The sequence below is a fragment of the Oceanobacillus neutriphilus genome (assembly GCF_014645515.1).
Lineage (GTDB): Bacteria > Bacillota > Bacilli > Bacillales > Amphibacillaceae > Oceanobacillus > Oceanobacillus neutriphilus.
In genome coordinates this window covers 115,344-173,014 of record NZ_BMLW01000006.1, presented here as the reverse complement: position 1 = coordinate 173,014, position 57,671 = coordinate 115,344, and the positions used below count along the sequence as shown (strand labels likewise).

General features: G+C 37.0%; 42 protein-coding genes and 3 pseudogenes (2 of these 45 cut by a window edge). 32 read left to right on the top strand and 13 right to left on the bottom strand.

Features of this window, described 5'->3' with window-relative positions:
* Nucleotides 1–1,179: the 3' portion of an ABC transporter ATP-binding protein gene (locus IEX29_RS11370; protein ID WP_188734583.1), read on the top strand. Its footprint begins 537 nt before the window's first position; only the last 1,179 of its 1,716 coding nucleotides appear in the window; its start codon lies off the left edge, out of view; the stop codon is at nucleotides 1,177–1,179.
* Nucleotides 1,180–1,308: 129 nt separating this feature from the next.
* The gene (locus IEX29_RS11365) at nucleotides 1,309–1,632 is read left to right on the top strand and encodes a DUF3889 domain-containing protein (RefSeq protein WP_188734582.1); all 324 of its coding nucleotides are present in this window, start codon (nucleotides 1,309–1,311) and stop codon (nucleotides 1,630–1,632) included.
* 32 nt (nucleotides 1,633–1,664) lie between these two features.
* Here IEX29_RS11365 and IEX29_RS11360 read toward each other — a convergent pair whose 3' ends face one another.
* Nucleotides 1,665–2,207: a GNAT family N-acetyltransferase gene (locus IEX29_RS11360; protein WP_188734581.1), complete on the bottom strand. Its 543-nt coding sequence runs from the start codon at nucleotides 2,205–2,207 to the stop codon at nucleotides 1,665–1,667.
* A gap of 249 nt (nucleotides 2,208–2,456) precedes the next feature.
* Between IEX29_RS11360 and IEX29_RS11355 the strand changes: the two genes are divergently transcribed.
* The 8 genes from IEX29_RS11355 (at nucleotide 2,457) to IEX29_RS11320 (ending at nucleotide 11,758) form a co-directional block, all read left to right on the top strand.
* Nucleotides 2,457–3,626 carry a TraB/GumN family protein gene (locus IEX29_RS11355; RefSeq protein ID WP_188734580.1) on the top strand — a complete coding sequence of 390 codons (1,170 nt, stop codon included), beginning with the start codon at nucleotides 2,457–2,459 and terminating at the stop codon, nucleotides 3,624–3,626.
* Between the two features lie 123 nt (nucleotides 3,627–3,749).
* Nucleotides 3,750–4,970 carry a CNNM domain-containing protein gene (locus IEX29_RS11350; protein WP_188734579.1) on the top strand — a complete coding sequence of 407 codons (1,221 nt, stop codon included), beginning with the start codon at nucleotides 3,750–3,752 and terminating at the stop codon, nucleotides 4,968–4,970.
* 207 nt (nucleotides 4,971–5,177) lie between these two features.
* Nucleotides 5,178–6,098 (top strand): HPr(Ser) kinase/phosphatase, encoded by a 921-nt coding sequence (gene hprK / locus IEX29_RS11345; protein WP_188734578.1) that lies wholly within the window; start codon nucleotides 5,178–5,180, stop codon nucleotides 6,096–6,098.
* 185 nt (nucleotides 6,099–6,283) lie between these two features.
* On the top strand, nucleotides 6,284–6,589 hold the full coding sequence (locus tag IEX29_RS11340) for a PTS sugar transporter subunit IIB (protein WP_188734577.1): 306 nt from the start codon (nucleotides 6,284–6,286) through the stop codon (nucleotides 6,587–6,589).
* 42 nt (nucleotides 6,590–6,631) lie between these two features.
* A complete protein-coding gene (celB, locus tag IEX29_RS11335; RefSeq protein WP_188734576.1) occupies nucleotides 6,632–7,933 on the top strand; it encodes a PTS cellobiose transporter subunit IIC in 1,302 nt (433 codons plus the stop codon).
* Nucleotides 7,934–7,983: 50 nt separating this feature from the next.
* Entirely contained in the window at nucleotides 7,984–8,295 is a 312-nt protein-coding gene (locus IEX29_RS11330; RefSeq protein WP_188734575.1) for a PTS sugar transporter subunit IIA, read from the top strand.
* Between the two features lie 13 nt (nucleotides 8,296–8,308).
* Nucleotides 8,309–9,712: a 6-phospho-beta-glucosidase GmuD gene (gene gmuD, locus IEX29_RS11325; protein WP_188734574.1), complete on the top strand. Its 1,404-nt coding sequence runs from the start codon at nucleotides 8,309–8,311 to the stop codon at nucleotides 9,710–9,712.
* 96 nt (nucleotides 9,713–9,808) lie between these two features.
* On the top strand, nucleotides 9,809–11,758 hold the full coding sequence (locus tag IEX29_RS11320; protein ID WP_308423641.1) for a BglG family transcription antiterminator: 1,950 nt from the start codon (nucleotides 9,809–9,811) through the stop codon (nucleotides 11,756–11,758).
* 98 nt (nucleotides 11,759–11,856) lie between these two features.
* Here the strand turns inward: IEX29_RS11320 and IEX29_RS11315 are convergent.
* Nucleotides 11,857–13,577, bottom strand: a pseudogene (locus IEX29_RS11315) (pyruvate oxidase).
* Between the two features lie 238 nt (nucleotides 13,578–13,815).
* Between IEX29_RS11315 and IEX29_RS11310 the strand changes: the two are divergent.
* A complete protein-coding gene (locus IEX29_RS11310) occupies nucleotides 13,816–14,592 on the top strand; it encodes a Cof-type HAD-IIB family hydrolase (protein WP_188734573.1) in 777 nt (258 codons plus the stop codon).
* 128 nt (nucleotides 14,593–14,720) lie between these two features.
* On the opposite strand, the gene IEX29_RS11305 is transcribed toward IEX29_RS11310, so the two are convergent.
* The 3 genes from IEX29_RS11305 to ascB all read right to left on the bottom strand — a co-directional run bounded on the left by IEX29_RS11305 (nucleotide 14,721) and on the right by ascB (nucleotide 19,271).
* On the bottom strand, nucleotides 14,721–16,592 hold the full coding sequence (locus tag IEX29_RS11305; RefSeq protein ID WP_188734572.1) for a PTS beta-glucoside transporter subunit IIBCA: 1,872 nt from the start codon (nucleotides 16,590–16,592) through the stop codon (nucleotides 14,721–14,723).
* Between the two features lie 171 nt (nucleotides 16,593–16,763).
* On the bottom strand, nucleotides 16,764–17,594 hold the full coding sequence (gene licT, locus IEX29_RS11300) for a BglG family transcription antiterminator LicT (protein WP_188734571.1): 831 nt from the start codon (nucleotides 17,592–17,594) through the stop codon (nucleotides 16,764–16,766).
* Between the two features lie 240 nt (nucleotides 17,595–17,834).
* A complete protein-coding gene (gene ascB, locus IEX29_RS11295) occupies nucleotides 17,835–19,271 on the bottom strand; it encodes a 6-phospho-beta-glucosidase (protein ID WP_188734570.1) in 1,437 nt (478 codons plus the stop codon).
* 355 nt (nucleotides 19,272–19,626) lie between these two features.
* Here ascB and rlmH (IEX29_RS11290) point away from each other — a divergent pair, with 355 nt between their 5' ends.
* Together rlmH (IEX29_RS11290) and IEX29_RS27235 are read left to right on the top strand one after the other, a co-directional pair.
* Entirely contained in the window at nucleotides 19,627–20,106 is a 480-nt protein-coding gene (gene rlmH / locus IEX29_RS11290) for a 23S rRNA (pseudouridine(1915)-N(3))-methyltransferase RlmH (RefSeq protein ID WP_188734569.1), read from the top strand.
* A 123-nt stretch (nucleotides 20,107–20,229) separates the two neighbouring features.
* Nucleotides 20,230–20,433 (top strand): annotated as a pseudogene (locus tag IEX29_RS27235) (DUF5839 family protein).
* 54 nt (nucleotides 20,434–20,487) lie between these two features.
* Here the strand turns inward: IEX29_RS27235 and IEX29_RS11285 are convergent.
* Entirely contained in the window at nucleotides 20,488–21,396 is a 909-nt protein-coding gene (locus IEX29_RS11285) for a LysR family transcriptional regulator (protein WP_188734703.1), read from the bottom strand.
* A gap of 142 nt (nucleotides 21,397–21,538) precedes the next feature.
* On the opposite strand from IEX29_RS11285, the gene IEX29_RS11280 reads away from it, so the two are divergent.
* The gene (locus tag IEX29_RS11280; RefSeq protein WP_188734568.1) at nucleotides 21,539–22,561 is read left to right on the top strand and encodes an alpha/beta fold hydrolase; all 1,023 of its coding nucleotides are present in this window, start codon (nucleotides 21,539–21,541) and stop codon (nucleotides 22,559–22,561) included.
* Nucleotides 22,562–23,074: 513 nt separating this feature from the next.
* Here IEX29_RS11280 and IEX29_RS11275 read toward each other — a convergent pair.
* The gene (locus tag IEX29_RS11275; RefSeq protein WP_188734567.1) at nucleotides 23,075–25,309 is read right to left on the bottom strand and encodes a helix-turn-helix transcriptional regulator; all 2,235 of its coding nucleotides are present in this window, start codon (nucleotides 25,307–25,309) and stop codon (nucleotides 23,075–23,077) included.
* A gap of 334 nt (nucleotides 25,310–25,643) precedes the next feature.
* Between IEX29_RS11275 and IEX29_RS11270 the strand changes: the two genes are divergently transcribed.
* From IEX29_RS11270 to rlmH (IEX29_RS11245), 6 genes and pseudogenes are all read left to right on the top strand, one after another.
* Complete coding sequence (locus IEX29_RS11270; RefSeq protein WP_229720184.1) at nucleotides 25,644–27,008, top strand: extracellular solute-binding protein; 1,365 nt, start codon at nucleotides 25,644–25,646, stop codon at nucleotides 27,006–27,008.
* Nucleotides 27,009–27,122: 114 nt separating this feature from the next.
* Nucleotides 27,123–27,989 carry a carbohydrate ABC transporter permease gene (locus IEX29_RS11265; RefSeq protein ID WP_373290674.1) on the top strand — a complete coding sequence of 289 codons (867 nt, stop codon included), beginning with the start codon at nucleotides 27,123–27,125 and terminating at the stop codon, nucleotides 27,987–27,989.
* A 15-nt stretch (nucleotides 27,990–28,004) separates the two neighbouring features.
* Nucleotides 28,005–28,829, top strand: a complete 825-nt coding sequence (locus IEX29_RS11260; RefSeq protein WP_188734564.1) for a carbohydrate ABC transporter permease — start codon at nucleotides 28,005–28,007, stop codon at nucleotides 28,827–28,829.
* A gap of 63 nt (nucleotides 28,830–28,892) precedes the next feature.
* Nucleotides 28,893–29,975, top strand: a complete 1,083-nt coding sequence (locus IEX29_RS11255; RefSeq protein WP_188734563.1) for a Gfo/Idh/MocA family protein — start codon at nucleotides 28,893–28,895, stop codon at nucleotides 29,973–29,975.
* A gap of 24 nt (nucleotides 29,976–29,999) precedes the next feature.
* Nucleotides 30,000–31,007, top strand: a complete 1,008-nt coding sequence (locus IEX29_RS11250; protein WP_188734562.1) for a Gfo/Idh/MocA family protein — start codon at nucleotides 30,000–30,002, stop codon at nucleotides 31,005–31,007.
* Between the two features lie 183 nt (nucleotides 31,008–31,190).
* Nucleotides 31,191–31,637: pseudogene (rlmH, locus tag IEX29_RS11245) on the top strand (23S rRNA (pseudouridine(1915)-N(3))-methyltransferase RlmH).
* Between the two features lie 150 nt (nucleotides 31,638–31,787).
* Here the strand turns inward: rlmH (IEX29_RS11245) and IEX29_RS11240 are convergent.
* Nucleotides 31,788–32,978 carry a coenzyme F420-0:L-glutamate ligase gene (locus tag IEX29_RS11240; protein WP_188734561.1) on the bottom strand — a complete coding sequence of 397 codons (1,191 nt, stop codon included), beginning with the start codon at nucleotides 32,976–32,978 and terminating at the stop codon, nucleotides 31,788–31,790.
* A gap of 172 nt (nucleotides 32,979–33,150) precedes the next feature.
* On the opposite strand from IEX29_RS11240, the gene IEX29_RS11235 reads away from it, so the two are divergent.
* Together IEX29_RS11235 and IEX29_RS11230 are read left to right on the top strand one after the other, a co-directional pair.
* Complete coding sequence (locus tag IEX29_RS11235; RefSeq protein ID WP_188734560.1) at nucleotides 33,151–34,038, top strand: LysR family transcriptional regulator; 888 nt, start codon at nucleotides 33,151–33,153, stop codon at nucleotides 34,036–34,038.
* 204 nt (nucleotides 34,039–34,242) lie between these two features.
* Nucleotides 34,243–34,911 carry a DNA alkylation repair protein gene (locus IEX29_RS11230; RefSeq protein WP_188734559.1) on the top strand — a complete coding sequence of 223 codons (669 nt, stop codon included), beginning with the start codon at nucleotides 34,243–34,245 and terminating at the stop codon, nucleotides 34,909–34,911.
* A gap of 270 nt (nucleotides 34,912–35,181) precedes the next feature.
* Here IEX29_RS11230 and IEX29_RS11225 read toward each other — a convergent pair whose 3' ends face one another.
* Nucleotides 35,182–36,411 carry a dicarboxylate/amino acid:cation symporter gene (locus IEX29_RS11225; RefSeq protein ID WP_188734558.1) on the bottom strand — a complete coding sequence of 410 codons (1,230 nt, stop codon included), beginning with the start codon at nucleotides 36,409–36,411 and terminating at the stop codon, nucleotides 35,182–35,184.
* Entirely contained in the window at nucleotides 36,389–37,258 is an 870-nt protein-coding gene (locus tag IEX29_RS11220) for a prephenate dehydratase (RefSeq protein ID WP_188734557.1), read from the bottom strand. The genes IEX29_RS11225 and IEX29_RS11220 overlap by 23 nt, the downstream gene beginning before the upstream one ends.
* Before the next feature lie 472 nt (nucleotides 37,259–37,730).
* Between IEX29_RS11220 and IEX29_RS11215 the strand changes: the two genes are divergently transcribed.
* The 10 genes from IEX29_RS11215 to IEX29_RS11170 all read left to right on the top strand — a co-directional run bounded on the left by IEX29_RS11215 (nucleotide 37,731) and on the right by IEX29_RS11170 (nucleotide 49,866).
* Nucleotides 37,731–38,423: a response regulator transcription factor gene (locus IEX29_RS11215; protein ID WP_188734556.1), complete on the top strand. Its 693-nt coding sequence runs from the start codon at nucleotides 37,731–37,733 to the stop codon at nucleotides 38,421–38,423.
* Between the two features lie 79 nt (nucleotides 38,424–38,502).
* Nucleotides 38,503–39,426: an ABC transporter ATP-binding protein gene (locus tag IEX29_RS11210; protein ID WP_188734555.1), complete on the top strand. Its 924-nt coding sequence runs from the start codon at nucleotides 38,503–38,505 to the stop codon at nucleotides 39,424–39,426.
* The gene (locus IEX29_RS11205) at nucleotides 39,419–40,168 is read left to right on the top strand and encodes an ABC transporter permease (protein ID WP_188734554.1); all 750 of its coding nucleotides are present in this window, start codon (nucleotides 39,419–39,421) and stop codon (nucleotides 40,166–40,168) included. The genes IEX29_RS11210 and IEX29_RS11205 overlap by 8 nt, the downstream gene beginning before the upstream one ends.
* A gap of 22 nt (nucleotides 40,169–40,190) precedes the next feature.
* Nucleotides 40,191–41,108, top strand: coding sequence for a sensor histidine kinase (locus IEX29_RS11200; protein ID WP_188734553.1), 918 nt, complete (start codon nucleotides 40,191–40,193; stop codon nucleotides 41,106–41,108).
* Between the two features lie 29 nt (nucleotides 41,109–41,137).
* Nucleotides 41,138–42,445 carry a serine hydrolase domain-containing protein gene (locus IEX29_RS11195; protein ID WP_188734552.1) on the top strand — a complete coding sequence of 436 codons (1,308 nt, stop codon included), beginning with the start codon at nucleotides 41,138–41,140 and terminating at the stop codon, nucleotides 42,443–42,445.
* A 427-nt stretch (nucleotides 42,446–42,872) separates the two neighbouring features.
* Nucleotides 42,873–44,591: a methyl-accepting chemotaxis protein gene (locus tag IEX29_RS11190; RefSeq protein ID WP_204799032.1), complete on the top strand. Its 1,719-nt coding sequence runs from the start codon at nucleotides 42,873–42,875 to the stop codon at nucleotides 44,589–44,591.
* Nucleotides 44,592–45,050: 459 nt separating this feature from the next.
* Nucleotides 45,051–45,203 (top strand): 23S rRNA (pseudouridine(1915)-N(3))-methyltransferase RlmH, encoded by a 153-nt coding sequence (locus IEX29_RS11185; RefSeq protein WP_188734701.1) that lies wholly within the window; start codon nucleotides 45,051–45,053, stop codon nucleotides 45,201–45,203.
* Between the two features lie 223 nt (nucleotides 45,204–45,426).
* On the top strand, nucleotides 45,427–47,250 hold the full coding sequence (locus IEX29_RS11180; RefSeq protein ID WP_188734551.1) for a DUF262 domain-containing protein: 1,824 nt from the start codon (nucleotides 45,427–45,429) through the stop codon (nucleotides 47,248–47,250).
* 78 nt (nucleotides 47,251–47,328) lie between these two features.
* The gene (locus IEX29_RS11175) at nucleotides 47,329–48,987 is read left to right on the top strand and encodes a ParB N-terminal domain-containing protein (protein WP_188734550.1); all 1,659 of its coding nucleotides are present in this window, start codon (nucleotides 47,329–47,331) and stop codon (nucleotides 48,985–48,987) included.
* A gap of 15 nt (nucleotides 48,988–49,002) precedes the next feature.
* Nucleotides 49,003–49,866, top strand: coding sequence for a DNA adenine methylase (locus IEX29_RS11170; protein WP_188734549.1), 864 nt, complete (start codon nucleotides 49,003–49,005; stop codon nucleotides 49,864–49,866).
* Between the two features lie 1,128 nt (nucleotides 49,867–50,994).
* Here the strand turns inward: IEX29_RS11170 and drmB are convergent.
* The 3 genes in view from drmB to IEX29_RS11155 are tightly spaced (at most 15 nt apart) and all read right to left on the bottom strand, a layout consistent with a single transcriptional unit that may run on beyond the window.
* Nucleotides 50,995–52,905, bottom strand: coding sequence for an MrfA Zn-binding domain-containing protein (drmB, locus tag IEX29_RS11165; RefSeq protein ID WP_188734548.1), 1,911 nt, complete (start codon nucleotides 52,903–52,905; stop codon nucleotides 50,995–50,997).
* Nucleotides 52,906–52,920: 15 nt separating this feature from the next.
* A complete protein-coding gene (locus IEX29_RS11160; RefSeq protein ID WP_188734547.1) occupies nucleotides 52,921–56,424 on the bottom strand; it encodes a helicase-related protein in 3,504 nt (1,167 codons plus the stop codon).
* A gap of 1 nt (nucleotide 56,425) precedes the next feature.
* Nucleotides 56,426–57,671, bottom strand: partial view of a hypothetical protein gene (locus tag IEX29_RS11155; RefSeq protein ID WP_188734546.1) — the 3' portion only. Its footprint extends 1,169 nt past the window's final position; only the last 1,246 of its 2,415 coding nucleotides appear in the window; the start codon falls outside the window, past its right edge; it ends in the stop codon at nucleotides 56,426–56,428.

Here is a 57,671-nt window from a genome sequence, read left to right as displayed (position 1 = left end):
AAGGCATGGAGGAAAATGTATGCAAATATTGCGGGAGTTAACGCAAGGATAGAAGACGCTGTTTCAGGTGTACGTGTCGTACAATCCTTTACAAATGAAGAATTTGAGAAGGAACGATTCCAGGAGAATAATGAAAAGTTTCGCCTGGTGAAGGTAGGGGCATATAAAATAATGGGGATTGTTCATTCGAATATTTTCCTGCTTATGCGTTTAATGACACTGCTTGTACTTGTCGTAGGCGCCTGGTTCACTTATACAGACCGTCTGAGCTATGGAGAATTAGTCAGTTTTATCCTGTTTGTAAATGTACTAACAACACCGATTAATAAAATTACAGCGCTCTTAGAGCTTTATCCAAAAGGGATGGCAGGCTTCAAACGTTTTTCAGATATGATGGCAGTGAATCCAGATGTCAGGGACAAACCGGATGCTGCAGTAGTCAGTGATTTAAAAGGAGATATTCGATTTAATCAGGTCGGCTTCAGCTATGATAAAACGAAAAAACCTGTTTTAAGTGATATCAGCTTTCATATTAATCCAGGAGAAACAATTGCTTTTGTTGGGCCTTCTGGTGCAGGGAAAACCACTATCTCTGCGTTGATTCCAAGATTTTATGATGTGAATGAGGGATCGATTACGATAGATGGAATGGATATCCGGGATATGACAAAGGAATCCCTCCGCAGTAATATAGGCGTTGTTCAGCAGGATGTATTTCTATTTACCGGAACGCTGCGTGAGAATATCGCTTATGGCAATTTAAAAGCAACAAATGAAGAAATAGAGCTTGCGGCCAAACGTGCACATATGGAAGACTTTATCAATGAGCTTCCGGATGGTTACGAAACACAGGTCGGGGAGCGGGGCTTGAAGCTGTCAGGAGGACAAAAACAGCGTATAGCAATTGCACGTATGTTCTTGAAAAATCCGCCAATCCTTATTTTGGATGAAGCAACCTCTGCACTTGATACAGAAACAGAGATGATTATCCAGAAAGCACTGAACGAGCTTGCAGCCAACCGCACGACACTTGTTATCGCGCATCGTCTTGCTACAATTAAAGAAGCAGACCGCATTATGGTTGTGACGAAAAAAGGCATTGAAGAAGAAGGAACACATGAAGAACTCTTACAGAAAAAGGGTATCTTTGCTCATCTGCATGGAGTGCAGATGAAATAATCGGACAGGCTGTGGTAAAGCACAGCCTGTTTTTTTGGCTTTGCGCCCATTTCCCGGGAAATAAATGTGTGCATCTGATTAGCATAAAAACATAAAAACAACAAAAGCTAATGTTAATTAGGAGGTGGCATGATGAGCAGACTATATCGAGTCCTTATCTTCGCCGGTATTATTATCATTCCTTTGCTGATCGGGACCTGGGTGAATGCAGAGGAGCCGGAATATGCAGAGTGGGGGCAGGTTGCCATGAAAGAAGTCAAGGCGAAATATCCTCAAGATAAAATTGTAGATTATTTGCATGTAGGCAGACAAACCGAAGGAGAACAAACTGTCGAAACTTTTAAGCTTTGGCTGGTTAGCAAAGAGAAAGAGTTCGGTGTGATTATTGATATTTATTTTAAATCCAGTACCAAAGAAATTATTGAAGTGAAAATGAGAGAAACGCAGAAATAGAGCAGTGTCAAAAATGATTGGATGATAAACCACTAATGTGTCCATTCCCTTGCCAAAAGCCCATAAACAACTAAATCTTCATAATGATCGTATAGCCATTCCCCCTGCCGGATAATGCCCTCTTTTTGAAAACGGAGCCGTTCTGGAATGGCTCTGCTTTTTTTATTATGTGTTGCTGCACGGATTTCAATCCGGTTTAGCTGCAATGTATAAAAGGCATAATCAATCATCACCTGGACAGCTGCTGTCATAACCCCCTTCCCTTGATAGCCTGGATCTAACCAGTAGCCGATGGAGGTGCTGCCATTTTGCCAATCAATAATATTATAATTTATACAACCAATGAGTCTATCCTGATAAAAAATACCGAGATTAAGCGACTGTCTGCGCTGAGCACCCTGAAGGCACAGGTCAATAAAAGCTAAGCAGTCTGCCGGCTTTTTTGTCGCCTCAATCCAGGGAAGCCATTCACGGAGTTCACCTCTGGACTTTTCCACAGTTCTAAACAAGGAATTCGCATCCGGCATTTGCAGCTGCCGCAGCACCAGGTCTTCATTTATTTGATAGTGAAACATAGATAAGCCCCCATGTTTGTGTCTTTTTTTAGAGGATGTTCAAAAAGATATTTCATATTAACCTGAGAGACTCTGTTTAACAGCTTTTTGAACACGCACTTATAATCATTTTATTATCTTACTTCCTATATCATACGTTATTTGTGAGCTGATGTTTAATTATTTGTTGAAAATGTATTACAATAGGTTATACAAACTTAAAAAGGAACAATACTTTGGATTTTATCATAGCAGGAAGAAGGATGGTACATGAGTGAGGAGAACATCACAAGGCTCCATTTAAATGGGAAAGAATATGTTTTAATTGGGACAGCCCATGTTTCGAAAAATAGCGCTGAACAGGTTAAGGAAGTCATTGAAAGGGAGCAGCCGGATTCAGTATGTATTGAGCTGGATGCACAGCGTTTTCAATCTGTGAAGGATAATAATAAATGGAAAAACACAGATATCTTTCAGGTCATCCGTGATAAAAAAGCAGTGATGCTATTAATGAACTTGGCGGTTTCTTCCTTTCAGAAGCGGATGGCTAAGCAATTCGGCATTCGTCCGGGAGAAGAAATGATACAAGGTATAGAATCCGCAGAAGAAACGGGTGCAGAGCTTGTTTTAGCTGATCGGGATATTCAAATTACATTCTCAAGAATTTGGGGGAATATCAGCTTTAAAGGAAAAGCAATGCTGTTAATGCAGGTGTTTGGGAGTATTTTCAGCAGAGAGGAAATTTCTGAGGAAGAATTAGAAAAAATGAAGCAGCAGGATACGATTAATGCGATGCTGCAGGAGTTTACCGAGCACTTTCCAGACTTAAAGAAACCATTAATTGATGAACGGGACCAGTATTTATCGCAAAAGATTAAAGAAGCTCCCGGTAAGAAGATTGTTGCCATACTTGGTGCAGCGCATGTCCCAGGTATTACAAAAGAAATTGAAAAAGAGCAGGACTTAGAAAAATTACGGGCGCGTCCGCCAAAATCCAAGTGGCCGAAAGTAATTGGATGGACGATTCCTATATTGATTATTGGAATCATAGCCTATACATTTATCACAAATCCGGCTGCAGGATGGCAGCAAACTATCAGCTGGGTGCTGTGGAATGGCTCTCTCTCAGCTATCGGGGCATTTGTCGCGTTGGCACATCCATTAGCTGCTTTGACAGCATTTGTTGCAGCACCTTTTACTTCGTTGAATCCATTGCTTGCAGCTGGATGGTTTGCAGGGTTTGTTCAGGCTTATATTAAACGGCCGAACGTAGGAGATTTTGATTCATTAGCAGATGATGTGCATTCCGTAAAAGGTTTTTGGAATAATAAAGTAACACGGATTCTGCTTGTTGTTGTATTTGCTAATATTGGAAGCTCCTTAGGAACACTTATCGGAGGGGCAGATGTTATCCGGGTATTTATTCAGAATTTATCATAGGCATGTGTCTAAGATTGGACACATTAGAAAAAGATAGTTTTCAAAAAAGGAAAGCTATCTTTTCATATCTACTTAAAAAACGGCATCAGCAAACTAAAAATTTTCTTTAGGAGGAATTTACTCGTGATCATTGCGATCATTTTCTTATTATTTGTCTCTTTTTTCTTTTCAGGAAGTGAAACAGCCTTAACCGCAGCAAACAAAGTCAAGCTGCAGGCAAAGGTGAACGATGGAAATAAAAAAGCAGAAAAAATTCTTCATCTTATTTCTAAACCAAGTGAATTTATTACAGCTATTTTAATTGGGAATAATGTGGCAAATATTTTACTTCCTACACTGGTTACAATCATTGCAATAGATTATGGATGGAACGTAGGTATTGCTTCAGCTGTTCTAACAGTTACAATTATTGTATGTTCAGAAGTCATCCCGAAATCGGTAGCAGCGAGCTTTCCAGATCGTATTGCTAATTTAGTATATCCGATTATCCGAGCAGTTGTATTTATCCTTAAACCAATTACCTTTTTATTAAATGGATTGACTGGAATGATTACCAAAGCACTTTCCAAAGGAGAGGTCCAGGCAGGATCCGTTTCCAAGGAAGAGCTGCGGGCAATTGTTGATATTGCAGACTCAGAAGGAGCTTTTCAAAAGGAGGAGTCCTCGCGGATTCGGGGCGTATTTGATTTCTATCATTTGAATGTAAAGGACGTTCTTAAAACTCCTCGTGTTGAAATTGTTGGATTGGAGCATGAAGCAAGCTATCAGGAAGTCAAAGAATTAGTGCTTTCCAGCCCTTTTACACGATATCCGGTCTTTGGGGAGGATGTCGATGATATTGTCGGAGTTTTTCATTCCAAATACTTAATTGCCTGGAGCGATGGTAAAGAAAAAACGCTCGCAGATTATAGCGATATGGATCCGCTTCGTGTATATGAATTTAATAATATCGAATGGGTATTTCATAAAATGCTGGAGGAAAAGAAGCATATGGCGATTGTTCTGGACGAATATGGCGGCACGGAGGGTATCGTAACACAGGAGGATATTATTGAAGTGATGATCGGACAGGAAATTGAGGATGAGACAGACATAGAAGAGGATGCTTTGATTGAAAAACAGACAGAGACGGAAATTATCTGCGATGGGAAGATTACACTGCATCAGTTAAACAATACCTTTGATACAGATATTCCAGAGGAAGATGATGTGCTTGCAGCCTATATATTGAGAAATTTCTCCACCTTTCCGGAAGAAGGAGATGTTCTTGAACGTGAGAACCTGACCTTCCGCATCTTAGAAATAGATGGCCGCTATATTAAACGTGTTCAGATTATTAAATAGAGGGTGTGAAAAAACGGGATATTTTCGCACAGCTTTTCCGTTTCTTTGTGCTGATCAGATTAAAGCGAGCAAGCATATTCTTATCATGTCCAAAATTTGACGTAATAAATGCGTAAAATAGTGATTTCTCATACATGATCCTGTCTCTTTATCCTATAATTCGTTATAATATAGGGAAACTAGCAGGATAGAGAGGGGTGTGGAGCTTTGAAGTCTATCAGTGTAGAAGACTTGGTAAAAGAATTTCAATTAGAAGTGCTGGCTGGAGGGGACAAATTAGATCGTACCATCAAAAAGGCCAGGACACATCGCCCGGGTTTGGAGTTTATAGGTTATTTTGATTTTTTCCCGATGGAGCGTGTTCAGATTTTAGGGAAAAAAGAAATCAACTTTTTGAAGCAGCAGAATATTGAAGAGCGGAAGGAACGGATAGACCATGTGGTGAGCTATCATCCTCCATGCTTTATTGTTACTTCAAATCAAGAGGGGCTTACTTATTTAACTAAATTTTGTCAGGAAGAGAACATTCCTCTTCTGCGCACAGCGGATACGGCAGTTGATTTTATCGCCAAGGTAGATAATTATTTAACACGTCAGCTGGCAACGGAAATTGCTGTTCACGGTGTATGCCTGAATGTCTCCGGAATTGGTGTTTTAATCCGCGGGGAGTCCGGTGTAGGGAAGAGTGAGCTGGCGCATACCTTAATTGGACGCGGTCACCGCCTTGTTTCCGATGACATTGTTATATTGAAAAAAGTAAGCCATCAGACAATTCTCGGTACACATAATGATATTAACCGGGAATTTCTTGCTCTTCGCAGTGTCGGTCTCTTGAATGTTGTCCGTATGTACGGGAGAAAGGCGTTTCAGGATGAATCACGTATTTCTCTGGATATTGAACTGACAAAGTGGGAGAAGGATGCACTCAATAATGATTTGGAGTTAAAAACAGATCATGAGGAATACATGGGTGTAAAAATTCCAAGGATCGAAATCCAGCTCCAGCCAGGACGGGATGTAGCTGGATTAGTAGAAGCAGCTGCAAATAACTGGTACCTGCAGCAGCAGGGATATAAAGCTTCAGCAGAGTTTATGCAGCGTGTACAATGGGAAGAAGGAGACGATTGATTATTTCCTTTTGAATAAAATGGAGGCAAGAATTCATGATTCTTGTCTCCCTTTTTATGTAGTTAAAGATATTCATTTTATAGCCATTTCCGCTGCTAAGCGGAAAAACAATCGATTTTAATGTAAGCGCTTATTTAATAGAATGAGTGTAGAGGATAACCAAAACAAATTCAAGGGGGATAAAAATGAAGCATATTTTATTAGCATGCTCATCAGGTATGTCAACAAGCATGCTTGTAACAAAAATGGAAGAGACGGCATCTGAAAAAGGGATTGAGGTAAAAATCTGGGCAGTAGCACAGGATAAAGCATTTATGGAATTGGGAAAGGCAGATGTTCTATTAATTGGTCCACAAATGCGATTTTTGAAAAAGAAATTTGAAAAAGCTGCAGATGAGGAAGGTATTCCAGTCGACGTAATTGACCCCGTGGCGTATGGGAGACTGGATGGAGAAGCTGTATTAGAGAAGGCACTGTCTTTACTTTCTTGATATGGAGGGGAAATGTTTTGAATACAAAGGAGGTTTATTCGGATGGAAAATAGTAAATTTATGCAGCTACTCGAGAATATATTGCTTCCGATTGCAGATAAATTAAATAATAACCGTTATTTATCCGCATTAAGAGATGGTTTTATGGTCGCGCTGCCATTAATTATATTTGGTTCGATCTTCGTGGTTATCGCTAACTTCCCGTTCCTGGATTCCGTGATGAGTGAGAATGCGTTCGCGAGGTATCAGGAGGCTCTGGGTCCTGCTTCCGCATCAACGTTAAGTATCATGGGACTGTTTGTCATTATAGGTATCGGCTATAAATTAATTGAGCATTACAAAGGAGAAGCAATTTATGGCGGCGTAGTGGCGGTTGCCGCATTTATTATCTTAACTCCCCAAGTGCTGGAGGGAGTGGCCGGGGTTATCCCTGCCTCAGCGCTGGGAGCTCAAGGGATGTTCTTAGGGATATTTACTGCTTTTATTTCTGCTGAATTATATCGTTTTTTTGTACAAAAGAATTGGATGATAAAAATGCCCGCCGGAGTACCGGGAGCAGTGTCCAAGTCATTTAGTGCGTTACTGCCAATTGCGTTCACACTTTCCGTTTTTCTTCTTGTACGCATTCTGATGAGCTTTACACCGTTTGAGACCGTTCAAAACTTTATTTACACAGTTGTTCAGGAACCGTTGACCCAATTAGGGAGTGGATTGCCGGCGACGATTATTGCGGTATTGCTTATCCAGGTGTTCTGGTTCTTCGGATTGCACGGGCAAATTATTGTTAACTCTGTTTTTGACCCTATCTGGTATAGCCTGAACGAACAGAATTTATCTGCCTTCCAGGCTGGTGCAGAATTACCTAACATTATTACCAAGCAATTTATCGATTCCTTTCTAGTTGGTATGGGCGGATCAGGAATGACTTTAGCAGTCATTATTTTGATTATACTTATCGGACGAAGCAGACAATTAAAAGAAATTGGGAAATTAGGCGGTCCGCCCGGAGTTTTCAATGTGAATGAACCAATTATTTTCGGGCTTCCAATTATTATGAATCCGTTAGTGCTTATACCATGGCTTATTGCACCAGTAGTGGTTACTGTCATTACGTATGTAAGCATGTCGACAGGGCTCGTTCCAAAACCTGCCGGGATCATTGTACCATGGACAACACCGCCATTGCTCAGCGGTTTTCTGGCTACAGGTAATGCATGGCAGGGTGCTGTACTACAGGCATTTAATCTCTTCGTTGTGATGATTATTTGGTGGCCGTTCCTGAAAATTCTCGATAAAAACTATTATGAAACAGAAAAATCAGGAGAAGAAACCAAAGCAAGCTGATCGAAAAGATACACCAAAGAAGCAATCTTGTACAGGTAGGAGAGATAAATATGGATCAATCAAAAATGACAGAAACCGCCTTTCAAATTATCCTTTATGCCGGTAATGGGAAATCAAATGCAATGGAAGCTATCCAAGTTGCCAAAGAAGGAAAATTCGATGAAGCAGACAGGCTGCTTCAAGCAGCAGGAGACGAATTAACGAATGCACATCACTATCAAACTGCGTTATTGCAAAACGAAGCTAAGGGAGATAAGCAGGATATTAATCTTTTGCTTGTGCATTCACAGGATCATTTAATGAACGCAATGACAACGCGTGATTTAGCGATTGAAATCATTGAGTTATATCGAATGAAGTAATGGAGGTTTTTATATGACAGAGCAACAATATCAATTTCCTAAAGATTTCTGGTGGGGAAGCGCTACCTCTGCAACACAAATTGAGGGGGCAGCAGATGAAGGTGGAAGAGGAAAAAACATTTGGGATTACTGGTACGAGATAGAGCCGGAGCGGTTTTATAACCAAGTGGGTCCGGAGTATACTTCTGATTTTTATCATCGGTATCAGGAGGATATTGCATTAATGAAGGAATATGGGCATAACTCTTTTCGCTTATCCATTTCCTGGTCCAGGCTGATTCCAGGCGGTACAGGTGAAGTGAATCAGGAAGCTGTTTCTTTTTATAACCATGTCATTGACGAGCTGATTAAACAAGAGATCGAACCCTTTGTTAATTTGTTCCATTTCGACATGCCGCTTGAACTGCAGGAAATAGGCGGCTGGGAAAACCGTGATGTCACCGATATGTATCAGCAATATGCCAAAACAGCCTTTGAGCTTTTCGGTGATCGTGTCAAGAAGTGGTTTACATTTAATGAACCAATTGTACCTGTGGAAGGCGGTTATCTATATAATTTTCATTATCCGAATATTGTCGATGCCAAACGGGCTTTTCAGGTAGCTTATCACACAATTATCGCCCATGCAAAGGCAGTGAAGGTATTTAAAAAGCTTGGTATAAAGGACGGGAAGATTGGGATTATCCTTAATCTCACCCCATCTTATCCAAGAAGTGAAAATCCTGCAGACAAAAGGGCAGCTCATATTGCTGATCTGTTTTTCAACAGGAGTTTTTTAGACCCGGCTGTACTTGGGTATTATCCACAGGATCTGCTTGATCTGCTTGCTGAATATGGTCACCTTCCAGAGATAGAAGGCGACGATGCAGCTTTAATCAGAGAAAACACGATTGATTTATTGGGTGTGAATTATTATCAGCCAAGAAGAGTGAAGGCAAAGGAACATCTCCCGAACCCGCATGGACCGTTTATGCCGGACTGGTTCTTTGATAATTATGAAATGCCGGGAAGGCGGATGAACGAATATCGTGGCTGGGAGATTTATGAGAAGGGAATCTATGATATTATGATAAATTTAAGAGATAACTATCATAATATCGATTCATTTATTTCAGAAAACGGGATGGGTGTGCAAAACGAAGAGCGCTTTATAGTAGATGGACAGGTTCAAGATGATTACAGGATTACGTTTATCAGAGATCATTTAAAATGGCTGCATCAGGCGATTGAAGAAGGCTGTCACGCGAAGGGGTATCATTTATGGACGACAATGGACAACTGGTCTTGGGCAAATGCATATAAAAATCGTTATGGTTTCTTCTCTGTCAATCTGGAAACGAAGGAACGTACACCAAAGAAAAGTGCCTATTGGTTTAAGCGTATAAGTGAAAGACATGGGTTTGACGATGAAAAGTAAGTACGAGATGGAATAAAAAAGTATAATGTAGATAGATTTGTTACAAAGATAGGGAGAAGATGTTTTTGTAACGTCTTCTCTTTCGCGAGGGGTGTCATGATGGATAGGCGGCTTCGTTCTATATTGAAGGAATTAATTCAGGCAAAGAAAGCTTTAACAAGTAAATTTATAGCAAATATTAATCAAGTAACTCCGCGTACTACACAAGAGGATATAAAAAAATTGAATCAGCAGCTTCTTTCGCATGGAGCATCAATTCAATCAATAAAAGGCCGCGGGTATCACTTGAGTATCGAGGATGAGCATTTATTTCATGACTTCTTAACCTCAGCATTATATGAAAATAAAGATCAAGGGCAAATCCCAAATACACCGGAGCAGCGTGTGCGCTATATTATTCAGAAATTACTTGTAACCATGGACTATTGGAAGCTGGAGGATTTGGCCGATGAGATGTATATCAGTAAAGCAACCATTCAAAACGATATGAAATTAGTGAGAGAGCACTTATCTAAATTCTATCTGGATATCCTTGTGAAGCCGAATTATGGGATTAGAATTATCGGGGAAGAGATTAAAATACGGTTTTGTATGGCCGAATACCTGATTCAAAGAGGAAGTAATTCCAATGGCGATATATATGATGGCTTCATCAGACTGCCGAAAGAACAGACAGACTTTATTAAACAGACCATTATTGCACGTCTGGATGAGCAGCATATGACCCTTTCAGATATTGCCATACAAAATTTGTTTATTCATATTACCATCGCAGTGCTGCGAATTCAAAACGGCCATCCGGTCGATAATGACACCAATCCGAAGCAGGAGGTAAACCGCACAAAAGAATACAGGGTTGCAGAAAAAATTGTCGAGGATACAGAGAAGAAGTTAGGAGTAATCTTTCCTCCGACAGAAACCTCCTATGTTGCATTGCATTTATTGGGTACAAAGATACTTACATCTGCTGACACAGGCGAAAATCAGGATATAGAAAGCCTTCTAGACCCGGCGATTTATGAACTGGTTACTGCCATGTTAGACCAGATTGAGCTGGAGATGCACTTAAATATCCGCCATGACAGGGAGCTGATGATTAATCTGGGACTTCATTTGAAGCCGGCAATGAATCGGTATAAATATGGGATGAATATAAGAAACCCTATGCTGGAAAGCATTAAGAAAAACTATCAGCTTGCTTTCCAGGCGGCAGTACATGCTGGAGTTGTTATTGAGAAATATACGGATATTTCCATTGATGAAAATGAAATCGCCTACCTGGCGCTTCATATTGGAGCAGCAATGGAAAGGCAGAAGCTGAAGCAGGGGCCAAAGCGCTGTTTGATTGTCTGTGCTTCCGGAATGGGCACGTCTCAATTAATTTATTATCGGCTTAAGTCAAAATTTGATGGAAAAATAGATATCGCAGGAACGACAGAATATTATCGCTTATCCACGTATCCCTTAGAAGACATTGATTTTATTATTACGACCATACCGATTCATGAGGAATTAGGTATTCCTATTGTGGAAGTGAATGCAATCATAAGCAAGGATGATCTGCAGCATATTTCGTCATATATAGCTGGGAATCCATCTAACGTTATCCGGAATTATTTACAGGAGAATTATTTATTTTTAAATCAATCATGCACGGCTAAAGAAGATATTCTCGCATTTATGGTTAACGAAATTGAATCAGATCATTGGAAAAGAATCCAGTTTCTTGAATCTATTAATGAGAGAGAAAAAATTGCCCCTACCGCCTTTGGCAACCTGGTGGCAATTCCGCATCCATTAACGCCACAATCGACACAGACATTTATTTCAATTGCCACCTTAAAGGAACCGATCCCATGGACGACAGAGAAAAGAGTTCAGTTTGTGGTGCTGCTTAGTGTAAAGAAGAACAGCATAGAAGATTTACAGCCGCTTTATGAAATGATCAGCAAGCTGATTGAGCGTCCGGAAAGTTTACAGAAGCTTATACAGACGACAGATAAAGCGATGTTTATGCGAATGATAGAAACGATAGAGAAATTATAAGGATAAATGAGGATTTTGTACAATAATCCATATAGAGAAAGCATGATCATTTCTTGTGCCTGATCATGCTTTCTTTTTGATTGTAATGGAGTTTTTGATCACATCCGCTTCAATCCCTTACGAACCGGCGGAAGCTCCAGTTTCCCTTTTTCAAACAGCTTCTTAATCGTCTGCTTGGAATAGCTGGTTACCTGATCATAAGAAAGCTTGCCCGGAATTGGCGGTTCGTCTTCAATACAAACATCTATAATTGCCGGCTGGTTAAAGGACGCAGCAGCCTCCAGAGACGGCTTCAGTTCCTCAAACTTTTCGACGCGATAGCCTTTGCCGCCGCAGTTTTCCGCAAAGCGGGCAAAGTTAAAGCTCTCTAAGCCTGTCTGATAATCCAGATTCCCGCTGGCCTCCTGCTCGTATTTAATCATGCCAATCCGTTCATTGTTAAAAATGACCATAATTATTGGCAGATTATACTTCACCGCAGTCAGGAAATCCTGCATATTCATTGTAAATCCGCCATCACCACAGAGACCGATTACCTGCCGATCAGGAAAAGCCTGCTTACTGGCAATTGCTCCAGGAAGGCCGCAGCCCATCGTACCAAGCCAGCTGGAGATCAGAAAATCCTGTGTAGTTTTCATTCGAAAATGGCGTGCTGCCCACACAGTTACATTGCCAACATCAACAGACAGGATAGCATCATCCGCCGCAATTTTTTGGACTTCATGGATGACCTGCTGCGGTTTGATTGGAGTAGAGGTCTGCTCTTCATCAGCCTTCATATCCTCCCACCAGTCTGCCATTTTCTCCTGATATTTTTCTAAGAAATCACGTTTCTCCGACTGAGGCAGCTGTTCATTGAGCCAAGCGAGCGTTTTTTTCGAATCCCCGGCGATACCGACATCCACTGGATACCTCTTGCCAATTTGAAGTGGATTGCTGTCGATCTGAATACAAGTGACATCCTCTGGTAAAAATTCTGTATACGGATAAGAGGTACCAAGCAGAATCAGCAGATCGGTATCCTCCATCGCTTCATAAGCCGGTTTGGTTCCTATCATGCCCAGGTTACCAAGAAAGTTTGGATGTTCATCCTCCATAACTCCTTTAGCAGGAAGAGAAATAACCACAGGAGCTGCAATCCTGTCGGAAAATGCTGCCAGCTCTTCCTTTGCCTGTTTCGCTCCTGTTCCGGCTAAAATAATTGGCTTCTTCGCCTTTTCAATGAAGGTGACGGCTTCCTGCATCGCAGCAGTATCCGGTTCAAGTTCTGGTGCTTCATACAGTACGGCGTTTTTCTGCACCTTATTTTTGATCTTCTCTGCAGAAATATCATCAGGCAGGGTTAACACAGCTACTCCTTTTTTCGCATAAGCCGTCCGGATGGCCTGATTAACCATAGAAGGGAGCTGTTCCTCTGAGACAACCTGCTGGTTATAAACAGCGACATCGTCAAAAATACGTTCCATATTTACTTCCTGAAAGCCATCGGTCCCAATCTGATCCGTTGGAACCTGTCCGGCCAGTACAAGAACAGGGGCGTGATCCTTTTTCGCATCATACAAACCATTTAATAAATGAATCGCCCCAGGTCCTGCAATCGACAGACAAACGCCGAGCTTTCCAGTCAATTTCGCATAAGATGAGGCTGCGAGTGCCCGGCTTCTTCATGACGAACCTGAATATATTTTATCTTATCCTCTGCTTTCCGCAGTTCTTCCATCAGATTATTAATTGAGTCGCCGTGCATCCCGTAAATATGGTCCACACCCCAGCCTGATAGCTGTTCAACGAGTACTTTTCCTGCACGATCATCAAACATAAAATATGCCTCCTATTTAAGAGAGTTTTAATTTTTATATCAATGAAGCGGCTTTTTAGAACGCTTCTTTTTTGCCTACTTTGTCTATTCCACAATAAGGAGAACATGAAACTTGTAAGGATAGGAAAAATTGGAAATGAAAACAATTCGGAAAAAGACAGAAAGCCTAGCTTTTCCTCCCGTTATCTTTTAGAATAAGGATACATTACTCCATCAGGACATGTGAGGAGGTCAAAAATTGACAAAGAGACCAATCGTATTCTTTGATTTAGACGGAACATTATTGACAAGCGAAAAAAAAGTAGCAGAAAGCAGCGTAAAAGCAATTGAAAAACTAATTGAGAATAACGGAATACCTGTCCTTGCAACTGGAAGACCTGTATTTGAAACAAAGGAATTGCAGGCAGAAACAGGGATTCAATCAGCTGTATTAATGAATGGACAGTTTATTGTACATGAAGGAGCTGTTATTTATCGTAACCGAATTAACCCTGTCGAATTAAAAAAATTGGAAGAGTATACAGAACAAAAAGGTGTAACAATCTGTTACCACACAGGTGAACGGATATACACAACAAATGATAAATCTGAGCTGCTAAAGAAGGACTGTGAGTATTGCGACAGAGAGCTGCCAATTGTCGACGATGATATCTATATGAATAAGCCGGTCTATCAGGTCGAAATATTCATTGAGGAAGGCGAAGAAGAGTATCAGGAGAAATTTCCGAATCTCCAATTTGTCCGCAACTCTCCCTACAATTGCGATGTTTTTCCAAAAGGCATCTCCAAAGCAACAGGCATAAAGGAATTCTTAGAAGTCACTGGATTTTCTAAAGAGAATACATATGCTTTCGGCGACGGGTTGAATGACTTAGAAATGTTTCAATTTGTGAAAACATCAATAGCAATGGAAAACTCTGTAGAGGAAATTAAGGAAGCCGCGACATATATTACGAAATCGCATGATGACGATGGGATTGCGGATGGAATGAAGATGTGCGGGCTGATTGATTAGGGAGAGAGTGAAGAATAGTCTCTTATTGCTGGAGAAAAGCAATTTCTGTTTCTCGCTCGTATAAATATTATCCTTCATTCAAATAAAGAGATAGCTGCTATTTCCAAAACGCAGCTATCTCTTTTCGTTTATTCTTTTGGAACCAGTGTGAGCAGTGTATCTGATTCTTTTAGGTTTTTTCGATTAGTAGGTTCAATCACACTGTATTGATTGGAATTCGTGATAATAACAGGTGTCGTTATTTCATAACCTGCTTCTTTAATCTTATCCATATCAAATTCTACAAGTACATCGCCGACTTTAATTTTATCTCCTTCTTTAATATGGGAGATGAAATGTTTCCCGTCCAGCTGAACAGTATCCATACCTACGTGGATTAAAATCTCTGCTCCTTTATCAGAAGCAATTCCGATAGCATGCTTCGTTTTAAAAGCAACGGTAATTGTTCCGTCAACCGGAGAAACAACACGGCCAGCTGTTGGTTCAATTGCAATACCTTGTCCCATGGCTTCTGAAGAGAAGGTTGGGTCGGCCACTTCTGTTAAAGGTTTGGATGTTCCTTCTATTGGATTCATGATTTGTTCGTCAACTGTTTCAATTGCTTCATTTTCATTACCTGCATCAGGTCCTTTGGCAGGATCATCAACAGGATCTTCAAATCCAATAATATAAGTGATAACAGCAGAAATGATAAAGGATACAGCAATCCCGATTACCATCGCTAAGAATCCTTGACCGCCCGGACCATAGAAAATTGGCAGGGTAAGTATTCCAGGGGCTCCAGTGGAAAACGCAAGCGTGCCGCCATAACCGATAATGGCCCCGCCGACTGTACCACCTATACAAGCAGCGATAAATGGCTTTTTCAATCTTAAGGTTACCCCGTAAATGGCTGGTTCTGTAATCCCAAATAAAGCTGTGATTGTTGCTGATCCGGATAATGCTTTAAATTTCTTGTTTTTTGTTTTTAAAAATACGGCAAACGCAGCTCCAGCCTGGGCAAATACGGAAGCACCTGTAGCCGGCTTAATTCCATCTCCGCCGTAAACAGAAATATTATTGATGATGACTGGAGAGAGCCCCCAGTGAATACCGAAGATAACTAGAATTTGATACAGACCTCCGAGAATAGCACCTGCCAGTAGTGGGCTGAAATTGAATCCGGCAAGAACAATATCTGCAATTTTGATACCAAGTGTTATTCCAATTGGCCCAAAAATAATTAACGTTGCAGGAACCATCACGATTAATAAAATAAGTGGTGTTAAGAAATTTTTAACACTTTGATGAATGAAACGGTTACACAACTTTTCCAAGTAACTCATTAAAATGATAGATAGAATAATAGGAATAACCGTTGATGTATAAGTCATCATGACAACCGGAATTCCCAAGAAGGTAATGGACATATCCTGTTCTGCTACATCAATGATAGATGGATAAACAAGTGCCCCGGCAATCGCAATTGCAGTATAAATATTTCCTCCAAATTTTCTGGCCGTTGTCACAGCAATTAGAATGGGGAGGAAATAAAATAAACTGTCCGAAGCGGCATTAAGTATAATATAAGTGCCATCTTCATCGGTAAGCCAATTTAAATTATCAGCAATCATTAACAGCCCTTTTAGAATCCCGGCACCGGCAAACACGCCAAGAAAAGGAGCAAAAATGCTGGAGATAACATCGATAATTCTGCTGACGATATTTCCTGAATTCTCGTTATTCCCTTGATTAGATGTTTTATTATCATCGAGAATGTTGGAATGTTCTCCAATCGCACGGTAGACTTCAGGAACATTATTTCCAATAACAATCTGATACTGTCCGCCGCTTTCTTGAACGGTAATAACACCATCTACATCCTCTAATTTTTCTTTATTGGCTTTTGCATTATTTTTTAGATTAAAACGTAATCTGGTTGCACAATGTACAAGTGAGATGACGTTACTTTCACCGCCGACATATTTAATTATATCTTTGGCTGTTTTTTCAAAATCCATAATAACCCTCCTGTTTTCTTTCTATATCATATAAAAAACCTAAGCCAACACGACGCAGACAGTACATAGAAATATGAACCATCTTTGTCCATTGACTTAGGTTTTGCCTGCCTCATCAGTAACAATCCTAAATGCAATAGGTATTCAGTTTAGAAATCTTTATATATTTTATCAACGATTAACAACCCGTTCAATATGAATGGTCAAATATAGCATTTCTTCGTTCGTTAAATCGTGATCGTATTCTTTCTTAATAAAATTCTTTATTTTTTCCGTACATTTGGAAGCTTCCTTATGCTTCTGCTTAATCATAATGTACAGATAGTCATCGTCATTTTTATAATGTGAGCCGTTGAAAACACGCTGAGAAAAGTATTTTAAATGGGTGATAAAGCGCCCATAATTCAAAGAATCTTCATCAAATTCCACATTAAAATGATACTTAACAATATTAATCACTTGCTGAATGAATTTGGTTGTATAAACGGTATGCTCAGTCTGTTCATTCATCGATGCTTCCAAAATATGAATGGCAATAAATGCAGCTTCATCCTCTGGAAGCTGTATATCAAAGGATTGATTAATCCGTTTTACAGCACGCTGACCTACAGCAAACTCATCTTTATAGATTTGCTTTATTTCCCATAAAATACCGTTTTTAATTTCAATACCTTGTTTATATCGCTCCATTGCAAAATGAATGTGATCCGGAAGTGATAAATAAATCTTTTCATTCAAATCCGTCTGCAGTGTTTCCTTGGCATCCTGGATAATCTCCTCCACATGAGTCATTAATTCAGCAGGGATTTCTCGCAAAAGTAATTTGAAATTATCAAAAGTCTGGCGATCCTTCAAGGTGAATACCTTTTCAATTTTGGATTCATCTACTTCCTCACCGGCTTTTTTCTGAAAGGCAAGGCCCCTGCCCATCATAACCAGCTCCTGCCCGACTTCATCAAATGTACTAATGACATTATTGTTAATGACTTTATCAATTTTCATATTTATTCCCTTCCTCCACAAGTATCCACGATGGAAAATGAAAAACCCAAGTCAAAGTAAGAATAAAGACGTAGATGCCTCATTCTGCAACTTGACTTGGGTTTTGCCTGCATACCAGTAACAATCCCTAAATAATCTAGTAATATTATAATCTCATATTTGTAAACTTGTCAACGTTTTCACTATATACTATTTAGATAACCGCCAGCTGTGCAGAAGAAAGAGTAAAAAATGTTTGAATTAATCTAAGTCCCGTCCATTTGTAGCAATTACTTTCTTATACCAATCGAAGCTTTTCTTTTTGGAACGTGTATTTGTACCATTTCCCTGATTATCACGATCAACATAGATATAGCCATAGCGTTTTTTCATTTCGCCTGTGGAAGCACTGACAAGGTCAATTGGCGCCCAGCTTGTATAGCCCAGAATAGGAACACCATCTTCTATGGCTTCTCCCATCGCCTGGATGTGTTCGCGCAGGTATTCGATGCGGTAATCATCTTCAATATTTCCATTTTCATCTGGATTGTCCATTGCACCGAGTCCATTTTCAACAACAAATAATGGCTTTTGATAACGATCATACAGCTGATTCATTGTAATACGGAAACCAAGTGGATCAATTGTCCAGCCCCATTCGGATTTCTTCACATATGGGTTATTAGCAGAACCAAAAACATTTCCGCTTGTTGATTGACGCATCACTTCCGGATCAGAGCTGATTGTTCTGCTGGAGTAGTAGCTAATGCCAAGATAATCTACCGTATGGCTTGCAAGAATTTTTTCATCGCCCGGATTTGTAACGAGTGAAATATTATTCTCTTTAAAGAAACGCTGTGCATAGCTTGGATAATATCCGCGGGCCTGTACATCAATAAAGAAGAAGGACTCTCGATCACGATCCATGGCCAGTTTCACATCTGCAGGATTACAGGAATGAGGATAAAACATCCCTGCTGCAAGCATACAGCCGATTTGCGCATCCGGAATAATCTCATGACATGCCTTTACTGCCAACGCACTGGCAATCAACTGATGATGTGCTGCCTGATACTGGATCTGCTTCACATTATCGTTCTCTTGGAAAGTAAGCCCTGCTCCGGTAAATGGCAGATGAAGCAGCATATTAATTTCATTGAAAGTGATCCAATACTTCACTTTATCCTGATAACGCTGGAAAACAGTCTTCGCATAATGCTCAAAGAGCCCAACAACCTCTCTGGAACGCCAGCTGCCAAACTTTTCAACTAGATGAACAGGAACATCGAAATGAGCAAGTGTCACAACAGGCTCAATATCATACTTTTTCAACGTATCAAATAAATCGTCATAGAAGCGCAGCCCCTCTTCATTTGGAGCTTCCTCTTCACCTGTTGGAAAAATACGTGACCAGGCAATAGAAATACGCAGCGCTTTAAAGCCCATCTCAGCAAATAAAGCAATATCGGATTGATAATGATGGTAAAAATCAATTGCTTCATGAGAAGGATAAAATTCACCCTCTAACGGCTCTAAAGAAGGAACAAATCCCTTCATAATAGCCTTACGCTTTTCTCCAGTCGGCATTAAATCAACCGTTGTTAACCCCTTGCCGCCTTTACGATAAGCACCCTCTACCTGGTTCGCGGCTAGTGCTCCACCCCATAAAAATCCGTCTGGAAAAGCATTGTTTGTCATAAATCCAACTTCCTTTCTTTTTAAGAATGAAATAACATCAAAGGATAGAATTTTGTTTAATAAAAAAACCTGACAAAATAAAGCACGGTAATAGTGCAGTATCTTGTCAGGTTATGCCCGCTAAAGGTAACATTCCTTTATGTTATGTATGCGTTTGTAATTAATACGATTTTAATTTATCAGAGAAGAAAGGAGAAGTCAATAATTTGGGTTGAGGAGATGATAAGATTCGAGGGCTCATTTTTGGAAGAGGACTAATGATTAATCTAGGGAAATTGGTAACTTTTCATGGGAGGTGTGGTAACATAGAATCACATTATAGAGAATCATATCAATTAAAAAAAGGAAGATTTTAATGAATATAACCCTTGTCACTGTAGGAAAGCTGAAGGAAAAATACTTAAAGCAGGGCATCGATGAATATAAAAAGCGGTTAGGCGCTTATGCAAAAGTAAATATAGTCGAGGTAGCAGATGAAAAAGCACCAGAGACGATGAGTGAAGCGGAAATGGAAGAGGTGAAGCGTAAGGAAGGTGAGCATATTCTTGCGCAGGTTCATCCGGATGCTTTTGTGATTACGCTTGAAATCGAGGGGAAGATGCTGAGCTCAGAGCAGCTGGCCAAAAATCTGGATGAGCTTGCTACTTATGGGAAGAGCAAGGTTGTGTTTGTGATTGGCGGTTCGCTTGGGATTAGTGAGGATGTGCAGAAGCGGAGTGATTTGGCTTTGTCGTTTTCTAAGATGACGTTTCCTCATCAGTTGATGCGGCTGGTGCTGTTGGAGCAGATTTATCGGAGTTTTCGGATTATTAGAGGGGCTCCTTACCATAAATAACGGTAAATTAATACCCTCAAATATAGATAAAGAGAGTAAGTTTTATCTATTTATGCATATATAAATTGCTCTTCAATAAAATTACTTCAATAAATATCCATTGCTTAGATATTGATCTAGGCAATGGATATTTATTTTGAAAATGGAAATTTGAAATTAAATACAGATAAAATGTATCACTGGCATATTCATAAAAGATTAAGAGATACGCCGATTGTGTAGGGCGATACAGTATTAGTTCAAACAAAAAGAGGGAATAGACCCATTCTTGTTATGAATGTTTTTGTGAAGAAGATAAAGAAAAGAAACAAAAATATAAACGCGTAATCAAGTTGTTGGGAAAAGCACCTGAAAAAAGCCTTGCTATTAAAAGTTAAAAAACTACTTTGATATATTGTCTTCTGTAAAAACTAGAATCTCCCTTGCTGTTTCAATGAAAGATAATATAATTGGTGAAAGCCACTTGTCTTTATGCCATGCCATATGTGTATATACATCCAAGTTTGGAAACGGCCAAGGAAGAGCAATAAGTTCGCCACGTTCAACTTCGACTTCAGTTACTATTTTAGGAAGAAAGGCAATACCGATTCCTGAGATTGCACATTGTTTAATGGCTTCTGCACTTTGGAACTCTATAGGTGAAATACTGTCAATGTCACCTTTCTTAAATGTTTGATCAAACATTGTTCGATAGGGGCAACCTTTTTCATTAATCAGGAACACCTCTCCGTAAAAATCTTCAAGCTGTATTGCAGTTTGTTTAGCCAGTGGATGGTCTGGAGCAACAAACAAGCGAAAATTTTCTTCTGTCAATGCTTCCACTGCAAGTCCCGTTGATTGAATGGGTTCGTCAAGTATAAAGGCGACATCTGAGGTACCCTCAAAGAGCGTTTGTTTAAGTTGTTGATTTGAAACAGAGCGAAAGATAAGGCGAACTCCCGGATACCGAAAACGGAAAAGTTTAAAGACCTCTGGAAGTCGATAGGCACAAACAACTTCGTTCGCACTAATCGTTAGAGTACCACTAAGAATTTCATTGTCATGAACGGAGCTGCGTGCTTCGTCTAATTTGTTAAGAATGTCTTGGACATGAATTAGAAAACGTTTACCCGCAGTGGTGAGAACGAGCTGCTTTCCCAAGCGGTCAAAAAGACGAACATTAAGCTCTTCCTCCAATGCTTTTATTTGCATCGTGACGTTTGAAGGTACATAGTTTAGTGCTTCAGCAGCTCGACTGAAATTTAAAGTTGTTGCAACCGTATGGAATGTATTCAGTTGGCGTAATTCCATCATAGTTCCCCCTCTCGCTTTCAATATTTTTGAATGCTACTATTAATTTTGTTCACTTTTATTGAATGTAACACAGCTTTATACTTAATAACAAGAAATACATTTTTAATGTTGTGTTTCATTTAGAAAGGAGTGACAATTCATGGAGGATTTTGAGATTTATAATTTAGGTGATGTAACATTGCAGTCTGGAGTGACATTACCAAATGCTTTTCTTGCTTACAAGACTTATGGAACATTAAATGGAAGAAAAGATAACGTTATCGTTTATCCAACGGCTTTTGGTGACCAGCATGTTAATAATGAATGGTTAATTGGAAGCGGGATGGCACTGGATCCTGAGAAATACTTTATTATTGTTCCCAATCTATTAGGGAACGGGTTATCTTCGTCTCCAAGTAATACGCCAGCACCGTTCGATAAGGCTAATTTTCCACAGGTAACAATCTATGACAATATTCAATTACAGTATCGACTAGTGACCGAAAAATTTGGCATTCAGAAGATTGCTCTTGTAGTTGGGTGGTCAATGGGAGGTCTTCAGTCATTTCAATGGGGGGCGATTTATCCTGATATGGTAGAACGAATTGCCTCATTCTGTGGAAATGCAAAGACTTGGCCGCAAACGTATGTGGTCCTCGATGGACTTAAGGCTGCGCTTATGGCCTCAATTGGCTCAAATTCTACTAAGTTAAACCAATTGACCTCTGAAGACATGCGTGCAGTTGGACGTGTCTATGCAGGATGGGGATTATCACAGACTTTCTATAAAGAAGAACTTTTCCGGGAAATGGGATTTGACTCCTTGGAAGATTTTGCAGTAGGAGTTTGGGAAAATAGTTTTATGAGTATGGATCCGCACAATGTACTAGCCATGTTATGGACAGGACAACATGCAGATATTAGTGCTAATTCCCTGTATAACGGAGAATTTGATGAAGCACTAAAAAGCATAGAAGCGATTACTTATATCATGCCGGGAAGTACAGATCTTTTCTGCACTGCAGATAATAATGAATATGAGGCTAATCTAGTATCTAATTCTGAATATCACCCTATTGAATCAGTATGGGGCCATTTTGCTGGTCGTGGAATTAACAGTACTGATAATACATTTATTGATGACAATTTAAAGCGCTTATTGGGGCTTCGAAAAAACAGATAAATTGTTTTTGTTATACCATCATTAAGAGACGGTTGCCCTAGTAATCGTCTCTTTCTTTTACGAGTGGCAGCACATACATCTATAAGGTGCAAGTCCTGAATGCGCCGAACAGCCGGTAAGCATTAGCTGGCATGTAGTGCGTTGACTGTGAGGTAGCGTGCGGAGGACATGAAGGCAAACCTCTGAACAGATCTGGTATCCCAAGTTGGCATGGCGAAGCTCGAAAAGTCCAATGGTTCATGCGTCATTAGATAATGAATTCTTCTCTGAACTTGGTTTAATAAGTCTTGTATCTGTTTATGATGAACTTTATCTCTATCTCTAAAAGCGATATATGAGAGGAGTCACATGCGTAGATCTGTGAGAGGCGTGGCCAGTAATGGCGACGCCTACTCGGTGGTGTGTGTTCTGCTCGATTTAATATGCAAACGATAACCCTTTTTATCTGAATTCAGACTATTTAGATGCACTTCCAGGGAGAGTGCATCCGAATGACAAAATAACAAAGAAATATCACCGAAGTTTGGAAAATTCCCCTGGTGGGATTCCTTCTTGCTGTTTGAAAATGCGTATAAAAGTATTCACATTTTTATAGCCTACTAGTGTACTTACTTCATTTACTTTATGATTTCCATTCTTAAGCAGCTCTTTTGCTTCATTAATTTTTAAGTTATTTAGATATTTTTTGAAGTTAATGTTTGCATTCTTCTTTAGTAATCTGCTGATATAGCCTTCTGTTAAACCAAATTTTATCGATATATCTGTTAATGAAAGATCCTGCTGGAAGTTATCGGTAATAAAGTCCAGTATTCTTAATGTAGTGGGATCAGATATTTCTTTAAATGAGATAATAAAATTATGAAATAATACTTCGAAAATCTCTTTAAAGGAAAAATGGATGTCATCTTTGTCATTGCTGTTTAGCAAATCAAATAACCCCTTGTTTTGCAGGGAAAATTCATTAATGGACCGATCATAATAATTTAATAAACGTTTTACGGTATTCAACAGCACATACTTAAATTTAATGGTATTAATTGTGCTTAGATATAAACACTGTAAATTTTCATCTAAAATATCCTGAACCAATTTTCTTGCCAGCTCAAGATCATTATCGATAATGGCATTCATCAAAAACCTTTCATCATCTAGCGAATAGGAATAGCTGTCATCATTTATTAATGGCTCTCTGCTGGAAAATAAATTTAGCGGGTTAGCAGCGTACATATATTTTTTTAAAGTCAGTTCCATTGCTTCAATAAAAGCCATATTGAAGTTATAGATGCTTTCTACCGGCTCAGATACTGAGAAGGTTAGTTTAATAGATAATTTCTTATCAACATAAGATGTTACTTCAGTTAATTGATCATTAACGCGATCAGCTTCTTTGTATGGAAAAATAATACAAATGTTTTTATAATCAATTGCAATTTGAATAGATGGCAGCTCATTATTAACATCATTAATTAGTGTGATAACCTTATTTCGCAAGACAAGTAAATTCGTATTTGGGATATCTTCTCTCTCCGAATCTGGACTTTCGATGGATACAATCGCTATTATTCCGCCGCCATTGAATTTCTCCATATTAAGCTCCATTAATTTATGTGAGATCTCTTCTTTATTGATCGTACCAAATAGGACAGAAGAGAAAAATTCGGCTTGTAATACGGATAATGAATCATTAATTCGTTCTTCAAGTTCTTTATTTTTATGTTGAATGTTGTCTATATTTCCAATAATATAATCCAATTCGCTAAATTTATTTCCTTTATTATCCTTGAAAGAAATAGGGAAATACTCATTTAGGGTGTTCAGTATATCTTGGATCGGATTGTAGCTTTTTATCGTTGCGAAATAGAGGATAATTCCTCCAAGTAAAAAGAGACATAAACCAAATAACATCAATACCGATACAAAATCCGGTTCAAATTGAAGGAATTTGGTTTCTTCGACGGAGTAGGAATACTGCATACTTTTTAAAACAGACGAAGGAATACTATATAAAATTTTATTGTCTTTTGTATGATATATGGTTAGGTCTTCAAAGTTCTCACTTTCTTTCGCCCCTGCAATAGTGGGGCTCCCTTCTGTTGGACCTGCAACATGTTTATCTAAATAAAACGAACCCTCCATGTTTTCCAGTTCCTGGGGAAACAATTTCTCATTGGGTATGCTTATGAAAATATATAAGTATTCATCAAACTGATGATTATAGTTTTTACTTATAAATGTAGTATTTTTAACATTTTGCTGATATTTATCGTCAATTACATAAAAGTTATTATTTTTATCTTGTTCAATAAATTGAGGAGATGTCATTAAGTCTTCGCTAATGCCCAGATGGTTAAAGTAATCTGTTAAAGTAAAATAACCATCTTGAGAAACTACATATTTATCCGAAACCTTTGTTATTCCAACATTTACGTCTACATTATCTGTTGAATACAGGCTATTAACCAGATCATCATAAATAGTTGGAAAGTATAACAGCGAACTATTTGAATTGCTTATATATTCCCGAATACTTGCTTGTTTAGAAATGGTTGAAACATAATGGAATGCATTACTAATTTTAGCATCTATTGTATGACTGAATGAATTCAAAAAATTTTGGTTCTTATAATCGTTTTGCTGTGAAAAATAATTAAAATTAAAAAGTGTAACAGTGATAATAATCATTAGCGTATACAACAAGATAATGGAGAAAAAAGTATAAAATGTTCTTCTAAGAATTCTTTTTTTCATTTTGACTACTTTCACTCCTTGGAATAAAAATGGTAACGTTTTCAACAATAATATAGCATAAAACATATACAAAAAGAAGAATAATATACAGAATAGTGGCTAAATAACATAAAAAGATAAAAATGACCAAAAATCGTTATTGAGATATGGAATTGTAAGCGCTACAATTTTTCCTGTGAAGGTGTCTGACTATTGTGAAACTATTGTAATTCACGGCACTGAAGCAGGCAGTTTACGTAAACGGAAAGGTGGTGGCATGTGCAGACAGTTTAAACAGGATTTTTGATCATTACCTATTTACTTATTAAAAAGACGATTGGGAGGAATGGTCTGGATGTTCAAAAAAAATGTACCAGTACTCATTTTATTATCTGGAATATTACTACTCAGTGCATGTACGGATTCAGATAATGCAAAAGGTAATTCAGAGTCAACAAACGGAAAAACGGAAATAAAAATAACGTGGAGAGGATTGGGTGAGCAGGATAATGTAAGGAGATATCTCGAGGGATTTGAAGCTGACTTTGAATCAAAGAATGAGGATATTGATATTGTTCTTTCGCCAATAACTGCCAGCGAGGGAGATTATTTCTCAAAAGTTGCATTAACGATGCAATCAGAAGAAACGGCTCCGGATATTGTATCTGAAGACACATTTATGTTAAGCGCCGATGCGAATGCCGGTTATTTGATAGCATTGGATGAGTACGTAGATTCGTGGAATGAATGGGATAATTATATTGAAAATATAAAGTTCGGAACTACGGGGGAAGATGAAAGTATTTATGGTATACCAACAACAACGGATTCCCGGGGCATCTGGTATAACAAAGAGGTTTTTGAAGCGGCAGGGTTACCAATCGATTGGGAGCCTAAGAGCTGGAATGATATTTATACCGCAGCAGAAACGATAAAGGAAGCGAATCCGGATGTAGTGCCATTTGCGATGAATGTGGCAAAAGCGAATGGAGAAGCAGTATCGATGCAAACATTTGAAATGCTGCTCTATGGAACGGATGAAACTTTATATGACAGTGAAAGTAAAAAATGGAATGTGAATGGACAAGGGATTACGGATGCTTTAGTCTTTGTTGACGAAATAATGAACCAGCGTGACTTGGGCCCATCTCTTTCAATTGCTCTAAATGCTAATTATGGATCCGTTATGACCCAAGAATTATTACCGACCGGCGGCGTTGGAATGGTGCTAGACGGTAATTGGAATATTGGAAACTATGCAGAGGGTGGTGCGTATCCAATAGAAAATATTGAAGAAACACTTGGATTTGTGCCTTTTCCTACCAAGGATGGAGAAGAACCAGGATTTGTGACCATGGCTGGCGGCTGGTCATGGGCGATTCCCGAAAAATCACAAAATCATGATGCAGCATGGAAGGTTATTCAAGCAATGAGCACGGAGGAATCACAAACGGAGCGTGCAATTATTGAGGGGACTTTAACGGTGAGGAATGATTCAGCAGAAAGCAGCGATTATACAGAAAAACCGTTAATTGAACCTGCCACAAAAGCATTGGAAAATGCACATTTTAGACCGAAGAACGATTTATATCCAAACGTTTCGATTGAAATTCAAAATGCGGTAGAAGCAGTAGCCAGCGGGGCAATGTCACCCGAAGAGGCAGCTGCTAGTTATAAAGCAAAAGTAACTGACATAGTGGGAGAAGAAAACGTTTATTAGATATTGAATGAGGAATAAATATAATTTATTCCTCACCTTCAATATCATTCCTAATGAATTGTAAAGTGGGGGAATGAAATGGAAGTTACACCTAATGCTTCAAGTAAGAAGAAAATGTCGGATAATACGAAGTCGTCAATTTTTTTATCACCTGCATTGATATTATTATTAATATTCTTTCTTACTCCAATGCTATTAACGATAGTCTTTTCATTTACCAATTTAGCACTCACTGGTTCTCAGGCTCAGAACATTAAATTTGTAGGATTTGATAATTTCATCCAAATGTTTAATGATGCACAATTGTATAACAGTATTGGAAAAACGTTACTTTTTGTTTTATTTTCTGCTATTTTAGGTCAATGTCTTTTGGGATTTTTAATCGCATTCTTAATGAAAGGTAAAAATGCTGCCTTTCGCAGAGCGATTGGTATCACGGTTATTGCAGCATGGGTAACTCCTGAAATTGTTGTTGGTTTTAGCTGGGTGGCTTTTTTAGGAGATAATGGAACACTAAACAGTATAATTACAGCTTTATCTGGTATAGAACCAATTGCTTTTCTTTTTGAGTATCCGATGGTTAGTGTTGTATTAGCAAATATATGGCGCGGTACAGCTTTTTCTATGATGGCTTTTCAGGCTGCGCTGGATGACATACCTTTGGAAGTGGAAGAGGCTGCGGTAATGGATGGCGCCAGCAGATGGAGAATTGTTAGAAATATAACAATTCCCATCGTTAAAGGGACCATCACGACCAATTTAATGCTTGTAACGTTACAAACTTTAGGGGTATTTACCTTAATCTATGCAATGACTGGCGGCGGCCCTGGAAACGCGACCATGACTTTACCGGTGTACATGTATCAACAGGCATTTGTAAGTTACCAATTAGGCTATGGAACAGCAATTTCATTAGTAATTCTAATAATAGGGGCTCTATTTAGTCTATTGTATATGAGATTTCTTAAGGTAAAAGTATAAGGGGAGGACAGCGGCATGAGAATTGGAAGAACAGAGAAAATAATACATCATATAGTACTTATATGTTTGGGACTCATTTTTATCTTGCCACTTTTGTGGATGCTGGTAGCATCTATTGATAGTTCAGCGATTCAAGCGCTGAAGATTCCTGAAAAGTATACCCTGAAAAATTACATGGGAATTCTCAGTGATCCATCCATTATTAGATCTTTCTTAATTGGAATATTTTTGTCGGGTGGACAATCTATCATCGTTGTAATTGTTAGTATTCTGGCAGCCTATCCATTATCAAGATACAAACCATCCTATAAAAAGTCATTTTTGTATACCATTCTATTTTTAACATCATTACCAATGACCGCAGTTATTGTTCCTGTGTTTCAAATGTTTTTGTTATTTAATTTTGTAGATAAATTATGGGCGGTAATGTTATTTACAGCAGGAACATCGCTACCTTATGCTATATGGATGATGAAAAACTTTATGGATTCAGTACCGATAGAATTAGAAGAATCCGCCTGGATTGATGGTGCATCCGTATGGGGAGGTATAAGAAGGGTCATAGCCCCGTTAATGCTTCCAGGAACATTTACGGTATTAATATTTACGTATACAGGAAGCTGGGGGAATTTTTTCGTGCCATATATTTTAATTCAATCACCTGAGAAAATGCCGGCGTCCGTTACTATATTCCAGTTTTTTGGGAACTATGGATTAGTCAATTACGGAGAACTTGCAGCGTTTTCTGTTCTATATTCGGCACCAGTTGTTATTTTATACTATTTATCACAGCGGTATATGTCGAAAGGATTTAGTCTTGGCGGAGCAACAAAGGGATAAGAGAAATTACTTTATTCCATATAGATACGATTATTTATAAAATAAAAAATAGGAGTGATTCTTGTGACTGAAAAATTAAAAATTGCGGTTATTGGATGTGGAGGAATTGCAAAAGGTAAACACCTTCCAAGCCTAAAAAAGATTAAGCAAGTGGACCTGATTGCTTTTTGTGATATTAAACTAGAAAGAGCTGAGGAAGCTGCAGAAGAATATGGTATAGCTGATGCTAAAGTATACAATAATTATAAACAATTACTTCAGGATGCTTCGATTGATGTTGTTCATGTTTGTACACCAAATAATTCACATGCAGAGATATCCATTGCTGCGCTTGAAGCAGGGAAGCATGTGATGTGTGAAAAACCAATGGCTAAAACTTCAAAAGAAGCGAAATCGATGGTAGAAGCTGCTGAAAGAACAGGAAGGAAATTAACAATAGGTTACAATAACCGCTTCCGAACTGACAGTCAATACTTACATAAGGTAAGCAGGCGTGGTGATCTGGGGGAAGTGTACTTTGCTAAGGCACATGCGATTCGGAGACGTGCCGTCCCAACTTGGGGAGTGTTCTTAGACGAAGAGAAACAAGGTGGAGGCCCTTTAATCGACATTGGTACACATGCACTGGATTTGACGCTCTGGATGATGGACAATTACAGACCGAAAGCAGTAATGGGATCCGCTTTTCACAAGCTTGGTAAGAGGAAAGACGCTGCAAATGCCTGGGGCCCATGGGATCCTGAGAAGTTTACGGTAGAGGATTCAGCATTTGGTTTTATCACGATGGAAAATGGAGCAACGATTATACTCGAATCAAGCTGGGCCATTAACTCGCTTGATGAAGATGAAGCAAAGTGCTCACTTAGCGGGACCGAAGGCGGAGCTGACATGAAGGACGGGTTACGAATAAATGGAGAGAATTTCGGCAAACTTTATGCAACCAATGTTGAATTAGAATCGGGTGGTGTAGCCTTTTATGATGGAGATGAGGAAAGTGATTCAGAATTGGAAGCCCGTCTCTGGATTGAGAGCATTATTAATGATACAGAACCAACCGTTAAACCAAAAGAGGCGTTCGTTGTAACTCAAATTTTGGAAGCAATTTATGAATCTGCCAAAACAGGTAAAGCGGTATATTTTAGTTAACTTAAGGAGGGGGAGAGGTAAGATATGATGAATGTTGCGTTATTAAGCAGATGGCATGTCCATGCCGATGATTATGCAAAAGAAGCTGGGGCGAATGATTATCTTAACATTGTACAGGTTTGGGATGAAGATCAGGAGCGTGGGGCAATATGGGCGGATGAACTAGGTGTTCCATTTGAAGGAGATTTGGAAAAAATTTTGTCCAACCCTGATATGGATGGTGTTATTGTAACTACCCCAACAAATATGCACAAGGAAGTTATTATGGCAGCTGCAAAGCACAAAAAGCATGTTTTTACGGAAAAAGTACTGGCTTTTACTGCCCAAGAATGTAAAGAAATTTTTGATACGGTAGAGGAAAATGGGATTAAACTGATGGTATCTTTACCGCGCTTGACAGAGGATGATTACTTATATGCTAATCAAGCAATGGAAAAAGGCTGGCTTGGAGAAATCACAATGATTCGCTGTCGTTTAGCACATAATGGCGGCGTTGCTTCCGGTGAAGCTAAAAACGGTTGGCTTCCTGCAAGATTCTATGATCCAGAAAAAACAGGCGGCGGTTCATTAATAGATCTCGGTGCACACCCAATCTATTTGACTAACCGGTTAGCAGGTCCAGTTCAAGCGATATATGCCCGTCTCCAGCAACAGAATAGTAAGTTCGTAGATGATAGTGCAGCAGTGATAGCCGAATATCAATCAGGAGCCATTGGCATTATTGGAACGGGATTTTTATCGTATGGCAGTCCTTTTCAATTGGAGTTGTATGGAACGGAAGGCACTATTATGCTGAAAGATGGCGAGGCAAGTCTTAATAGTATTCATGTAAATGATAATAAATGGGTGAAATTAAATGAAAAGTGGACTGATAAACCGACTCCGATGGAGCAATGGGTAAGTGACATTCAGTCAGATCACCCGCCTGTAATTAGGAAAGAAGATGTGTTGAATCTAACCGTAATCAATCAAGCTGCTGCTCTATCTAATTCACAGAGTAAACGCATAGAGATTCGACAAATAATAGAATAAGCTTTTTATTAAGAAAGTTTGAGTGTTTGCTTAGAATAGCTTGATACCTGCTTGTATCTTTCTAAAAAATCATTAAAAACTCCAAACAGAGAATCATGGTAAAATGAAGGGAGATAATAGAAGTGGATAATTTAATGATAAAAGGAGATAGCGATGAATATAACGCTTGTCACAGTTGGAAAGCTGAAGGAAAAATATTTAAAACAGGGTATTAATGAATATAAAAAAGGTTGGGTGCTAATGCAAAGATAGCCATTGTAGGGGTAGCCGATGAAAAAGCACCCGAAACGATGAGTGAAGCGGAAATGGAAGAGGTGAGCGTAAGCAGGGCGAGTGTATTCTTGCCCAGGTTCATCTAGATGCTTTTGTGATTACGCTTGAAATCGAGGGAAGATGCTGAGCTCAGAGCAGCTAGCCAAAAGCTGGATGAGCTTGCGACTTACGGGAAGAGCAAGGTTGTGTTTGGGATTGGCAGTTCGCTTGGGATTAGTGAGGATGCTCGGAAGCGAGGTAATTTGGCTTTGTCGTTTTCTAAGATGACGTTTCCTCATCAGTTGATGCGGCTGGTGCTGTTGGAACAGGTTTATCGGAGTTTTAGGATTATTAGGGGGGGAGCCTTACCATAAGTAAATGATGTTTCACGTGAAAAACGAAGTTTCCCTAACGACTCAAAAAGAGGACATACCATCATATAAACGCGTTACTTTTTAAGTCCCACCACCCCATAAAAAGGACAAAGGAGCCTCGCCCCCTTGTCCTATAATTTTTCCTCATCAACACTTATTTCGTATAATTATCAAAATATCCCTGAATAAACACAATCGGCGTCCCTTTATCCCCACTGCCTGAAGTTAAATCAGAAAGCGACCCGATAAGATCCGTCAATCTCCGAGGAGTAGTTCCTTGCGCTTCCATTGCCCCCACTAAGTCATCCTGTTTCTCATCAATGTACTTAGAGATGGCTTCCTTGAGTTCTTCCCCTTTTAAATCAGCAAATTGATTATCAGCCAAGTACTTTAATTTAATTTCATTCGGTGTTCCTTCTAATCCAGCTGTGTAAGCAGGGGAAACGACCGGATCAGCCAGTTCCCATATCTTTCCTACAGGATCTTTAAATGCTCCATCACCATAAATCATGACCTCAACCGTTTTTCCTGTCTTTTCCTTCAGGATTTCCTGAATGTTATCAACGACAGGCTGACAATTGTGCGGGAATAGCTTTACACTAACTTCTGTCGCTTTATTTGAGCCAAGTAACCCGTAAGCGTCATTAAAACCACTTCCGTCAATGGATTCAGAAAGAATGTTATCGAGGCTATAAATTTTTTTGCCGCCATTCGCCTTTAAAATTCTTTTCGTTCTCTCCCGGGAATGAATATCACAGCAAAGTACACTCTTTGTGTATTCCAAGATCGTCTTTGAATCATTTGAAAAGATGACTTCGCATTCTATTCCGTATTCTTCAACCAGGGATTTGTAATAATCGATATAATCTACGCCTGTAAAGGTATGTTTATTGTAGCCAAAGTGCTCCCGAAATTGCTTTTCTGTTAGGACATCTGTCCAAGGATTTATCCCTTTTTCATCAAGTGTATCTAAATCCACTAAATGATTGCCTACTTCATCAGAAGGGTAGCTTAGCATTAACACGATTTTCTTGGCGCCTTTTGCGATACCGCTTAGACAAACAGAAAAACGGTTACGGCTAAGGATCGGGAAAATCACACCGACAGTATCATCACCAAATTTAGTTTGAACATCTTTGGCAATATGGTCAATAGTGGCATAGTTACCTTGTGCCCGTGCTACAACTGACTCCGTAACGGTGACAACATCTTTATCTTGAATGGTAAAGCCTTCAACTTCTGCTGCTTTTAATACACTATCCACAACGATTTCTTCAATGCGATCTCCTGTATTAATGATGGGACAACGCAGTCCTCTGGCAATAGTTCCTACAACTCTTTCCACAATAATTCGCTCCTTCTTTGCAATCTGGCTATATTTGATAAAAATTTCACTTTTTATTAAAAAGTATTTTGCTAAAACATTAACAATCTAAACAGTCTCCTCTTGTAATATACGGCTTTTAATGATATAAGTAAAGTCAATATATCTAATATGGGGTATAAGGATGGGTTATATGATAGGCAAATTGGATTTATATTATCTTTTTTATACAGTTGGTAAAAATAAAAGCTTTTCCAAAGCGGCAAAAGAGCTGTATATGTCACAGCCGGCAATCAGTCAATCTATTGCACAATTAGAGAAGGAATTAGATACAAGGCTGTTTAACCGGCTGTCAAAAGGTGTCACGCTGACGGATGAAGGAAATGTATTGTTTGAATATGTCAGTTCAGCACTTCATTTTATACAGGCTGGTGAAGAAAAGCTGTTAGAATTTAAAAATTTAATCATTGGAGAGCTGAAAATAGGGGTCAGTGATACCATTTCGCGATTTTTTCTGCTTCCTTATTTAGAAACATTTCATAATCGATATCCAAATCTCAAATTCAAAATAGTCAATGGGACAACGTGGGAAATCATTGCTGCTTTAAAAGCAGGAGAAGTGAACATCGCTATTTGTAATCTCCCTGTTGATGACAAATCATTAGAGGTAAAGCCTTTATTGGAAATTCAGGATACGTTTGTATATGGCGAAAAATATCAAGAAGAATTATCTAAGCCGATCGAACTGAAAGAATTGGTTAAGTTTCCGCTTATTCTATTGGATAATTCCAATTCCCGGAGATATGTGGAAGAATTTTTTCTGACAAAAGGAATTACAATCCAGCCGGAATTTGAGTTAGGCTCACATGAACTGCTGTTAGAATTTGCCAAGATTAATCTTGGTGTTGCCTGTGTTACCAAAGAATTCTCTGAAGAGTTTTTGAGAAAAGGCCAGCTTCATGAAGTGGCCTTAACGGAACCTATACCGAAAAGAAGTATTGGCATTTGTTATTTAAAAAATGTTCCTTTAAATAGAGCTGCGGAAAGGTTTGTTGACATTATGGAAGAAAATATGAGATAAAAATCATGGATTAAAAGCCGGCGAAAGAATTTTTATTTAGATATACCACGGAGAACCGTACCATAAATAATGGCGAAATGAATCACTCCTTTTACAGTGTTATGGTACAATTGTGTGCAATAAGACTTTTAACAAAATTTAGTTATAGATATATGCCGCCAATGATATATTATGAAACAGTGTTTGAATAAGGAGTTGTCTCAAATGCATAAAAATAAAAGCACAGAAATAAAACGCTCAGCAAAAGCAGAAAACATTCTAACTCAGATCAATAGTCAAACGAAGCTGGGCGACTTAAGAAAAATCGCGAAGGACATTAAAAAAGATCACGAACTAGCTATGGAACTTTGGTCAACCGGAGATTTTTTGCCCAGACTATTGGCAACCTTAATTATGGACAAAAAACTTCTTTCACCAGATGTACTAAATAAGCTTGATAAGGATATGCAGACTCACCCATTTGATGAGCGAAATAACTTAATGGATTGGATAATGGCTAATCAGCTCACCAAAGCCAAGAAGACAATTGCATTGATGGAGTCATGGGAAAATAGCCCTTCTGCTCTTCAAAGGCGAGCTTTCTGGTATTATCAAGGTCGATTGAGATGGACTGGGAAAACACTGCCTGATAACACTGCAGACTTACTATCTGCATTAGAAGCTAATATTACGCAGGAAGAACCGGAAGTTCAATGGGCTATGAATTTCACTGCAGGCTGGATAGGCGTTTATGATGAAAAAAATCGTGCACGTTGTATGAAACTTGGTGAGAAAACGGGTCTTTACAAAGACGAAATGGTATCAAAAGGATGTACTCCTAATTATTTGCCGGAGTTCATTACGATTGAAGTTAACAAACGGATTAATAATTAGTTACTACTAAAAAATTCATAAGAGTTTGATGTGAAAATAAAGGAATTCAAAGCCTCAATATGAAAAGGATTTGAAAGTGAGATTCCAGATCCTTTTTGCTTGGAGAGAAATTTCAAAAATATAATATGTATTTAAACATTATAAGGCTTGATGCAATCAGTAAAGAGACGAAGACAAAAACCAGTAAAAAGAGGAATTTCACATCAAAACTCGATGTGAAATTCCTCTTTCTTTATTTTAGGCTTGTTAAGTCCTCGCCCCCTACATATTTTAAGATTTCCTGGCTTTTAATTGCAAGGCCCGTTTTTCTTCCGATTTATCAATCAGAACTGCTGCAGCGGCATCGCCGGTAATGTTCATGGTCGTATAAGCCATATCAAGTAATCGATAGATGGCTGCGATAGGGCCCATCAATTCAATCGGCAGATTAAGAAGTGTCAGGAAGGATGCCCCGAGCACAATTCCGCCGCCTGGAATACCGGGTGCTGCCATATTTAGAATCGTTGCGATAATGACGAGATAAATAATTTGACCAACACCAAGCGGAATATCGTAAAAGTCGGATACAAAGACAGCAAGCAGACTAAACGATACAGCTCCACCTGCCATATTGATGGTCGTCCCCAATGGTACAACAAAGTTCGTAATAGATTCAGAGACTTTAAAATCGTTTCTGGTTACCCGCATGGTTGTCGGCATCGTTACAGCAGAGCTTGTGGTGGATAGAGATACAAGCCATACTTTATAAATACCTTTAATAAAATCAATTGGACGGAGTTTACTATATAGCCAAGCCGGGATTAACATAACAAGGATAAATACGATAATACATGCAAAATATGCTGTGAAAATATATAATCCCAGTGCGGAGAAAATACCGGCACCATATTCAGCAACAGCGAATGCCATCAGCGAAATAATGCCGATTGGTGTCAGCTCCATGATGAAATCCAGAATTTTAAAGATGACCTTGGACAAACTGTTGATAAATGTTTTGACTGGATCTGCTTCTTTCCCGACGACAACAATGGCTACGGAGAAAATAAGTGTAAATAAAATTGTTGCCAAAATATCCCCTTCCGAAATAGCCTGGAATAGATTACTAGGTACGATATTCATAAAGAAATCTGCGAAACTTGGATCAGTGACTTCTCCATCATATCCGACAGTATCCATTGTAATTTTCTGACCAGGACGAATCAGGTAGGAAATGGCTAAACTGATTGCTGCAGTGGTGATAAACATGGCAACAAAGACAACAATACTCTTAAAGCCGATCCGGCCAAGATCGCTGGAGCTGCCAATGTTAATAATACCAGTAGAGACGGCTACAAAAATAATTGGGATAATCATCATCTGAATTAAATTTAAGTAAATATCACCGATGAATTTTACTTGAATAGAAAACTCGGGTAAAAGGATACCAAACAGGATTCCAAGTCCAAATCCAATCGCAATTCGGGTGAATAAGTGTTTCTTAGCTGTTAAAAGCTGTTTCATTTTGTAAGACTCCTTTGTATGCCGGGATTTTACCTTTATGGTAACTGCCTAAAATATTTATATATGTGCAAATACCTTTTAATTCTTCTAATGCCATATCGAGCTTTTTGTTACCAATACCGTTATCAATATTGATAAAAAATCCATACGTGAACGGTTTCGTTTGAATGGGGCGGGACATTAAGTAGAGCAAATTCGTATCATGCTTTTTAAAAATGTTTAAAATATCGCTTAGTGAGCCAGTGCTGTGATTGGCTTCAACATAAATAGATGTTTTATTTTGTCCACGATTTACTATAGGCTCTTTCTTTTTAAAAAATAAGAAACGTGTCGTATTGAATGGATTATCGCTGATATTTTCTTGAATCACAGTCATTCCATACAATTCTGCAGTATGACTGCCTGCTATGGCGGCGATGGTTTTATCCTCTGCATACTTAAGCCTTTCAACTGCACCAGCTGTATCCATATATTCGTTGACCTCGATATGCGGGTACTGACTTAAATAGGTATAGCATTGTTCCAGTGCTTCTGGATGAGAATACACCTTTGTGATTTGTGACAGCTTCATGGGCTGCTTTGTAATAAGTGCATGATCAATTTTTACATAGATTTCATCCGTTGCTGTGACATCCAAATACTTCATTAAATCAATCGTTCTTGTAATAGGGCCGCTTGTTGAATTTTCAACTGGCAGCGCAATATAGTCAACCTCGTCATGGAGCAATGCATCCACTAATAACCGAAAAGTAAGAAACCCTTTCGTCTGATAATTATTTCCTCCGCTGAACTTTTGGCAGGCGACCGTACTGTAGCTGCCTTCCACACCTTGATAACCAATTAACAATATGCTCACTCCTCTAATGATGATAATAAAAAAGACCATTTATGCTTCAGCCTGTGGAAAAGGAGAGAAACGTAAATGGTCTGGAAAATATAAAAAGCCAGCCACTTTGATTTCTCCTGTGACTGGTTAAACATTTCAACATGTTAATCAGCCATCTTAGATATAGGCATCTATATCCAGAATGGCATATAGACGCTATCTAAAAATAGCTAAAAAAGCAATGATTTAATTGTCGGGATGTATGCTCTAACATAACAATCACTCGAATCTTTAAATTGTTAAGTAAATTCTAACGATTTGTGTGTGGATTGTCAATAAGATAATAGTAGTATTATGTTTTTGAAATAGCTGCGAATTATAAAAGGAGTAAAAAACGATGATATTTCTCCATAACCAGGGTTATAATCTAATTATAGTAACATGTTAAAGCGGATCTAAAACGAATCTCCCAAAAATGAAGGGGACACAAACCATGAGCAAACAAATTCAAATCCTGGTAGTAGAAGATGACAATGATATCAATCAATTACTATGTGACATCATTAGAAAAAGCGGCTACTTTCCCCAGCCTGCTTTTTCCGGTACAGAAGCAATGCTATATCTGGAAAAGCAGGAATGGGATATGCTGCTCCTTGATCTGATGCTTCCAGGGATGTCCGGCGATGAAATTCTGGCAAAGATTGCCGAACAAAGTAATATTCCGGTTATTATCATTTCAGCTAAAGCTGATCAGGAAACAAAAATAGGTATGTTACGAACCGGCGCAGACGATTATATAACAAAGCCCTTTGATATTGAGGAAGTCTCTGCCCGGATTGACTCTCATTTAAGGAGATACCAGCGAATCAATAAACTGCCGGACACGAAGAGATTAGTCCATAAAGACATCGAGATTGATCAGGAGGCGAAAGCTGTATTTCTTCAAGGGGAACAGCTGAATTTTACAGCGCGGGAATACGAGATATTAGTTCTTTTCTTGTCATCGCCGAAGAAGGTTTTCACGAAGAAAAATTTGTTTGAAAGTGTATGGGAAGAAGCGTATTACGGCGATGATAATATCATTAATGTACATATAAGCAATATACGAAACAAGCTGGCAGCTATTAACCCGGACGAGCAGTATATTGAGACTGTTTGGGGAATGGGGTACCGGCTGAGAACTTAAGGTTTTCTTAAGAATCTCCTTAAGAGTTCATTAAGGTTTCCTTTCTATACTAAAAGCATCATGTGAAGGAGGGAAATTCATGAGTGATTATGTACTGAAAACAAACAGCTTAACGAAACAATTCAAAAGTCAAATTGCTCTAAATAAAGTGAACCTGTCCGTTAAAAAGGGTTCTATATATGGTTTTATCGGACAAAACGGCGCCGGAAAATCTACATTTATTCGCCTTGTGACAGGACTTGCCCGTCCAACTGCCGGATCGATGGAATTATTCGGAAACAGCCATGGACAGGAACTGAATAAGGCCCGGAAGCGGATTGGCACCATTATAGAGGGGCCTGCATTGTATCCGCATATGACAGCAGTTGAAAACTTAGAAGCACATCGGCTGTTAAAAGGAATTCCGGGCAAAGAATGTGTGAAAAGAACGCTGGCCATTGTAGGCCTTCTGGACACAGGGAAAAAGAAGGCAAAGAACTTTTCATTAGGTATGAAGCAGCGGCTGGGAATAGCGATTGCTTTACTTGGCGATCCGGAATTTTTAATTCTTGATGAGCCGATCAATGGCCTGGATCCAATGGGAGTCGTTGAAATCCGGGAGCTATTGAAAAAATTAAATCAGGAATATGGAATGACCATTCTTATTTCCAGTCATATTTTGAGTGAATTACATTTACTTGCCACCCATTATGGGATTATTCATAAAGGGAATTTATTGGAACAATTAACGATAGACGAGCTTCATGCAAAATGTCAGCAATATTTGCATATTAAAGTAAATAATCCAGAGAAGGCTGCCACGATTATGGAAAAGCAGCTTTCCACAAATGAATTTGAAGTCATGCCGGATGGCTGTATAAAACTATTTGACCATGTGGAGACCCCCGGAAAGGTTTCTTCCATACTTGTAAATGAGGGACTGATCATTGAGGAGTTCATGCCAATGGGACAGAATCTGGAGTCTTATTTTATGAATCGTATTGGGGGTATTCATCATGGATAATCTTATTAAAGCGGAATGGTTTAAGCTTAGGAAGGATCGATCACTCTGGACATTAATTATTATTCTGACAGCTGTTAGTCTGTTGTATCCTTTGTTAATTGTGTTTGACGATGGAGCAGATACGGTTAAAGTAATTGATTTTTATCGAAATAGCATCCTCGGGGGAAACAACTATGTGTTAAGACTTGTTCCCTGTATATTAGCAGGCTTCTTTATTTCAAGTGAATATGCCATTGGCACCATGAAGAGTATTGCTGCTTCAGGAAATAGCAGGATCCGTATTTATTTTGCAAAATTGATTGTCTACTCCATTGGGGCAATTTTTATTTCATTAATATTTCCAATTGTATTTACGGGAGCTGCCTCTGTTTTCCTTCATTTCAATGGAATGCCGGGAATCGGATACTTTGCTGGAACAATTGGTTTAACGATCCTTTACGCAGTAGCGTTTGCGTCAATAATGGCCATGTTTGCCACAATCTTTACCGATAGTGGAAAGGCTATCGGCTTCATGCTTATCTTTTTCATTCTTTTTGACAGTATTTTGTTTCTACTGAGTCAATTAAATCCAATATTGGAAGCTGTGTTTAACTATTCTGTGTTTAAATTATTTTTGGATATTGTAAATGTAGACACAGTTAATGGTGCTGAAATGATAAAATTGGTCGTAGTCCCGGTTGTAACTTTTATCGCTTTCGGAATTTTGGGGAGCGTGTTATTTCAGAAAAAGGAAATTAAATAAATGAACAGGTGGGTGAGAAAAAATGATATATGTTACGATAGGCTCTGTTTTGTCAGCATGTTTTTTTCTTGCCCATATTTTGTTTTTGAAAAAAGAAATACGAAGCGTCAGCAAGCAGCTTAAAGAAAGACACCAAAATAAAACAGATACGAAAATCAGGCTTGGATATTATGATAAGGATACAGAGTCATTAGCAAATGAAATCAATCTCCAAATCGATGAAACCAGGCACGCCATCGCCCAAAAAAGACGGACAGAGAATGAGTTAAAACAGGCTGTTTCCAATATTTCACATGATATTCGTACACCGATGACCTCTATTTTGGGATATATTCAATTTTTGGAAGATGATGCTTTAACCCATGATCAAAGAAAAGAGTATGTCCTGATTGTAAAAAATGGTGCATTAAGGCTAAAAGTGTTGCTGGAAGACTTTTTTGAGCTATCCGTTATTGAGTCAACAGACTATGCCTTGAAGATAGAGTCTATTCCATTAAATGATCTTGTTCTGGAGGTTTTGGCTGGCTTTTATGAAGAATTCAATCAAAAGCAGATCGAGCCGGCGATAAATATTCCAAAGGAAGATATAAGCATCATGGCAGATTCTTCGGCAGTGAAGCGGGTCATTGAAAACTTAATTACAAATGCTTTGAAACATTCTACCGGCGATGTAACCATTACTTTAGAAAGCATTCCATCTTTTGTTGAGCTAACGATTCGTAACCCGGCTCCGCAATTAAAGGAAGAGGATCTGTTCCACTTGTTTGACCGCTTTTATAAAGCAGATCAGGCAAGAAAGGGAAAAGGAACGGGACTTGGATTGGCGATTGCTAAAAGTTTAATGGAAAAAATGCAGGGGAGTCTTTCTGCGGAATTGGATAAGGGGCAATTAGTTATGAGATGTCAGTGGGAAGCTGGAAGTAAAAATGGAGATAAATAATAGTAACTTTGATTTTAAGGGGAAATGACATGAGAACAAAAGAACGGATAGGTAAATGGATAAAAAGATACGAAGAAAATGGCTATATTAATGGTTCCATTTTAATAGCTTCTAAAGGAAATATTCTGTTAAACAAAGGCTTTGGTATGGCAAATTGGGAGCATGCTGTACCTAATAAACCTGCAACTAAATTCCGCATCGGTTCACTGACGAAGGCTTTTACATCCATGGGTATATATCAATTACATGGGGAGGGGAAGTTAAATATAGATGACTGTGTAGGAAAGTATCTTCCTGACTTTCCGCATGGTGATAAAATTACAATCTATCATTGTTTAACAAGCACGACAGGAATTCCGAATTACACAGGTTTTCCTGATTTCTGGTCTAAAACAATGCGACTCCCGATGACTTTAAATCAACTGATTGATTCATTTAAACACCTTGAATTGAACTTTGAACCAGGCAGTAAATTCGAATATTCCAGCTCAGGATACGCATTACTGACAGCCATTCTAGAAAAGGTTTCAGCTATGTCTTTTGCAGAATACATACAAGCAAAAATTTGTCTTCCCTTAGGTATGAAAAATACAGGCTGTGATAACGGAATAGATATAGTTCCAGATTTAGCTTCAGGCTATTCGTTCTGGGAAAAACCCATTCACGCAGCATACGCAGATTTATCCTTTCCTTTAGGAGCCTATGGAATATATTCGACAACAGAGGACTTATTCCTTTGGGATCAGGCATTAAAATCATCGCAGCTCCTTAACGAAGAATTAATGGAAAAAATGTTTACTCCCAATTTTAGTTCCTACGCCTCAGGATGGGCGGTACCTGACATACTGGGCAGAAAATGCATGCATCATTTTGGAGATATCAGCGGTTTTTGCAGCAACTTTTTCAGGTTCGTGGATGAAGAGGTTACATTAATCTTTCTAAGTAATATGAACGTTACGCCTGTAACGCATTTAATGCAGGAGATGGCAAAGGTGGTTTTTGATGAAAAAGTATCTCTGCCTCTTCCTGTTGTTCAACCAATCAATTTTACAAACACGGAGCTTATTACCGGGAAGTATAAGATAGAAGATGATGAGAGCAAAATTTTAGACATTACTTCAAAGAATGGTGAAGCCTATTTAACTGTTTCTAAAACGTACGGGATATTATATAAATTTAAGCTTTTTCCAGTCAGTCACGACGCATCAAAAACAACTTTTTTAACGGAAATGGTGAATGAGCAGCTTAGTTTCTATTATTCCTCGTCAGGTGAGATAGAGAGTGTAGAGTATAAAGACTTTCATGGTAATAAATATATTGTTTATAAGGACTTATAGTTTTTAAATATTGTTTAGCAATCTGGTGCTGCATCATAAGAACATAAAACAAATACGAGCTTTCATAAGAAAAGGAATTCATTTTGATTATTTCATATCGGATGGATTCTTTTTTATTTTGTTAATACCGAGCATGTCCGCAAAGCAGCGTTTCTACCTAGAATCACGCCTTTAATTACTGGGAAATAATACGTCTATTTCATAAATTCTGTCGTTTTTTATCAAAAAACGCTTCATAAATGGTTAAATATACCGATATATAAGATGGACCTATTAACCTACATAGCAAGACAAATGACCCGTGTTCTATATATAGATATAGAATTCAACCGGGGGAAGGCAGATTTAGAAAGGAAATTATTTTATTAGAATAGATACAGTGAAAATTTACTGTAAATTTAAAATGGAGGGAAGAAGCAGCATGTTCATGAATAGAAAGAGAAAGAAGAAAAGGAAAGCTATTTTTAATCTGAAAAGCATTAAAAGCAAGATTATTTTTGCATTTTCCATCGTTATTTTATTAGTTCTTTTTTTAGGAGCTTACAATTCGATTACCATTAAAAAAATGAATGATGAAACAACAAAAATGGTTGAAGACAATCTTCAAATGTTAATTGCAAATACTGGATTGGAAACTGCCATGACCAGCCGGATATCAGCAGCCCGCGGGTACGTATTGACTGGAGATGATAATTTCAAGGAAGAATTTGAAGCGCTTACAAAGAAAGGAGAAGAGTTTGAAGAATTAGCAAAAAGTATTGGAGCCTCACAAGAATTGGAGAATTTAATCCGTACGACTAATGTATGGCAGACTGCTGTGGTCGGCGATGTCTTTGACGTGTATGACCGTGGCGATGAAGCGCAGGCGATATCGAATCTGAACGGCTTGTCATTTATGGTTGATAATATTACTGCAGAATATGAGGAGATGGCAGCAGATTCAGAAGCAGCCATTAATCAGGGCGGGGAGAAGATCATCGCTCACGGAAACCAAACTGTCATCATTGTCGTTGTTGTTTCGGTTTTAATTCTTATTCTCAGTGTGACAGCAGCACTTGTTACTGGTAGTGTTATTTCAAAACCGATCAAAGCAGTCATGGAGCGGATGAAGCTGATCGCAAGCGGTGACCTGAGCCAGGATGCCCTGCAGATACAGACAAGAGATGAAGTCGGACAATTAGTGGAAGCCACCAATGAAATGGCAAGCAATACGCGGAACCTGCTCAGACAAATCAACGAGGTATCTGAGACAGTGACAAATCAAAGCGAGGAATTAACCCAGGCAGCGAACGAAGTCAAATCCGGCTCCGAACAGGTAGCTATCACGATGCAGGAACTGGCTGCAGGCTCTGAAAAACAGGCAAACAGTGCCAGCGATCTGGCGGATATTACCGGTAACTTTACTACAAAAGTACAGGAAGTAAATGATAACGGTGAACGTGTTCAGCAATATTCCGATAAAGTACTTGAAATGACAACGAACGGGAGCGAATTAATGACCTCCTCCACAGAACAGATGGGCAGGATTGACCAGATTGTACAGGGGGCAGTTGTCAAAGTAGAAGCATTAGATACGCATTCCCAAAAAATATCCCATCTTGTTGCGGTCATCAAGGATATCGCAGGCCAGACTAACCTGCTTGCATTAAATGCTGCTATTGAAGCAGCAAGAGCAGGCGAACATGGAAAAGGATTTACCGTAGTAGCCGATGAAGTGAGAAAGCTTGCGGAACAGGTAGCTGTTTCCGTCACAGATATTACTGATATCGTAGCGAATATCCAGAATGAAACAAGTACCGTTGTCCAATCATTAAAGGATGGGTATGCCGAAGTAGAGCAGGGAACAGACCAAATCGTTACAACAGGAAAAACCTTTAAGGAGATCAATCAGTCTATCTCCAATATGGTGGAAAATATTAATCTTGTTAATGAAAACTTAGCCGATATTACCACAAGCAGTCAGGAAATGAAGGGTTCTATTGAAGAAATTGCCTCTATTTCTGAAGAAGCGGCTGCCGGTGTTGAACAAACCTCTGCATCGACTCAGCAGACAACCAGTTCTATGGAAGAGGTTGCGGGGAGTTCTGAGCAGTTGTCGAGGCTTGCTGAGGAGTTGAATGGGTTGGTAAGGCGGTTTAGGGTTTGAGGAATAGGAGTCGTTTGGTAGAAAAGTTACGGGGATAGGGAAGAATGCTTTTTTGTGGTTTTTAATTTAGATTTGAAAGTGGAAGTGAGTGTATATTAATCAGGATAAGAAATGGGTATTGTAAGTAAATTAAATAACAGATGTTTACCTAAATAAATTAACGGATTTTGAAAATAGGTGTAACTAAGGCACAATGAATATGATAATATAAAGGAAAAGATTAGTAAAATTAAAAAGATAAAGTAAGATGACAATTAAAATTATTATATTAACTGCTGGAAAGCTAAAGGATAAATAATTGAGTAAAGTATTTAGAGATATAAAAGTAACTAGGTGATTTTGTGAAAGTAATTATTGGCTAAGTGGTGGATAAAAAAAGATCTTGAGATGATGAGTGAAATGAAAACGAATGTATTCTTGTACAGGCACATCCGGATGCTAAACTTTGAGTAGCTAGCGATTTATGAGAAGAGTAAGTCTGTTGTTGCAACTGTTGGGGCGTCTAGGATAAGTGAAGAGGTACAGAAGCGGTGTGATTTGACGTTATCTTTTTCTAAGATAACGTTTCTTCATAAGTTGATACAGTTGGTGTTGTTGGGTTTTTCAGATTAATTGAAGATAGTATTGCCATAAGTGAATGTTTTTTGAAAAAGAAATGAATTTTATTGAACAAATTTGTAAGTATTATGATTCAGTAAAATGATATTAAGGAGAAGATAAAGAACTCTAATTTAACTAGTTATACTTAGCTAAACCTTAATATTTGATGCTAGTACAGCTTTTTCAATTGTTCATTTTATAAAAAAATTAATAGTTCCAAGGAGGTTAAATTATTATGAATATAAATCCAGAGTCTAAACCAATTTCTGAAATTTTCCCTATCGAAGGTAAGTTTATTTATAATATTCCCATTTATCAACGTAATTATTCTTGGAATAATTATAATATCGAAGAAATATATAACGATGTAATGAACGAAGAAGCTGGTTATTATATAGGGAATTTGTTAGTAACACGTATCCCTCATACTCCGAATGAGTTTGATGTAGTCGATGGTCAACAACGTTTAACTACAATTGCTCTTTTCTTTTTAGCTATTCATGAAGAATTAACAAATATAAGAGATAGGTATATAGATGCTAATAAAACCAGCAAGCTGGGTGAAATTTTTGCATTGCAAGCTGATATTGCTCGTAAGTTACGCACAAGTGAAGGTGATCCAAGATTAAGACTTCTCGATCAAGACGCAGAGATTTTTAAAAATTATTTGCAAGTTCTTGATGACAAACCAAAAGGAAGATTTGGAAATAGAACTTTCGGTAAGAGATATAAGTTTATCCAAGATCTAATTGGAGAAAAGGAAGAAAGTGGTGGTATTGATAAATTATCGAAAATAAATGAGTTTTATCACAAACTAAATAATGTTGAATTATTAAGAATAACAGTTAATGATTTAACAGACGCCTTTTCTGTATTTACTTCTTTAAATGCAAAAGGTTTGCCATTAACTTTAATTGACTTACTGAAATCTTATTATTTAAGCGAAGCTGTTCAACACTTTTCCGAAAAAGATGCTCTTGAAGAATGGAATAAATTGATTAGTATCTTTTCAAATGATGGAGAACCAAATTCAACTGCGGTCACTCAATTCTTACAAAATAATTATGATGCTTTTGAGGGAGAAGGAACTTCTTCAATTACTAAACACGCCTCTCTTCGTAAATATGAAAAACTATTTAATAATAATGGTTATCGATATATGAATACACTGATTATTAATGCTAGAATATTCTCTACAATAATTCCTAAAATAAAAAATGATCAAGATATTAAATATGGTGAAGAATTGGAAACTACAATTAGTAAATTATCAAAACTCGAAACATCGCCTGTTTATCCGATAATGATATATTTATTGAAAGAGTTACACCAAGAGAATATTTCAGAAGAAACTGTTGAATCAGTGTTTAATTATCTTGTTAACTTTTATGTACGGAGAAATATTGTACTTAAACCCAAATCATCAAATATTCGTTCTAAGACCATTCAAGTGGTTCGTTTACTTCAGAAAGAAAACAATTTAGATGATATTAGTTTATCAGTTACACAAAATATTTTGGATAAAATTAGTCCAAGCGATGGGGATTTTTTATCCGCGCTTAAGGGATCCGTTTATGATATTTCACCACAAACAGTACGCTTTGTTTTGATTGAACTTGAGCGCAAACATGGTCGTTATTTCAATAAGCAAAATCAAGAGAATTTCGACCAGTATGAAAGTAATGGTAAACCTGTGTGGTCACTTGAACACATTCTTCCACAAAATTTAAATTTAAAAGATAGTTGGAAAGAGATGATCTCACCAGAAAATAATGACTTGGCATCTAATCTACAAAAAGAAAATATGCATAGGTTTGGTAACCTAACTCTTACAGCGTATAATCCTGAGTTAAGCGATAAAGATTTTGTATATAAGCGTGATTACAGGCATAAAGATTCTAGTGAATACACTGGGTTAAGAACAAAACTTTTTTTAAATGAATCGATTACTCGTGAAGGTGAAAAAATTGAAACTAAAGATACGTGGACAATTGAAGATATCAGCGATCGAACAGAAAAATTGGCAAATTTAATTCTTCAAGAATTTCCTCTAGATTGATAAGATAAAAATTAAACATAACTAGGTTGTGTCCATGAAACTATACTAGTATCAAACTTTTAGAGAGGAAGTGTTTGGATGGCTTATTCAGATTGGAAAGAAATTAAAGTAGATGTTTCAGATATATTACTTGATTACGACAACCCTAGGGTTTTCATAGATGACTTTACACAGGAAAATCTGTTAAGATTTTTAGTAGATGAAGATGAATCAATTGAATTAGCTAATCAAATATATTTAAATAGAGGATTACCTTTAGCTGAAAAACCAGTAGTAACTTTAGAAAAAGGTAAGTATATTGTTTTAGAAGGTAATAGAAGAATTTCTGCATGTAAGTTATTACTTGATCCTCATTTGCTTACCGATAAAGAAACAACTAAAATACCTAAGATAGATACTGAGATGGAAAATTACCTCAGGGATTTTCCTGTTGTTTTAGCTCCAGATAGAAATTCGGCCGAGGCATTTATCACAATGCGTCATTCTGGAGATAGAAGTGTAAAAAAATGGTCTACTATTGCTACTACTAAAAGGTTTGTTAATAGATATAAAAAAGGCGAGTCTATTAATCATATTGCTAGAGTGCTTAATGAGAAAACTGGAGATGTTAGGAAAGGTATACGTTTTTTCTACTTTCTCGAATTTATTAGAAATGAGATAGAATGGAATGAAGAAGATAAACATCGATTAGAAATTTATAAGATGGAAACGACAAAATTAGATAGATTTTTGCCGTTTTCCAGAAAAGCTAAAGATATTTTGAAGATTGGCTTCGCCCCTGACCAACATATAAAGACTGAATTACCTATGGATGTATTTAAAGCGGCTTTGAAAAATATAATTAGTAGAATTTATTTAAAAAATGAGATTGACACACGCACAAATATGAATATTGTTTTTAATTCGGAAGTTATTGAAATGTGTAAATTACCTTCAACTGGTGAAATAGATCGTAAAATTACTGTAAATGAATCTAATGGAACAATTTCAATCGAAAAAGCTGGAGAAGGAACTAAAGAAGAGCATGTGGGAGAAAAAGAGGCGATATCAACCGAAGGAACTAAAAAAGAGCATGTGGGAGAAAAAGGAACGGTATCGACTGAAGGAATTAAAGAAGGGCATGTAGGAGAAAAAGGGGGGACGATATCAACTGAAGGAGTTGAGGAAGGATCTACAAAAATAAAAGAATCTGCTCCAACTGAAGGTATTATTAGGGCTGCTAATGATGTAAGTAAGTATGTTAACCTTACAGGAGCGTATGCATTTACAAATAAATATCAAAAAAATCAAAGAATCAATGCGTTAATTAAAGAAATAAAGAGTAATAAATATAAAGAAAATAGAATGGGCTCTATGTACCTGATACGATCACTGCTAGAAACATATACTCATGAGTATATAGATTACTTTGTTAAAGACGATAAAAAAGAGTATAGAATAAAAGGGATTGCTAGGGATAGGACAAAGCGCAACCAAAAATTAAGAGAACTTATATATAATAATATTAAAGATCATTTGAAAAAATTTTATCCTCAATATGAAGAAGAAATTGAACTTATAGAGATTACTTTTACTGAAAATAATAATGCAGCTACTACTAGAATTATTAATTTCTATATCCATTCCCAAACTCAAGTTCCCGATTTCCAAGAATTACTAGATGCTTGGAAAAAGGTGTCAACTATTCTGAAGTGTTTGGATGAAATTTTGTTCACAAATAAATTTCTGTCAAACTAGAAGGAGGTGAGGCAATTGCCAAGGACACTTTCTCCCCTTAGGTACCCTGGAGGAAAGACTCAATTATATAAATTTGTAAAAAATTTAATTGAGCAAAATAATATTTATTTGCCGATTTACGTTGAGCCTTTTGCTGGCGGAGCGGGGTTAGCAATTGAATTACTATTAAATGGTGATGTAGATTCTATTATAATTAATGATTTTGACAAATCAATATATAGTTTTTGGAGTTGTGTTCTTTATGATACAACTAATTTCATAAGTTTAATTGAAAAAACTCCAATTAATATAACTGAATGGGAAAAACAGAAAAAAATATATAATAATCAACAAAATTACAGTTGTCTTGAAGTGGGTTTCGCTACTTTTTATTTAAATAGAACTAACCGTTCTGGTATTATTAAAGGAGGTCCAATAAGTAGGGATGATAGTGGGCAATATAAGTTAGATTGCCGTTTTAATAAAGTTGATTTAATTAGTAAAATTAGACGTATTTCTTCATTAAAAGAAAGAATTAATCTTTATAATTATGATGCAATATATCTAATAAAACACGTCATTCCTAATTTCTCAAAGAGCAAACTTTTTATATTTTTTGACCCTCCATATTATAAACAAGGAAAAAATCTGTATACAAATTTTTATAATCATGAGGACCATAGAGAACTTTGTTATGAAATTAAAGGTATTTCTGATAGCCATTGGATAACTACCTACGATTTTAATGAGGCTATAGCTAATATGTATAAGGATTTGCCTAAAAAGGTTTATCAAATTCATTATTCAGCAAATCGGAAAAGAAAAGAAAAAGAATTTTTATTTCATAATATAAAAACTAAAGTAGATTCATTTGATAAAGTCCAATTTATAGAATATTAGTTGAGTTGGTCGGTGGAATGATCAACTCGAGTTAAAGATACAGTTTATTTGCACAAAGAAAAAAATAATATAATATTCTCCAATTGCGAAGGCTATAAATCAAAGCAAAGAAAGATCTTGTGTGAGCGCCACCATAGGATCCTACTACATAATGACAATGTTATTATCAGTTATTAAAAAGGGGAAAGGCACATTATTTTATGTATGGAGGCTGTAATTAGAATTACAGAATGTGTACTGGCCTCCAATCTATGCAAAATGCCTTGAGAACAGAGCATCTATAGTTATGAAAAATAGCAACGGAAAAGGTGATCAATCATGCATAGATGTCACCCTATGTAAAGATGAAAAGAATAATACTTATTACATAATCGATTGCCTTGCAATTAATTACAAGTTGAAATGGTAAATGTATCATTCGTTGATAAATAGTAATTCAGATTTGGCAAATTTCAATGGAGGAGTTCATTAAGATGAAAAAATACTCCCTCAATATGTATGTAGATGCTTGCTATGAGTCACATCTAAACAGAATCACTATCATGTTCAAAAAATATTGTTTATTTACTCAAAGTACCTCCTGTGATTACGTCTACTGTATTTCACTACTTTTGCTATGATGTTTACTATAATTTCTTAAATACATGATTTAATTTTAAAAAGTAGCCAAAGACTCTTTATCTGATTCAGTGAACCGGCAATTAAAAATACAAAATACTCTTTGACTACATTTTACGCAGAATACCTTGACATGGATCCTCTATGATTATGAATATTGGCATTGAGGCAGATGCTGAACCTTGACTAGCTGTAGAGCCTATCATGAAGATTTCTCCATCGTAAAGGCGAGAAAGAATAATATTTACCACATGCTCGATTGCTCAAACGTGTGTTAACAAAGCAGAATGGTAGATATTTGTCATTTGTGGCATTAGGTGGTACGTTTCAAGGCAGTAATCACCAAACCCAAATGATTCGAAGAATTGAATGAAATAAGAATTTTTTGCCAAGACCTATCGTGCAAGAAAGATGAAAAAGAAAACATTCTTCACGAATGAAGTAAAATTAGAAATGCCAAGCATATCGATTAATTTTTATTAAGCGTAGCTTAGCTGAATGCCTATCTGGTTACTTACTCTTACTAAAGAATCCTAAATTAGGTTCATCTATACTCCCTATAAGCACACCCCTATCAAGAAACACGTTCATTTTCTCACAGCTCGTCTCTGAAATAAGCGAACAAGCATGACAAGCAGCAGCATTTAAAGAATCCCTCCCCTGAGAATCACTTTCAATACAAACGGGGTCAAAACTACACCATTGAGCTTTTTCTAAACAAGAATCCAATATTTCAAAAAATTTTTCAGGAACTCCTTGCTTCGCGAGCCCTCCTAAAGTTCCTTCTGAATCTGCACTTGAAGTATATATTAATATTCCATACATTTCTTCATCTTTAGCATCTGAAAAATAAATTCTTTCCTTCAATGCAGATGAAGAATAACCACTACTAAAACTTAATTCCTTTATTAATAGATGAGATAATGTGTGAATTAAGTAATAATCACATTTGGTATATGAAAGTTCATCTTTAAATCGAACTTTTGCCTCTTTTCTAATTATTCGATTATACACTGAAGTATTTTTAATTCGTTTCTTCCAATCTTTAACTAGATTCGGATTAAGCGAGATAAAAATTCCTTCTCCTAATGAACGCATCCCCACATAATATCCATCTTTTCGCTTTAAAGATACTTCAACCGCTTCATCGATAGTTTCTTCTCCGTCCAGAATTTTTTCCTTCATTAATTCAGAGTCAGTGGTCTCGATTCTACTATAAGAGCGAAGAGCACTAACCACCTCTAATTGATGAACCAATGTGATACCATCAATTAGTTTATTATAAGGAGACTGTGTAAATTTACTTGGTGAAAAAATTTGAATGTTAAATCGCTCAGAGTCTTTATCATATTCCTCTTGCCCTGTAAGAACATCAAATTCTGGCCTTCTATAATCCATGATATTTCCATTTGCTTCCGAAGTTTTCAATTTAAAAAATTTGACTGATATTTCATTCTTAACTTCATCAAACTTCTTCTCTATCTTATCTGCTATCCATTCCATAAGCATCTTTATCTTTATATTATTATTTAGTTTTTCTATGCCATCAACTTTAGAAACAGATTTTAGTTCATCTTCTAATGAAGAATATTCTGGACAATTTTGAATCATCTCAATTAGTTTATTCTCTTTAAATGGAATATTAACTGAGCTAGATATGTTTGGAAAATAGAAATTATTAGCATTCTTTAAAAGTACTCTTAAACCCTCATTACACTTTTTACCACTTTCGGACTTCTTCCACTCATAATTTCCTCGACATTTAATTCCAATATCTTCTATCTTTTTTTGGAAGTTCTTTTCATCGAAAACCCCCATTAAATTTCTGGATTTTCTTTTTTTAGGGTCTTTTGTCGAACATGTTTTACATGTGACAATTAAGTCTGAAATTGAGCCTGATTGCCCAGTACTCTCCAGTTTAATTTCGTGATTTTTATACTCATTATAACTCATTCCTTCGTGTGGCCATTCCAACCAAGGAAAATCTTGAGCATGCCCATTTTTACAAGCACAGATTATACGTACTGGCACTAATTCAGTTTTTTTATTTCTGGGATCATAAGGTTTTTTATCAAAAGCGTCAATTCTTGATTTAACACCCTGCTCTGAAACCATCTCACGCCATTCACCAATTTTTTTCAGAATGCGATCATAAGGAGAAAAGTACCATTTAGGAAACCTTTTTCCAACGATATCTTGCTCATCTTTTACTGGAGGTTCAATAAAACCAGCCGCATCCATTTCAGTCTCCAATCGAATATCATGTATCTTTTCACATCTTTCTGTAGCCCAGTGTTCTGAATCCGCGATCATTACCGATTGATTGTTTACATCCATTAAAGCACCTATACCAAATGGCGTTAACAACTGAGACCTTCTAACGTTAAATTCTGGATTAGCATTTTTCTTATTATAGGTCATTTTATTTCACCTCAATTAGTCGATTATTCTCAAATAAGCTGCATCTTCTACATTTCTCATTGTTCCCATTACTCGTGTTGCTTCTAAGTGGCGACTGCTATCGTCAAATGATTTTAAAACTAATTTTCCAAGAAACTCTTCACTCTTAGTTTTGTATAAATAGTAATTTGTTTGATTTTCTTCTCCTTCAAGACTATCTGCTTCTTCTGCAAGATTAAGCCAATTAGCAACGAAATTTTCAATTATTTGTTTCGCTTCTTCTCTATAAAGTTGATGAAAGTCTTCACTAGCTTTAACCCGACACATTAAATAATCAACAGCTTCATCTATCTTCTCTTCATTATTTAAGATATTTATAGGCGAACTATCTCCAGAAAGTTCTTCAACCGTGTTTCTTAGCATTGCCACTAGCACTCCAGCTACAGCTTTCTTAAGTGCTGGGACTGAAAATGGTGTGACACTACTGGATTCAACAAATTTATATAAACTTTGATGATAGGATTGAAATGTTTCATAATGTGATCTATCTCTACTTCTAGAAGAATTGTATAAAGTACATACTAAACCAAGCGAATTACGTCCTACACGACTTGTCGCTTGAATATATTCGGATGTAAGTTTAGGCTGCCCAACTACAAACATCGAATTCAAACGTTCAATATCAACACCAACTGATAACATATTAGTAGCTATCAATGTATCAATTGTTGGTTGCTTCTTGCTACTTTTTGAAATTCCATCGCTATCATGCTTTACATCTAATTTTTTTAATATTTCAGGGATTTCTATCCCTTGAATTCTAGAAGTTAATTCGACGCTAGTATTATCATAAATTAAGCGTTTTCTAGTATTGTTTCGTCTATATAATTGGTTGATATATTCCTTGACATCATCTTTAATTAATCCAGAAGCCTTTCCAAGTTCACGAATACTATTAAAGTATCCTGCAACAGTCCAAAATATTTCTTCTTCATTAATGGTAAGATTGAGTTCTGTTATACTCTGCAACATTGCTGATAACAAACGTACTTCCGCAGTAACTTGCGATTTTCCTGTTGCCATGACCCCCATATATTCACGACCATAATTTGATTTATCTTCTTTCACAAAGAAGTTATCAGAAATATCAATGCCATCTGGTGGAAATTGAAATAGTTTCCTGTCAAAAATCGATTGTACTTGATCCTCAGCATTTCTAATAGTTGCAGTTGAGGCAATGTATTTGGGTGATGTTCCGTTACCTCCATTTTTAAATATATAATCAAATCCTGCTTCATACAAACCAACAATACTTCCAAGTGGACCCGATAATAAATGTAACTCATCTTGTATAATTACCTCTGGTCTACGATATTTTTCAGGATTATCGGACCCAAATAATTTTTGAGTAGATTCTTTTAGTGGAACTTGTGCAAATTTGTCAACAGTACCAAATAATAATGTAGGGCGAACATTGTAAATACTCTCATCAACTACGTAAATAGGGAGACCTTTATTAAATTCACATAATGGATTTGTGCATTTCATATTATATTTTAAACTTGTTCGATCAATAGGGGCATAACCCCATTTCCTTTTCACATTAAAATCTTTCTTATCTGGTACTATACTATGCTCTTCATGGCACCAAGGACACTTCAATACTTGAAAAGTATTAATTTTCTTTGCCTCATCTAAATATTTTTTTTCGACCATCGATTTAAAAACTTCTTTTGCATTTTTTAAATAATTCTGTGTTCCTTCACCAATCCAAAGGCCAATTGTGATTTCTGTTTCCCCTAGGTTATCTTTTTTTCTTCTAAGAAATTCAAGTGCGCATATTAACTGAGAGGCTCGTTCAAATTGTTGAGCTGTTAATAATCGAAGAGTATATCTCATAATTACACTGACACCTTCGTAGTTTGAATAGTTCATACGCCTATATAATATAACTGCTGCAATTGCAAATAAATAGGCCTCAGTTTTTCCTCCGCCAGTACTTACCCATATTAAGTCAATTGTATCTCTATCAGGGCTTTCCTCATTTAAAATTGATTCTAATGAATTTAAAACAAATGCAAGTTGAAATGGGCGCCACACAAATTTTACACTTTCATAATTTGACTGCTCATAACAATCTACTTTATTATTTACTTTCTCTATTCTTTGTAGAAGCATTGCTTCATTTGCTAAATTAAAAGCCTCGAAGACTTTATCATCTTTCTGAAGAATAGCTATTGTTTTTCGCATTCTTTCACTACAAGTCTTACATTTTTCAATATTTTCTTTTGCATAGTTTTGAAACACTTCATCTAATTTAGAAATACTTTTTTCAATTTTTTCAATCCATTCCTCATATGCACTTAAAAATGTATTTAATTTCTCAATTTGTTCTTCACGATTCATATTAATGTAACTATCCGCTCGAAGGATTCTATTATCGAGATTAGGTATTTCAAATGACATTGGTAACAGTTCATATCGCGGTATATAATTTGTCTTAATTTGCGAAACTGAGCTATCTTTTTCAGTCCACTCTGCTGCTACACCTCTACCAAAAGCATATGTTTTTTTATGGCGGTATAAAAATAAATTCATTGCATCCTCATGATTCAACTTGGATAAACTCGGTAATTTTATATCCTCTGATGCCCAAAAATCTAATCCTAGTTGTTTATCCACAGAAATTTCTGTTTGAAATAAATGTTTGTCAGAATTATTTTTTATGACTAATGTAACTGCTAGAATTTGATGACTTTCCACTTCTATTTTTTGTATCTTTGAATACACTGTTACCTGTAGTTTTTTATTAAAAACAACATCTGATTCTTGCTCTTCGTCATTAGGAATCGTCTGTTTTTTTAATCCTTCTTTTTGAAGGTCTACTTTTATAGATTGACTATAAGGGAATCGTTCATAACAATTCTTTTTCCCATAATTAATATTTTTAATCTTATTTATTAAAAATTTCAATTCATTAGAAATATGATTTATTTCATTAAGTTCTTTGCTTAATTCATTAATTATATTATCACGATCTTCGGAAAAATAAGCATACCTAATTCTGTCGTTTTTCTCATCAATTTCGAACAATGATTGTGTTTTTTCCGTTTTTACTAGTTCAAGACATCTTATAAGTTCATCAAGTGTCTTCTTATCTGATTGAATATAGGGATTTTTAATCGGTTCATAATAAGCAGTTTGAAATAAAAAATCTAAGTATTTATTTTTAGTAGAACAATAAAAAGTCATGCCAATTGAAGACGGTAAGAAGCTATTATCAATCTCTGCAGATTCTTCTTTTTCGAAACCTTCTTGAGCTTCTTGAACAACTTCTTTACGTTCTTTTTTATTATGGTTATCTTGTAATGGGTACAAAATTCCTGTTACATATCTATTTTGAGGTTTTTCTGAAATTATTTCTTTAGTATTATCTATATTAATTCGTTCTGAACCTGGTCCAAGTAAAAGTTGGCTGATTGCATCAGCATATTTGTCTCTAACTGCTTTCTGCCTATCTTTATTAACTTTTTCGACCATTTCATTTCCCCCTCAATATCTTATTTGTTAAAATCCTTGGAACTTCTTCAATAAATTCTCTTTCAATCAATACTACTTTATCCATAATAAATGACTTAATAGCTGAATTTGATTTTATTTCATCAAGCGAACGTCCTTCAAGTTCACCAAGGAATTGTACTCTGTCGTCAACCAATTTCTTCTTTACTGATTTACTAGCTTGCTCATATTTTTCAGGATAAGCTATCATGTCGTTATCTCCTATCATTATACCAACATATCTAATGAATTCTTTATCTCTTGATAAGATTGGCATTTTTTCAATTGAGGACCAAGCAGCATAAAAAGCAATTGTCTTTGAAGAAAATCCTAAACTCTCCATTTTCTCTTTTAACTCTAATGAGGTTAAACGTCTGTTCTCAATATAATCTAGAAGGGACTTTTTCCATTTATAATCCAAATATACTTCATTTGAGCTCTTTTTTAAGGAATCTAATCTAGTAACGATGGACTTATAACGATTACGATATAATTCATCAGCATATGGTACAGAAAATTCAATAATTGTTTGCCCGACTTTTAATTCTTTGGTATCTATTTTTCTTACTATATTATCAAATCCAACTACAAATATTTTGCTAAATTCAGTGCCAAAAATATTACCTCCAGATTCTAAATCAATACCTATTGTTACATCCACAGTACTGTTGTCACTTTGTATTTCTTCTTCAGAAGCGTATTTTGAAATAAGTTCAGAAAATTTCTTTTCAACTAATTCTTCTTCATCAAAATTATCAATTGAATTTTTATGTAAATTTATACCTATATCATTATCATTTGTCTTTTTACTCAAATATTTCTCAATAGCACTAAGGTATGCTGAATTATTTTTTGAATTAAACAAATCCATATTATCTAGCTTTTGAATAACATGCTTATCTTTTTTTAAAGAATATATTAAAAAATTTTCTTGTAATTGTGGTACTAAGACTGTAATATCTTTTGCTAGGTAACTAGACAACCATTTTCTACGTTCCGTTTTATAAGGAGATATTAGTATAACCTGTTCAAACTTCCCATATAAATCCTCAGTGATATCAGATTTATACGAAAGAATGGTTAATTGTTTATCATTTATAAAATGATTCCTACTTTCTTCTAGCATTTCATCCATTACAATGAGTAAGCAGTTAACATCCTTAGTTCTAATATTTTCAATTTTATTTCTTACTTGATATCCAAATCTATTAGAATAGATATCATACATA

Bases quoted from the DNA above. Each gene is read 5' to 3' on its own strand.
- IEX29_RS11365 (WP_188734582.1), top strand. From the start codon at position 1,309: ATGATGAGCAGACTATATCGAGTCCTTATCTTCGCCGGTATTATTATC.
- IEX29_RS11360 (WP_188734581.1), bottom strand. From the start codon at position 2,207: ATGTTTCACTATCAAATAAATGAAGACCTGGTGCTGCGGCAGCTGCAA.
- IEX29_RS11355 (WP_188734580.1), top strand. From the start codon at position 2,457: ATGAGTGAGGAGAACATCACAAGGCTCCATTTAAATGGGAAAGAATAT.
- IEX29_RS11340 (WP_188734577.1), top strand. From the start codon at position 6,284: ATGAAGCATATTTTATTAGCATGCTCATCAGGTATGTCAACAAGCATG.
- celB (WP_188734576.1), top strand. From the start codon at position 6,632: ATGGAAAATAGTAAATTTATGCAGCTACTCGAGAATATATTGCTTCCG.
- IEX29_RS11330 (WP_188734575.1), top strand. From the start codon at position 7,984: ATGGATCAATCAAAAATGACAGAAACCGCCTTTCAAATTATCCTTTAT.
- gmuD (WP_188734574.1), top strand. From the start codon at position 8,309: ATGACAGAGCAACAATATCAATTTCCTAAAGATTTCTGGTGGGGAAGC.
- IEX29_RS11320 (WP_308423641.1), top strand. From the start codon at position 9,809: ATGATGGATAGGCGGCTTCGTTCTATATTGAAGGAATTAATTCAGGCA.
- IEX29_RS11305 (WP_188734572.1), bottom strand. From the start codon at position 16,592: ATGGATTTTGAAAAAACAGCCAAAGATATAATTAAATATGTCGGCGGT.
- licT (WP_188734571.1), bottom strand. From the start codon at position 17,594: ATGAAAATTGATAAAGTCATTAACAATAATGTCATTAGTACATTTGAT.
- ascB (WP_188734570.1), bottom strand. From the start codon at position 19,271: ATGACAAACAATGCTTTTCCAGACGGATTTTTATGGGGTGGAGCACTA.
- rlmH (WP_188734569.1), top strand. From the start codon at position 19,627: ATGAATATAACCCTTGTCACTGTAGGAAAGCTGAAGGAAAAATACTTA.
- IEX29_RS11285 (WP_188734703.1), bottom strand. From the start codon at position 21,396: ATGGAATTACGCCAACTGAATACATTCCATACGGTTGCAACAACTTTA.
- IEX29_RS11280 (WP_188734568.1), top strand. From the start codon at position 21,539: ATGGAGGATTTTGAGATTTATAATTTAGGTGATGTAACATTGCAGTCT.
- IEX29_RS11275 (WP_188734567.1), bottom strand. From the start codon at position 25,309: ATGAAAAAAAGAATTCTTAGAAGAACATTTTATACTTTTTTCTCCATT.
- IEX29_RS11270 (WP_229720184.1), top strand. From the start codon at position 25,644: ATGTTCAAAAAAAATGTACCAGTACTCATTTTATTATCTGGAATATTA.
- IEX29_RS11265 (WP_373290674.1), top strand. From the start codon at position 27,123: ATGTCGGATAATACGAAGTCGTCAATTTTTTTATCACCTGCATTGATA.
- IEX29_RS11260 (WP_188734564.1), top strand. From the start codon at position 28,005: ATGAGAATTGGAAGAACAGAGAAAATAATACATCATATAGTACTTATA.
- IEX29_RS11250 (WP_188734562.1), top strand. From the start codon at position 30,000: ATGATGAATGTTGCGTTATTAAGCAGATGGCATGTCCATGCCGATGAT.
- IEX29_RS11235 (WP_188734560.1), top strand. From the start codon at position 33,151: ATGATAGGCAAATTGGATTTATATTATCTTTTTTATACAGTTGGTAAA.
- IEX29_RS11230 (WP_188734559.1), top strand. From the start codon at position 34,243: ATGCATAAAAATAAAAGCACAGAAATAAAACGCTCAGCAAAAGCAGAA.
- IEX29_RS11225 (WP_188734558.1), bottom strand. From the start codon at position 36,411: ATGAAACAGCTTTTAACAGCTAAGAAACACTTATTCACCCGAATTGCG.
- IEX29_RS11215 (WP_188734556.1), top strand. From the start codon at position 37,731: ATGAGCAAACAAATTCAAATCCTGGTAGTAGAAGATGACAATGATATC.
- IEX29_RS11210 (WP_188734555.1), top strand. From the start codon at position 38,503: ATGAGTGATTATGTACTGAAAACAAACAGCTTAACGAAACAATTCAAA.
- IEX29_RS11205 (WP_188734554.1), top strand. From the start codon at position 39,419: ATGGATAATCTTATTAAAGCGGAATGGTTTAAGCTTAGGAAGGATCGA.
- IEX29_RS11200 (WP_188734553.1), top strand. From the start codon at position 40,191: ATGATATATGTTACGATAGGCTCTGTTTTGTCAGCATGTTTTTTTCTT.
- IEX29_RS11195 (WP_188734552.1), top strand. From the start codon at position 41,138: ATGAGAACAAAAGAACGGATAGGTAAATGGATAAAAAGATACGAAGAA.
- IEX29_RS11190 (WP_204799032.1), top strand. From the start codon at position 42,873: ATGAATAGAAAGAGAAAGAAGAAAAGGAAAGCTATTTTTAATCTGAAA.
- IEX29_RS11180 (WP_188734551.1), top strand. From the start codon at position 45,427: ATGAATATAAATCCAGAGTCTAAACCAATTTCTGAAATTTTCCCTATC.
- IEX29_RS11175 (WP_188734550.1), top strand. From the start codon at position 47,329: ATGGCTTATTCAGATTGGAAAGAAATTAAAGTAGATGTTTCAGATATA.
- drmB (WP_188734548.1), bottom strand. From the start codon at position 52,905: ATGACCTATAATAAGAAAAATGCTAATCCAGAATTTAACGTTAGAAGG.
- IEX29_RS11160 (WP_188734547.1), bottom strand. From the start codon at position 56,424: ATGGTCGAAAAAGTTAATAAAGATAGGCAGAAAGCAGTTAGAGACAAA.